Annotated in this window: 48 protein-coding genes and 2 pseudogenes; 22 read left to right on the top strand and 28 right to left on the bottom strand. The window is 68.6% G+C overall.

Annotation, left to right across the window (positions count from 1 at the left end; translation table 11 throughout):
* Positions 1–63: 63 nt before the first annotated feature.
* Positions 64–2085: a transketolase gene (gene tkt / locus FE811_RS01365; RefSeq protein WP_036757953.1), complete on the bottom strand. Its 2022-nt coding sequence runs from the start codon at positions 2083–2085 to the stop codon at positions 64–66.
* Between the two features lie 93 nt (positions 2086–2178).
* On the opposite strand from tkt, the gene FE811_RS01360 reads away from it, so the two are divergent.
* Entirely contained in the window at positions 2179–4143 is a 1965-nt protein-coding gene (locus FE811_RS01360; protein ID WP_116220945.1) for a hypothetical protein, read from the top strand.
* Positions 4144–4234: 91 nt separating this feature from the next.
* Positions 4235–5725: a nucleobase:cation symporter-2 family protein gene (locus FE811_RS01355; RefSeq protein ID WP_072462435.1), complete on the top strand. Its 1491-nt coding sequence runs from the start codon at positions 4235–4237 to the stop codon at positions 5723–5725.
* On the opposite strand, the gene FE811_RS01350 is transcribed toward FE811_RS01355, so the two are convergent.
* Genes FE811_RS01350 through FE811_RS01335 form a run of 4 tightly spaced genes read right to left on the bottom strand, consistent with a single transcriptional unit; the run spans position 5719 to position 9947 of the window.
* Positions 5719–7098, bottom strand: a complete 1380-nt coding sequence (locus FE811_RS01350; RefSeq protein ID WP_116220946.1) for an HlyC/CorC family transporter — start codon at positions 7096–7098, stop codon at positions 5719–5721. The two genes, FE811_RS01355 and FE811_RS01350, sit on opposite strands and share 7 nt — an antisense overlap.
* Positions 7095–8066, bottom strand: coding sequence for a tyrosine recombinase (locus FE811_RS01345; RefSeq protein ID WP_116220947.1), 972 nt, complete (start codon positions 8064–8066; stop codon positions 7095–7097). The genes FE811_RS01350 and FE811_RS01345 overlap by 4 nt, the downstream gene beginning before the upstream one ends.
* Positions 8063–9685, bottom strand: coding sequence for a hypothetical protein (locus FE811_RS01340; RefSeq protein WP_116220948.1), 1623 nt, complete (start codon positions 9683–9685; stop codon positions 8063–8065). Before FE811_RS01340 ends, FE811_RS01345 begins: the two co-directional genes overlap by 4 nt.
* On the bottom strand, positions 9672–9947 hold the full coding sequence (locus FE811_RS01335) for a hypothetical protein (protein WP_116220949.1): 276 nt from the start codon (positions 9945–9947) through the stop codon (positions 9672–9674). Before FE811_RS01335 ends, FE811_RS01340 begins: the two co-directional genes overlap by 14 nt.
* Before the next feature lie 125 nt (positions 9948–10072).
* On the opposite strand from FE811_RS01335, the gene FE811_RS01330 reads away from it, so the two are divergent.
* Entirely contained in the window at positions 10073–10609 is a 537-nt protein-coding gene (locus FE811_RS01330) for a shikimate kinase (protein ID WP_072462430.1), read from the top strand.
* On the top strand, positions 10606–11709 hold the full coding sequence (gene aroB, locus FE811_RS01325) for a 3-dehydroquinate synthase (RefSeq protein ID WP_116220950.1): 1104 nt from the start codon (positions 10606–10608) through the stop codon (positions 11707–11709). Before FE811_RS01330 ends, aroB begins: the two co-directional genes overlap by 4 nt.
* Here aroB and mnhG read toward each other — a convergent pair.
* The 16 genes from mnhG to proS all read right to left on the bottom strand — a co-directional run bounded on the left by mnhG (position 11706) and on the right by proS (position 28818).
* The gene (mnhG, locus tag FE811_RS01320) at positions 11706–12113 is read right to left on the bottom strand and encodes a monovalent cation/H(+) antiporter subunit G (protein WP_072462428.1); all 408 of its coding nucleotides are present in this window, start codon (positions 12111–12113) and stop codon (positions 11706–11708) included. The genes aroB and mnhG overlap by 4 nt on opposite strands.
* Positions 12110–12391 (bottom strand): K+/H+ antiporter subunit F, encoded by a 282-nt coding sequence (locus FE811_RS01315; RefSeq protein WP_036757939.1) that lies wholly within the window; start codon positions 12389–12391, stop codon positions 12110–12112. Before FE811_RS01315 ends, mnhG begins: the two co-directional genes overlap by 4 nt.
* Positions 12388–12876 carry a Na+/H+ antiporter subunit E gene (locus tag FE811_RS01310; RefSeq protein WP_116220951.1) on the bottom strand — a complete coding sequence of 163 codons (489 nt, stop codon included), beginning with the start codon at positions 12874–12876 and terminating at the stop codon, positions 12388–12390. The genes FE811_RS01315 and FE811_RS01310 overlap by 4 nt, the downstream gene beginning before the upstream one ends.
* Positions 12873–14618: a monovalent cation/H+ antiporter subunit D gene (locus FE811_RS01305; RefSeq protein ID WP_052096111.1), complete on the bottom strand. Its 1746-nt coding sequence runs from the start codon at positions 14616–14618 to the stop codon at positions 12873–12875. The genes FE811_RS01310 and FE811_RS01305 overlap by 4 nt, the downstream gene beginning before the upstream one ends.
* Positions 14618–14962, bottom strand: coding sequence for a Na+/H+ antiporter subunit C (locus FE811_RS01300; protein WP_036757935.1), 345 nt, complete (start codon positions 14960–14962; stop codon positions 14618–14620). Before FE811_RS01300 ends, FE811_RS01305 begins: the two co-directional genes overlap by 1 nt.
* Complete coding sequence (locus FE811_RS01295) at positions 14962–17841, bottom strand: monovalent cation/H+ antiporter subunit A (RefSeq protein ID WP_116220952.1); 2880 nt, start codon at positions 17839–17841, stop codon at positions 14962–14964. The genes FE811_RS01300 and FE811_RS01295 overlap by 1 nt, the downstream gene beginning before the upstream one ends.
* 146 nt (positions 17842–17987) lie before the next feature.
* Entirely contained in the window at positions 17988–19214 is a 1227-nt protein-coding gene (locus tag FE811_RS01290; protein WP_244294922.1) for a type III PLP-dependent enzyme, read from the bottom strand.
* Positions 19207–19443, bottom strand: coding sequence for an acyl carrier protein (locus FE811_RS01285; protein ID WP_036757930.1), 237 nt, complete (start codon positions 19441–19443; stop codon positions 19207–19209). Before FE811_RS01285 ends, FE811_RS01290 begins: the two co-directional genes overlap by 8 nt.
* Before the next feature lie 19 nt (positions 19444–19462).
* The gene (locus tag FE811_RS01280) at positions 19463–21034 is read right to left on the bottom strand and encodes an AMP-binding protein (RefSeq protein WP_116220954.1); all 1572 of its coding nucleotides are present in this window, start codon (positions 21032–21034) and stop codon (positions 19463–19465) included.
* On the bottom strand, positions 21027–21563 hold the full coding sequence (locus FE811_RS01275) for a serine O-acetyltransferase (protein WP_244294924.1): 537 nt from the start codon (positions 21561–21563) through the stop codon (positions 21027–21029). Before FE811_RS01275 ends, FE811_RS01280 begins: the two co-directional genes overlap by 8 nt.
* Before the next feature lie 100 nt (positions 21564–21663).
* Positions 21664–22716 (bottom strand): glycosyltransferase family 61 protein, encoded by a 1053-nt coding sequence (locus tag FE811_RS01270; protein WP_116220955.1) that lies wholly within the window; start codon positions 22714–22716, stop codon positions 21664–21666.
* A 73-nt stretch (positions 22717–22789) separates the two neighbouring features.
* Entirely contained in the window at positions 22790–23956 is a 1167-nt protein-coding gene (locus FE811_RS01265) for an SGNH/GDSL hydrolase family protein (protein WP_116220956.1), read from the bottom strand.
* A gap of 68 nt (positions 23957–24024) precedes the next feature.
* The gene (locus tag FE811_RS01260; protein ID WP_116220957.1) at positions 24025–25194 is read right to left on the bottom strand and encodes a DegT/DnrJ/EryC1/StrS aminotransferase family protein; all 1170 of its coding nucleotides are present in this window, start codon (positions 25192–25194) and stop codon (positions 24025–24027) included.
* A complete protein-coding gene (locus FE811_RS01255; protein WP_140846482.1) occupies positions 25191–26114 on the bottom strand; it encodes a GDP-L-fucose synthase in 924 nt (307 codons plus the stop codon). The genes FE811_RS01260 and FE811_RS01255 overlap by 4 nt, the downstream gene beginning before the upstream one ends.
* Positions 26115–27239, bottom strand: a complete 1125-nt coding sequence (gene gmd, locus FE811_RS01250) for a GDP-mannose 4,6-dehydratase (RefSeq protein ID WP_181180798.1) — start codon at positions 27237–27239, stop codon at positions 26115–26117.
* A gap of 226 nt (positions 27240–27465) precedes the next feature.
* Positions 27466–28818 (bottom strand): proline--tRNA ligase, encoded by a 1353-nt coding sequence (proS, locus tag FE811_RS01245; protein ID WP_116220958.1) that lies wholly within the window; start codon positions 28816–28818, stop codon positions 27466–27468.
* Between the two features lie 140 nt (positions 28819–28958).
* On the opposite strand from proS, the gene FE811_RS01240 reads away from it, so the two are divergent.
* The 4 genes from FE811_RS01240 (at position 28959) to FE811_RS01225 (ending at position 34749) form a co-directional block, all read left to right on the top strand.
* A complete protein-coding gene (locus FE811_RS01240) occupies positions 28959–30251 on the top strand; it encodes an AI-2E family transporter (protein WP_243700203.1) in 1293 nt (430 codons plus the stop codon).
* A gap of 3 nt (positions 30252–30254) precedes the next feature.
* Positions 30255–30944, top strand: a complete 690-nt coding sequence (locus tag FE811_RS01235) for a DnaA ATPase domain-containing protein (RefSeq protein ID WP_116220959.1) — start codon at positions 30255–30257, stop codon at positions 30942–30944.
* A 31-nt stretch (positions 30945–30975) separates the two neighbouring features.
* Positions 30976–33141 carry an RNA degradosome polyphosphate kinase gene (locus tag FE811_RS01230; RefSeq protein ID WP_036757916.1) on the top strand — a complete coding sequence of 722 codons (2166 nt, stop codon included), beginning with the start codon at positions 30976–30978 and terminating at the stop codon, positions 33139–33141.
* Between the two features lie 66 nt (positions 33142–33207).
* A complete protein-coding gene (locus FE811_RS01225) occupies positions 33208–34749 on the top strand; it encodes a Ppx/GppA family phosphatase (protein WP_036757915.1) in 1542 nt (513 codons plus the stop codon).
* A gap of 163 nt (positions 34750–34912) precedes the next feature.
* Here FE811_RS01225 and FE811_RS01220 read toward each other — a convergent pair whose 3' ends face one another.
* A complete protein-coding gene (locus FE811_RS01220) occupies positions 34913–35962 on the bottom strand; it encodes a dipeptidase (protein ID WP_116221689.1) in 1050 nt (349 codons plus the stop codon).
* Positions 35963–36065: 103 nt separating this feature from the next.
* On the opposite strand from FE811_RS01220, the gene FE811_RS01215 reads away from it, so the two are divergent.
* The 4 genes from FE811_RS01215 (at position 36066) to FE811_RS01200 (ending at position 38645) form a co-directional block, all read left to right on the top strand.
* Positions 36066–37019: a hypothetical protein gene (locus FE811_RS01215; protein WP_116220960.1), complete on the top strand. Its 954-nt coding sequence runs from the start codon at positions 36066–36068 to the stop codon at positions 37017–37019.
* A gap of 34 nt (positions 37020–37053) precedes the next feature.
* Complete coding sequence (locus FE811_RS01210) at positions 37054–37377, top strand: antibiotic biosynthesis monooxygenase (RefSeq protein ID WP_036757913.1); 324 nt, start codon at positions 37054–37056, stop codon at positions 37375–37377.
* A gap of 102 nt (positions 37378–37479) precedes the next feature.
* Positions 37480–38115, top strand: coding sequence for a ParA family partition ATPase (parA, locus tag FE811_RS01205; protein WP_036757911.1), 636 nt, complete (start codon positions 37480–37482; stop codon positions 38113–38115).
* A gap of 242 nt (positions 38116–38357) precedes the next feature.
* Positions 38358–38645, top strand: coding sequence for a hypothetical protein (locus tag FE811_RS01200; RefSeq protein WP_036757909.1), 288 nt, complete (start codon positions 38358–38360; stop codon positions 38643–38645).
* A gap of 48 nt (positions 38646–38693) precedes the next feature.
* On the opposite strand, the gene uvrB is transcribed toward FE811_RS01200, so the two are convergent.
* Positions 38694–40880 (bottom strand): excinuclease ABC subunit UvrB, encoded by a 2187-nt coding sequence (gene uvrB / locus FE811_RS01195; protein WP_072462416.1) that lies wholly within the window; start codon positions 40878–40880, stop codon positions 38694–38696.
* A gap of 188 nt (positions 40881–41068) precedes the next feature.
* On the opposite strand from uvrB, the gene FE811_RS01190 reads away from it, so the two are divergent.
* A complete protein-coding gene (locus FE811_RS01190; RefSeq protein ID WP_072462415.1) occupies positions 41069–41380 on the top strand; it encodes an ETC complex I subunit in 312 nt (103 codons plus the stop codon).
* 25 nt (positions 41381–41405) lie between these two features.
* Here the strand turns inward: FE811_RS01190 and FE811_RS01185 are convergent, their stop codons facing one another.
* On the bottom strand, positions 41406–42569 hold the full coding sequence (locus tag FE811_RS01185; protein WP_166435400.1) for an NnrS family protein: 1164 nt from the start codon (positions 42567–42569) through the stop codon (positions 41406–41408).
* Between the two features lie 115 nt (positions 42570–42684).
* On the opposite strand from FE811_RS01185, the gene FE811_RS01180 reads away from it, so the two are divergent.
* On the top strand, positions 42685–43257 hold the full coding sequence (locus tag FE811_RS01180) for a TonB-dependent receptor domain-containing protein (RefSeq protein ID WP_181180797.1): 573 nt from the start codon (positions 42685–42687) through the stop codon (positions 43255–43257).
* Positions 43258–43545: 288 nt separating this feature from the next.
* Positions 43546–45030, top strand: coding sequence for a TonB-dependent siderophore receptor (locus FE811_RS01175; RefSeq protein WP_244294926.1), 1485 nt, complete (start codon positions 43546–43548; stop codon positions 45028–45030).
* 70 nt (positions 45031–45100) lie between these two features.
* On the opposite strand, the gene FE811_RS28100 is transcribed toward FE811_RS01175, so the two are convergent.
* Together FE811_RS28100 and FE811_RS28670 are read right to left on the bottom strand one after the other, a co-directional pair.
* Positions 45101–45388, bottom strand: a complete 288-nt coding sequence (locus FE811_RS28100; protein WP_214273834.1) for a hypothetical protein — start codon at positions 45386–45388, stop codon at positions 45101–45103.
* A 46-nt stretch (positions 45389–45434) separates the two neighbouring features.
* Positions 45435–45773, bottom strand: a pseudogene (locus tag FE811_RS28670) (substrate-binding domain-containing protein); the annotation flags it as partial.
* 123 nt (positions 45774–45896) lie between these two features.
* Between FE811_RS28670 and FE811_RS01165 the strand changes: the two are divergent.
* The 7 genes from FE811_RS01165 (at position 45897) to FE811_RS01135 (ending at position 53775) form a co-directional block, all read left to right on the top strand.
* A complete protein-coding gene (locus FE811_RS01165; protein ID WP_116220962.1) occupies positions 45897–47093 on the top strand; it encodes a Gfo/Idh/MocA family protein in 1197 nt (398 codons plus the stop codon).
* 27 nt (positions 47094–47120) lie between these two features.
* A complete protein-coding gene (locus tag FE811_RS01160; protein WP_116220963.1) occupies positions 47121–48059 on the top strand; it encodes a sugar ABC transporter substrate-binding protein in 939 nt (312 codons plus the stop codon).
* Between the two features lie 33 nt (positions 48060–48092).
* Positions 48093–49049 carry a Gfo/Idh/MocA family protein gene (locus tag FE811_RS01155; RefSeq protein WP_116220964.1) on the top strand — a complete coding sequence of 319 codons (957 nt, stop codon included), beginning with the start codon at positions 48093–48095 and terminating at the stop codon, positions 49047–49049.
* A 303-nt stretch (positions 49050–49352) separates the two neighbouring features.
* Positions 49353–50282, top strand: coding sequence for a sugar ABC transporter substrate-binding protein (locus tag FE811_RS01150; RefSeq protein WP_114535936.1), 930 nt, complete (start codon positions 49353–49355; stop codon positions 50280–50282).
* Between the two features lie 82 nt (positions 50283–50364).
* Positions 50365–51900: a sugar ABC transporter ATP-binding protein gene (locus tag FE811_RS01145; protein ID WP_116220965.1), complete on the top strand. Its 1536-nt coding sequence runs from the start codon at positions 50365–50367 to the stop codon at positions 51898–51900.
* A 39-nt stretch (positions 51901–51939) separates the two neighbouring features.
* Positions 51940–52953, top strand: coding sequence for an ABC transporter permease (locus tag FE811_RS01140; RefSeq protein ID WP_140846480.1), 1014 nt, complete (start codon positions 51940–51942; stop codon positions 52951–52953).
* 60 nt (positions 52954–53013) lie between these two features.
* The gene (locus FE811_RS01135; RefSeq protein WP_166435402.1) at positions 53014–53775 is read left to right on the top strand and encodes a sulfite exporter TauE/SafE family protein; all 762 of its coding nucleotides are present in this window, start codon (positions 53014–53016) and stop codon (positions 53773–53775) included.
* Here FE811_RS01135 and FE811_RS01130 read toward each other — a convergent pair.
* Together FE811_RS01130 and pyc are read right to left on the bottom strand one after the other, a co-directional pair.
* A complete protein-coding gene (locus FE811_RS01130) occupies positions 53772–54644 on the bottom strand; it encodes a MurR/RpiR family transcriptional regulator (RefSeq protein WP_036757890.1) in 873 nt (290 codons plus the stop codon). The two genes, FE811_RS01135 and FE811_RS01130, sit on opposite strands and share 4 nt — an antisense overlap.
* A gap of 60 nt (positions 54645–54704) precedes the next feature.
* Positions 54705–57671 (bottom strand): annotated as a pseudogene (gene pyc, locus FE811_RS01125) (pyruvate carboxylase); the annotation flags it as partial.

Below are 57671 nucleotides of genomic sequence, written 5' to 3'. Positions count from 1 at the left end.
AGGGGACCAGGCTTCGGGGCCGGGATTGGGCAGGCCGCGCCTTGGGAGCGCGGCCCGGATGGGTCAGCCGAGCAGGCGGCGGGCCTCGGCGATGGTCGCCTCGGCGGTGATGCCGAATTCCTTGTAGAGCGTGGGCGCCGGGGCCGAGGCGCCGAAGCCGGTCATGCCGATGAAGCCCGAGGTTTCCTCGCGCCCGCGCTCGCCCAAGAGCAGCCAGTCCCAGGGCTGGCGCACGGCGGCCTCGATGGCGATGCGCACGGTGCCGGCGGGCAGGACCTGCCGGCGGTATTCGGCGTCCTGGTCGCGGAAAAGCTCCATCGACGGGACCGAGACCACGCGGGTCGGCACGCCCTCGGCCTCGAGCGCATCGCGGGCGGCGACGGCGATTTCCACCTCGGAGCCCGAGGCCATCAGGATCACCCTGGGCTCGGCGCTGGCCTCGCGCAGGACATAGGCGCCCCTGGCCGAGAGGTTCTCGGACCCCGCATCCTCGCGCAGCAGCGGCAGGTTCTGGCGCGACAGCGCCATGACGGTCGGGGTCGATTCGCTCGACAGCGCGATTTCCCAGGCCTCGGCGGTCTCGATCAGGTCGCAGGGGCGCAGGGTCAGCGTGTTGGGCGTGGCGCGGCAGATCGCCAGGTGCTCGACCGGCTGGTGGGTCGGGCCGTCCTCGCCCAGGCCGATGCTGTCATGGGTCATGACATAGGTCACCGGCAGGCCCATCAGCGCCGAAAGCCGCATGGCGCCGCGGGCGTAATCGGTGAAGCACATGAAGGTGCCGCCATAGGGGCGGAAGCCGCCGTGCAGCCAGATGCCGTTCATCGCCGCCGCCATGCCATGTTCGCGGATGCCGTAGTGGATATAGCGGCCCTGGCGGTTTTCCGGCGTGAAGATGCCCAGATCCTTGGTCTTGGTGTTGTTCGAGCCGGTCAGGTCGGCCGAGCCGCCCAGCGTCTCGGGCAGTTCGGGGTTCACCACCTCCAGCACCATCTCGCTGGCCTTGCGGGTCGCGACCTTGGGCTTGCTGGCCAGCGCCTGCTGCTTGAGCGCGGCGATGGTGGGGGCAAGCCGCTCGCTGGTGCCGCCCGAGATGCGGCGGGCGAATTCGTCGCGGTTTTCCGCCGCATCGACGCGGGCGGCCCAGGCTTCGCGTTCCGCCCGGCCCTTGGCGCCGATGGCGCGCCAGTCGGCCAGGATGTCATCGGGCACGGTGAAGGCGGCGGCATCCCAGCCCAGCGCCTCGCGCGCGGCGGCGATCTCGGCCGCGCCGAGCGCCGAGCCATGCACGCCCGAGCTGTCCTGCTTGTTGGGCGCACCGAAGCCGATGATGGTCTTGCAGGCGACCAGGACCGGGCGGTCGTCCTTGCCGCTGGCCGCATCGGCCAGGGCGCGGGCGATGTCGGCCGGGTCGTGGCCGTCGCAGCTGAGCGTGCGCCAGCCCGAGGCCTCGAAGCGCTTCAGCTGGTCGGTCGAATCCGACAGCGACACGCGGCCATCGATGGTGATGTCGTTGTTGTCCCAAAGGACGATCAGGTTCTTCAGCTTCTGGTGGCCGGCCAGGCCGATCGCCTCCTGGCTGATGCCTTCCATCAGGCAGCCGTCGCCGGCGATGACCCAGGTCTTGTGGTTGCACAGGCCCTCGCCGAACTGGGCGCGCATCGCCTCTTCGGCGATGGCGAAGCCGACGGCGGTGGCGATGCCCTGGCCCAGCGGGCCGGTCGTCGTCTCGATCCCCTCGGCATGGCCGTATTCGGGATGGCCGGCGGTGATCGCGCCCCATTGGCGGAAGTTGCGGATCTGGTCGATCGACATCTGCTCGTAGCCGGTCAGGTGGAGCAGCGAATAGATCAGCATCGAGCCATGGCCCGCCGACAGCACGAAGCGGTCGCGGTCGAACCAGTTCGGCGCGGCGGCGTCGAATTTCAGGTGGTCGCGGAACAGGACCGTGGCGACGTCGGCCATGCCCATCGGCATGCCGGGGTGGCCCGAGTTCGCCGCCTCGACGGCGTCCATGGAAAGGGCGCGGATCGCGGTGGCGAGGCGCCAGTGGGCGGGATCGGCCTTGCGGCGGGCGGCGATGTCCATATCGGGATTCCGTGCTGTTGTATGGCGGCACGTCCTGATAGGCAGGAGGGCGCGCGGTTGCAAGCCGCAAGGGGAACGGAGGGGCGGTTTCGCATGACAAAGCATCACGCCATCATCGGTTTCCGGCAGGACCGGATCGGCGCGCGGCTGATCTGCCTGCTCAATGTTATGCGGATTGCGCGCAAGTTCGGGGTCTCGGGGCGCTATCTGTGGCTGTCCCAGCCCGGCGGCCCCTATCCCGAGCTGGCCGATCCGCGCGATTTCCTGGATCCCGGCTTCGTGGCCGCGCATATCGACGTGGTCGGGCGCGCGCCCGACCGCGCGGGCCTGCGCAACCTGCCCGCAGTCGCGCCGGGCATGAGCCGCGCCGGCTTTGCCCGGACCCTGGCCGAGGGGCGGCGCTATGAGTGCGACAGCATGGCCGAGATCCTGCGCTTCATGGACGAACCCGAGGCCGAGGCGGCGGCCGGCCTGCGCGCCGTGGCCGCCGATCTGGCCCTGTCCCCGCGGCTGGCGCGGGCGCTGGCGGATGCGCGGCGCATCCTCGAGCGCGCGGGCGGCGGCCGGCCGCTAGCGATCCATGTCCGGCGCGGCGACATCCTGGACGGCGATCCCTGGTCCTATTCCTCCTGGGCGTCGAAATATGTGCCCGACGAGTTCTTCCGCGCCTTCGTCGCCGCGGTGGAGGGGCCGGTGATCGCCTTTTCCGACACGCCGGCCGCGGTCGAGCATCTGCGGCAGGGCGATCCGCGCATCCTCTCGGTGCAGGAGTTGCTGGACCCCGGCGCGCTGACCCCGGCCGAGCGCGACCTGCTGGAACTGCTGCTGATGGCCGGTTGCGCCCAGGTGGGCGCGCCCAGCCACAGCGCCTTTTCGCGCGCGGCGGCGATGGTGGGGGAATGCCGGATCGTGACCCTGCCGGGGGCGCTTCCCGCCGATCTGCAGGCTTCGGCCCATGATGCGCTGCTGGAGCGGGTGCTGTCGCGGCCGGAGAGTTTCCTTGCGCCCGGCGATCTGGCGCAAAGCATAAGCTATGCCGCCGGCCATGCCCGGCGCCGCGGCCGAGGCGCGGAGCTGGTCGATGCCTTGGTCGGGAACCGCGCGCTGCTGGAGCGTTTTCCCTTTCTTTATCGCGAGCTTGCGGTGGCGGCCTGGTCGGCGGGCCGGGCGCAGAAGGCGCGGCGGCTGGCCTTGCAGGGGCTGGAGGCGCCGCTGATACGCAACCGCGACAAGCCGCAATGCCGGCAGGTGCTGCTGGTCACGGGCGGGCAGGGCGGGAATGCGGATGGCGCCGCGCCCGCACCGGACGCGGCCTTCGTGGACATGATCCTTGCCGGGCGCTCGGCCGAGGGGCCGATCATGCCCGCCCTGGCGCATCGGCTGATGCGCGAGGGCGGCGCGGCCAGCCGGGCGCTCGGCTTCGCCCCCGAACTGCTGGCGACCTATGCCCAGCCCGACCCGGAACGCGGCAAGGGCCGGATCCTGCCGCTTTGGCTGTTGCGAATCGACTGGTCGGAGTTCATCCGCGATCCGGGCCCGCAGCGCGAGCTGCTGGTCTGGCCCGACCTGTGGCGCAAGCTGGGCCCCGGCGCCGAGGCGCTGGCCCCGGTCGAGGCGGCGCTGGCCAGGGGCGAGCAGCCGCCGCTTGCCGAGGGGGACGCGGCCTGGCTGGGCTTTTGCGCCTCGGTGCTGCGGCTGCATGGCCGGCTGAACCGGGCGCTGGCGCTGCTGCACTGGCTGGATGCGGCGCGGCCGGGCCGGATGCTGACCTGCAAGCGGCTGGCCGATGTCTGCTTTGCCGCCGGCAATCGCAAGGCCGGGCAGCGCTGGCTGGATGCGGCGCTGGCGCTGGCGCCGGACCAGCCGCTGCTGCGCCTATCGGCCGCGCTGCGCGCCGCCGAGGCCCAGGACGCCCCGCGGGCCGAGGCGCATCTGCGCGCCGCCCAGGCGGCTTGGCCGGAACTGGGCCTGACCCAGACCCTGCGCCGCACAATGCGCCGGCAGATGCAGGCCGGCGCGCTTGCGGATGCCGCATCCTGCGCGGCGCAGGCCGGCTGATCACGCGATCGTCATAAAGCATTTGCCAAAGCCCGGCCGCCAGCGCAGTCTTGCGAAAACGCAAGGATAACGGGCAACGAAGGGGGGCCTCATGGCAAGAGCCGCGACATCCGCAGTCGATCCGGTCGACGAGATCCTGCCGCCGTTGCGCATGACGACCCTGGGCTTGCAGCATGTGCTGGTCATGTATGCCGGCGCGGTGGCGGTGCCGCTGATCGTCGGCCGCGCGCTGAAGCTCTCGCCCGAGGACGTGGCCTTCCTGATCTCGGCCGACCTGTTCTGCTGCGGCGTGGCCACGATCATCCAGTCGCTGGGCGTGACGCGCTGGTTCGGCATCCAGCTGCCGGTGATGATGGGCGTGACCTTCGCCTCGGTCGGGCCGATGGTGGCCATGGCCAATGCCTATCCGGGCCCCGAGGGCGCGCGGATGATCTTTGGCGCCATCATCGGCGCGGGGATCGTCGCCATGCTGATCGCGCCCTTCGTCGGGCGGATGCTGAAGTTCTTTCCGCCGCTCGTGACCGGCACCATCATCCTGGTGATCGGCGTCACGCTGATGCGGGTGGGGATCAACTGGATCTTCGGCAACCCGGTCGGGCCGACCGCGCCCAAGGTGGTGGACCCGGTCGCGGCGGGCTGGCTGAACCAGCTGCGCGACCTGGCCGGGACCGGCGCCGTGCCCGCGCTGCCCGAGGGCTTTGCCCCCGCGCCCAGCGTGCAGAACCCGCTTTACGCCCAGCCGGTCAACATCGCCATTTCCGGCGTGGTGCTGGTGGCGATCCTGCTGATCGCCCGCTTCGGCCGCGGCTTCGTCGCCAATATCGCGGTGCTGCTGGGCATGCTGATCGGCGCGGGGCTGACCATCGTGCTGGGCCAGATGACCTTCGACAAGGTGGCCGAGGCGCATTGGTTCGGCATCGTCGCGCCCTTCCATTTCGGCATGCCGATCTTTGACCCGGTGCTGATCGTGACCATGGTGCTGGTGATGATCGTGGTGATGATCGAATCGACCGGCATGTTCCTGGCGCTGGGTGAGATGACCGGGCGCGAGATCACCCCGCAGCGCCTGACCGCCGGTCTGCGCACCGATGGCCTGGGCACGCTGATCGGCGGCATCTTCAATACCTTCCCCTATACCTCTTTCAGCCAGAACGTCGGCCTTGTCGGCGTCACCGGCATCAAGAGCCGCTTCATTTGCGTCGCCGGCGGGCTGATCCTGATCCTGTTCGGGCTGGTGCCCAAGATGGGCGCGGCAGTGGAATCGCTGCCGACCCCGGTGCTGGGCGGCGCGGGCCTCGTCATGTTCGGCATGGTCGCCGCGACCGGCATCCGCATCCTCTCGACGGTGGATTTCGCCGGCAACCGCAACAACCTGTTCGTGGTGGCGGTGGCGCTCGGCTTCGGGATGATCCCGCTGATCGCCCCCGATTTCAAGCAATGGATGCCGCATGCCATCCACCCGCTGGTCGAATCGGGCATCCTGCTGGCGACCATCGCGGCGGTGGCGCTGAACGCCTTCTTCAACGGCGCCGGCGGCAGCGTCGAGGAGGCCAAGCGCGCCGCCGGCATGGCCGATCACTGATCGGCGGCGGCCTCGCCCGGCGGCGTCTCCAGCGGGCGGATGCGCAGCCGGGTGATGCGGTTTTCCCGCCGCGCCAGCACCTCGAAGCGGTAGCCGTGAAAGGAAAACACCTGGCCCGCCGCCGGAATCGACTGGGCCATGTGGATCACCAGCCCGGCGACGGTATTGGCCTCGTCGTCGGGCAGGGACCAGTCCAGCGCCCGGTTCAGGTCGCGGATGGTCATCGCGCCGTCGACCATGTAGTCGCCCTGCGGTCCGGGCAGCAGCGTTTGCGCGGCGTCCATGTCGTGTTCGTCGGTGATCTCGCCGACGATTTCCTCCAGGATGTCCTCGAGCGTGATCAGCCCGCGCAGGCTGCCATATTCGTCCACCACCAGCGCGAAATGCGTGTGGCGTTTGAGGAATTCGCGCATCTGCTCGTCCAGCGGCGTGGTCTCGGGCACGAAATAGGGCGGCATGGCGGTGTCCAGCACGTCAAAGCTGCGCAAGGCGTCCGGCCCCTGGTCCTGAAGCGCCCGGCGCACGCCGCGCAGCAGGTCCTTGGCATGGATCACGCCGACGACATTCTCGCGCTCGCCCCGATAGACGGGCAGGCGGGTATGCGGGCTCTTCAGCACCAGGTCCAGCACCTGATCGGCGGGAAGGCCGGCGTCGATCATTTCGATGCGCGAGCGGTGCAGCATCACCTCTTCGACGGCGCGTTCGCCCAGGTCCAGCGCGCCCAGCAGGCGGTCGCGTTCCTCTTTTTCGACCGAGCCGCTGGATTGCGCGATGGCCAGGGCGCCGGCGATTTCCTCCTGGACGGAAAAGACATGGCTTGCCCGGTCGGGTCGAAAGCCCAGCAGCGCCAGGATGCCGCGCACGATCAGCCGGACCACCGCGACGATCGGGGCCATGATCCGGGTGAAGACGCCGATCGGGCGGGCGACGCGGCTGGACAGCTCCTCGGGGGCAAGGATGGCATAGGTCTTGGGCAGCACCTCGGAAAAGATCAACACCAGCGCGGTCATCACCAGCGTCGCAACCGCCACGCCGCCGGCGCCCAGGATGCGGGTGAACAGCGCCGTGGCCAGGCTGGCCGACAGGATGTTGACCACGTTGTTGCCCAGCAGCAGCGAGCCGAGCAACCTTTCGCTGTCGCGGGTCACGTCAAGCGCCCGCGCGGCGCCTGCATCCCCCTTGTCGGCCCTGGACCGCAGCTTGGCCTGGCTAGAGGCGGTCAGCGCCGTTTCCGAGCCCGAGAAGAACGCCGAAAGCGCCAATAGCAGCAGGATGGCGGCGCAGGTCAGCCAGACCACCGGATCGGCAAGGATCGAATCGGGGACCGGCAGGGCGGCGGCGGCCGCATCCGCGGCTTGGGCTGGGACGGTCATGGCTTCTTTCCGCTGGCGTCGGCATGGGCCAGCGGATGGTGGTTCAGCACCAGGTCGCGCATCCGCGTGTCCAGGACATGGGTATAGATCTCGGTCGTGCCCAGGTCGGCATGGCCCAGCAGCGTCTGGATCGCGCGCAGGTCGGCGCCGCCCTCCAGCAGATGCGTGGCGAAGGCGTGGCGGATCACATGCGGCGAGACGCGGGCCGGGTCGATGCCGGCCGCCAGCGCCAGCTGGCCCAGCAGGGTGTTCATCGCCTGGCGCGTCATGTGCCCCTCGCGGCTGGCGGCGGGAAACAGCCAGCGCGCGCCCTTGCCCGCGACCAGCCGGCCCAGCGGGCTTTCGGCGGGCGCATTGTCGCGCCGCTTCAGCCAGGCGGCCAGTGCCCGGCGGGCGGGATCGCTCAGCGGCACCATGCGCTCCTTGCCGCCCTTGCCGCGGATCAGCAGCAGCGCCGGATCGCCGCGGCAGGCGCCCACCGGCAGCGAGACCAGCTCGCTCACCCGCATGCCGGTGGCGTAGATCAGCTCGACCAGCGCCAGGTTGCGGGCGCGCTCGGCCTCGTTGCGGCCGATGCGGGGCAGGGCGTCCAGCAGGGCCTGCACCTCGGCCCGGTCCAGCACCTTGGGCAGGCGCTGCATCCGGCCCGGCCCGCTGATGCGGCAGGCCGGGTCGTCCTCGCGCCAGCCTTCGTCCAGCGCGAAGCGCATGAGCTGGCGGATCGCCGACAGCCGCCGCGCCCGCGTCGCCCGCGACAGGCCCTGGGCGTCGCAATGGGACAGGTAATCCTCGATCCCCTCGCGCGGGACGGCCAGCAGGGTGTCGTCGCGCGCCGCCAGCCAGTCGGCGAAATCCCGCAGGTCGCGGCCATAGGCCAGCAGGGTGTTGCGCGCCGCCCCCGCCTCGGCCGCCTGCGCGTCGAGAAAGGCCGAGATCCGGCCCCGGTCGTTCAGGCCGCCGCCGCTCACGGTGCGCCGGCGCCCGGCGGGGGCGCCATCACCGGGGCCAGGATCAGCTCGATCGCCGCCTGGCGCGCGATTTCCTGCTGGCCCAGCACGCGCAGGACGCGCAGGCCCTGCGCCGCCCGCGGCAGGTCGCCGTCGAGCCCGGCATCGACATCGGCGATGGCGGCCAGCAGCGCCTCGCCCCGCCGGTTGGCCAGGATCAGCTGCGCGGCGCTGTCCGGCAGGTTCTGCTCCGACGGGCCAAGGAAGGCGGGGAAAAGCGCGGCCGCCCGCGGCTCGCCCTCGCCCTGCGGCGGGGCGGATTGCGGCTCGCCCTCGGCAAAGCGCAAAAGCCACAGCTCGAAAGGCGCGGCATCGGCGGGCGGGGCCTGCACCACCTGCGGCTGCGCGGCCTGCAGCGCCAGCCACAGCGCGATGCGGCCGGCGCGGCCATCCAGCCCCAGCGCGCCGACCTCGGCCCCGACCATGTCGGCCAGCGCCGGGCCAAGCCCCGCCGCGACCATGGCGTCGAAGGCGCGGGGCAGGGCGTGGCCCACGCCCGCCACGTCGCGCATCAGCAGCGCATCGGCCAGCGCCTGCACCGCGCCCGCGCGGTCCCAGACCCCGCCCGAGGCGGCGGGCTTCTGCTCCAGATAGATCATGCGCAGCTGCGAGGCCGGGATCGCCCCCGCCCGCGCCAGCCGCTCGGCCGCGTCCAGCCGCGCCTTCCAGCCCTCGTTCTGGTCCAGGTCCGCCAGGGCGAAGGCCAGGGGCAGGCTGGACGAGGGCAGGGGCTGGCCGATGGCTTCGTGCAGGCGCAGTTCCAGCGGCGTGACCACGGCGGGCGGCACCAGTTCCTCGGCGCTGTCGGAATAGCCGTCGTCCAGGTAATGCGCCAGGAGCGTCGCCATCTGCGGGTCGATCCGCCCCATGGCCTGGGCGCCGTGAAACACCAGCGCCGCCGCCGCCCAGTCGCCGCCGAAGGCCAGGCAGAAGATGCGCGCCGGAAAGCTGGGGGCGACGCCGGGGGTGCGGTCCATGGTCTCGCAGGCCTGGGCCTCGTCGCCGGACAGAAGCGCGATGTCGAACAGCCGCCGGAACCGCTGCGGGTCGCCGGGGCCGGCGGCCTTCAGCAGCTCCTTGGCGGCGCCGGTGGCACCCATGTCCAGCAGCTTGTCGACGCGGGCCAGGAAGAGGGTGCCTTCCTGCCCGGCCTCGGTCCGGGCCGGGCGCAGTTGCGCGGCCAGCAGCCGCCGCTCCAGCCGCCGCAGCGCCGGCAGGCGCGGGTTCGGGCTGCGGATCAGCCGCACCAGCACCGCCGCCTCGCTGTCGCCCCAAAGATCGGCCGGAAGCCCCGCCGCCCGCGGCGAGACGGTGCCCTTGCCGTCGGGATTGCCCTCGCCCAGCCGGGTCACGCCGACCGGCTCGACCGCGCCGGTGGGGGCAAGCTCGCGCCGGGCGCGCTGCCTCAGCTCGGGCGGGCGCGCGTCGCCGGGCCGCCAGGACGAGATGTTGTCGGGCTCGCGCACGCTGCCCGACAGCCAGTCGCTGGCCGAAAGCGGCGGCTTGGCCCCGGCGGGCAGGGCAAGCGCCAGCCCGCCCACCAGGGCGCAGGCCAGGCCAAGGCCGTCAGTCGAGGTCATTCTGCCCCGCCCCCGCATCCTCGGCCGCCGGGGCGGACTGGGCGGCATCGCCGTCGTCGGGGGCCGTGGCCGTCGAAGGGGCCGGCGTTTGGGTCGCGGCCGGGGTCGATGCCGGGGCGGCGGCCCTTTGCGCGCCCAGGTCCAGTTCGACCGGCATCCGCATCTCGCGCGGGTCGGAACTCATGTCGCCGAAATAGGCATAGCCGGCCAGGCCCGCCAGAATCAGGATGACCAGAACCACCACCACCTTCAAAAGCCGCATGAATTGCCCCTTCCGCCTCGATATGCTTGCCGGTCTGTCGCCGGTTCTTGCGAAATATATATGGCATTTCCCGAAAGATCACGCCATCAGTCTGTCCGGTTGCAAGAGGCGGGATCCGGGTGGTGATGCGGCGTAACATCGTGCTGATCGGAATGATGGGGGCGGGCAAGACCGCGATCGGGGGCGAACTTGCGCGCCGGTTGCGCAGGCCGTTCTCGGATACCGATGCCGAGATCGAGCGCGCGGCCGCCATGACCATCCCGGAAATCTTTGCCCGCGACGGCGAGGACTTCTTTCGCGCCCGCGAATCAGAGGTGCTGGGCCGGGTGCTGGCCTCGGGGCCGGGCGTGGTCTCGACCGGCGGCGGCGCCTGGCTGCGCCCCGAGAACCGCGCCCGCATCGGCGAAGAGGGGGTCTCGGTCTGGCTCGACTGCGACCTGGAGACGCTCTGGCACCGGGTCCGGCACCGGCCGACGCGGCCGCTGCTGCAGACCCCCGACCCGCGCGGCACGCTGGAGCGGCTGCTGGCCGAGCGCAGCCCGGTCTATGCGCTGGCCGACATCCGCGTCCCCGCGCAGCGCGGCGACAGCATCGAACAGACGGCGGACCGCGTGCTGGACGCGATCCGCGCGCATGATCCGGCGATCCTGGAGGGCAAATGAGCATCGAAACCGTCCATGTCGACCTGGGCGCACGTTCCTATGACGTGCGCATCGGCCAGGGCCTGCTGGCCCGCGCGGGCGAAGAGATCGTCGCGCTGGCCGGCCGCCGCCGCGTCGCCGTCCTGACCGACGAGACGGTGGCGGCGCTGCACCTGCCGGCGCTGCGCGAGGCGCTGGCCCGGCAGGGGATCGAAGCGCCGGCGCTGGCCCTGCCCGCCGGCGAGGCGACGAAATGCTGGGCCGAGCTGGGCCGCGCCGTGGAATGGCTGCTGGCCCAGCGGATCGAGCGCAACGACCTGGTGATCGCGCTTGGCGGCGGGGTGATCGGCGACCTGGCGGGCTTTGCCGCCGCGATCCTGCGCCGCGGCGTGCGCTTCGTGCAGATCCCGACGACGCTTCTGGCGCAGGTGGACAGTTCGGTCGGCGGCAAGACCGGGATCAACAGCCCGCAAGGCAAGAACCTGATCGGCGCCTTCCACCAGCCGGCGCTGGTGCTGGCCGACATCGACGTGCTGACCACCCTGACGCCGCGCGATTTCCGCGCCGGCTATGGCGAGGTGGCGAAATACGGGCTGCTGGGCGACGAGGGCTTCTTCGAATGGCTGGAAGCCAATGCCGGCGGGCTGGCGGCCGACCCGGCGCGGCGGCTGCACGCCGTGCGCCATTCGGTGGCGATGAAGGCCGGCATCGTGCAGCGCGACGAGACCGAGCAGGGCGAGCGCGCGCTGCTGAACCTGGGCCATACCTTCGGCCATGCGCTGGAAGCGGCCACCGGCTATTCCGACCGGCTGCTGCATGGCGAGGGGGTGGCGATCGGCTGCGCGCTGGCCTTCGAGCTTTCGGCCAAGCTGGGCCTGTGCAGCCAGGAGGCGCCGTCGCGGGTGGCGGCGCATTTCGCCGCCATGGGCATGCCGGCGCGCATCGCCGACATTCCGGACGAGCTGCCCGACGACGAGGCGCTGATCGGGCTGATGGCGCAGGACAAGAAGGTGCAGGACGGCAAGCTGCGCTTCGTCCTGGCGCGCGGCATCGGCCAGGCCTTCGTCACCGATGCGGTCGACCCCGCCCTGCTGCGGCAGGTGCTGGCGCAATCGCGCTAGGGCTGCGGATCGCCGGTTTCGGATTCGGTCTCGGCGGGGGGCTCGGTGCTGCGGATGCGGGGCGGCACCACCTCGTCATGGCCCAGCTTGCGGTCGCGGTCGCGGCGCAGCGCCGCCCGGCCCAGCATCAACAGCGTGATCGGCGTCGTGACCATGATGAAGATGCCGATCATCAGCTCATGCACCACCACCCGCCCCTCGGCCAGCGAGAACATCAGCATCGAGGCCAGGATGATCAGCAGCGTGCCATAGCTGTAGCCCAGCGTCGGCGCGTGCAGCCGCTGGTAGAAGCTTTTCAGCCGCACCAGGCCGACCCCGCCCAGCAGCGTCAGCGAGGCGCCGACCACCACGAACAGCGCGATGATGACGGCGGCCCAGGGCGGCAGTTGCTCCAGATGCATCATTCGATCACCTCGCCCCGCATCAGGAACTTGGCGGCGCAGACCGTGGTGACAAAGCCCAGCACGGCGATGACCAGCGCGCCCTCGAAGAAGAAGACATTGCCGTTGCCCATGCCGATGACCAGAAACAGCAGCATGGCGATGCTGTACATCGTGTCGAGCGCCAGGACGCGGTCCTGCGCCCGCGGCCCGCGCAGCATCCGCCAGCAGGCCAGCCCCAGAGCCAGGATCAGGGCGATCTGGGCATAGCCCAGGGCGAATCGCAGGATCTCGGCCGTCATTCGAATATCTCCATGAGCAGCGCCTCGTAGCGGTCGCGGATCAGGCTTTGCCAGTCGTCGTCGCTGCGCAGGTCGAGGACATGCAGCAGCAGCCGGCCTTCCTCCTGGTCGAATTCGATCCAGGCGGTGCCGGGGGTGCCGGTCAGGATGATCGCCAGCACCGCCAGCGCATTGGGATCGCGCAAGCGCAGCGTCAGCTCGACGAAGCCCGAATGGTATTTCGGATGGTCGGGGCCCAGGATCAGCACCCGCGCCACGGCGATGTTGGAGCGCAGGATGTCCAGCGCCACCACCGCCATCAGCTTGGGGATCGCCAGCCAGCGCCGGAAGATCGGCTTGGGCGGATGCAAGTGCTCGACCGACCAGCCCGCCCCCAGCGCGATCAGCGTGCCGAGCAGCAGATGGCCGGGGGTGAAGGCGGTCAGGAACAGCCACATCAGCACCAGCACGGCCGAAAGCACGGGATGGGGGACGAAGCGGCTCATTGCGCGCCCTCCTCTGGCCCGTTTTCGGGCTCGGCTTCGGCCTCAGGTTCGGGCAGCGGATCGGGGCTGAGGCTCTGCACCGGCGCGGCGCGCACGTCCTGCGCCTCGGCCAGCACCGCGCTGCGATAGACGCGCGGCTCCAGCAGCGCGTCGGCCGTGGCGCTGGTATAGCCCAGAAGCGCGTCCGAGCGCACGGTCTGCAGGCCGATCATGCCCAGCAGCATGACCACCGGCACCACCTCAAGCGCCAGGATGCGCGGGGTCGGGCCTTCCTCGGCCCAGAAGCGGCGGATGCCGAAGCGCATCAGCGCGATCAGCGCCCCCAGCCCCGACAGGATCAGCATGGCGGCATAGGCCCACAGGATGACCGGCAGATGGCCCGAGGCGGGCAGGTTGTCCTGCACCGCGCCGCGCAGGATGGCGAACTTGCCGATGAAGCCGGGCATCGGCGGCAGGCCGGCGATCATCGCCGCGACCAGGCCGAAGCAGATCGCCATGGTCAGCCAGCTGACGGTGCGCTGGCTGGCGGGGGCGGTGGTGTCCTCGACCGTGCCCAGCCCCATCGGCGCCCAGCGTTCCGACAGCGGGTCGAAGCCGTCGTCCTCGGCCGGGGCGTCGTCGTCGCCCTCGTCGTTGCGGCTGACCGGCTCGGCGATCAGGAAGAAGGCCGAGATGGCCGCAGTCGAGCCCACCATGTAGTAAAGCGCGCCGCCCAGCATGGAGCTGCCGCCCCCCGCCTGGGCAAAGCCGATCGCGGCCAGCACCGTCCCCGACGAGATGATCGCCAGATAGCCGCCCTTGCGCACCAGTTCCGGCGTGCCGAGGATGCCGATCATGCCGAATGCCATCGTCACCACCCCGCCGATCATCAGCACCGAGGCGCCGAAGCCCGCCGAGGGCCCGGCATCCGGTCCCAGCACCAGAAGCGACAGCCGCAGGATGACATAGATGCCGACCTTGGTCATGATCGCCATGATCGCGGCGGCGGGCGGCGAGGCGGCGCCATAGGTCGGCGGCAGCCAGAAGCACAGGGGCCAGGCCGCCGCCTTGATCAGGAAGGCCAGCCCCAGGAAGGTCGCCGCGGCGTGGAACAGCAGCCGCTCGGCATCGTCGAGCCAATAGAGCGCGCGGCCGATGTCGGCCATGTTCAGCGTGCCGGTGGTGCCATAGACCAGCGCCACCCCGATCAGGAAGAACAGCGAGGCCGCCAGGTTCACCGCCAGGTAATGCAGCCCGGCCTTGATCCGCTCGGGCCCCGAGCCGTGCAGCATCAGCCCGTATGAGGCGGCGAGCATCACCTCGAAGAACACGAACAGGTTGAACAGGTCGCCGGTCAGGAACGAGCCGTTCACCCCCGCCAGCAGGAACTGGAACATGCTGTGGTAATGCTGGCCCTTGCCGTGCCAGCCGGCGGCGGCATAGATCAGCGAGGGCGCGGCCAGAAGCGCCGTCAGCATGACCATCATCGCCGAAAGCCGGTCCAGCACCAGCACGATGCCGATCGGCACCGGCCAGTCGCCCAGCCGGTAAAGCCCGACCACGGTGCCGCCCTGTTCGGTCGCGGATTTGACGTCGGCCATCAGCTCGACCGAGGCCAGGAAGGTCAGCCCCACCGCCACCAGCCCCATGATCAGCTTGGTCTGCCGGTTGCGGTCGCTGTAAAACAGCATGAGCGCGCCGGCCACCAGCGGGATCAGGATCGGCGCGATCATCAAATGGTCGGGCATGGCCGCATCGTTCATCATGGATGACGCTCCCTGCCGTCCACGTGGTCGGTGCCGGTGGCCCCGCGCGAGGCGATCATCAGCACCAGGAACAGCGCCGTGGTGGCGAAGCTGATGACGATGGCGGTCAGCACCAGCGCCTGCGGCACCGGGTCGGCATAGGCGGTCGGATCGACGAAGCCGCCCTTGGGCATGATCGGCGCGGCGCCGACGTAAAGCCGGCCCATGGCAAAGATGAACAGGTTGACGCCATAGGCCAGCAGGCAAAGGCCGATGATGACCTGGTAGGACCGCGGCCGCAGCAGCAGCCAGACGCCGGAGCCGACCAGGATGCCGATGGCCAGGGCAAGGATCAGTTCCATCAGCGCGTCTCCTCGTCGGTTTCGGGCGCGCGGGCGCGCGGGGCGACGCGCAGCGACTGGTGGGCAATGGCGATCAGCATCAGCACGATGGCGCCCAGCACGGTCGAGAACACGCCGAAATCGAACAGCATCGCGGTCGAGAAGGGCACCTTGCCGATGACCGGGAACTCGAGATATTGCGCATGCGCGCTGAGGAAGGGATAGCCGAAGATCCACGATCCCGCCCCGACCGCCGCCGAGGTGGTCAGCCCCGCCGCCATCCAGCGCATCGGCAGCACGGTGATCCGCGCCTCGACCCAGCGCACATTGGCGGCGACATATTGCAAGAGCAGGCCCACGGCCAGGGTGACGCCGGCGGCGAAGCCCCCGCCCGGCAGGTCGTGGCCGCGGAAGAACAGATAGGCCGCCAGCGCGATGATCGGCGCGAACATCCATTGCATCAGCACCGAGGGCACGAAGAGATAGGCCTCCAGCGCCTGCTCCTCGGCATCGAGCTGCGGGCGCGGGCGCTCGACGCTTTCGGGCGCGGGGCGGAAGCGGCGCAGCAGCGCATAGACGGTCAGCCCGACGACGGCGAGGACGGTGATCTCGCCGAAGGTGTCGAAGGCGCGGAAATCCACCAGGATGACGTTGACGACATTGGTGCCGCCGCCCTCGACATAGGCATTGCGCAGGAACCAGTCGCCCAGCGAGGTGCCGGGCGGGGTCAGCAGCACCGCCAGCGCCAGCGCGGTCATGCCCGTGCCGCAGGCCAGCGCGATCAGCAGGTCGCGCGCCCGGCGCGAGCGGGCGGTCAGGTTGTTGTCGCCGGGGATCTCCTGGTCGCGCTTGGGCAGCCAGCGCAGGCCCAAGAGCAGCAGCGCGGTGGTGGCGATCTCGACCAGCAGCTGGGTCACGGCCAGGTCGGGCGCCGACAGCCAGACGAAGGTGGCGCAAGTCACCAGCCCGGCCCCGCCCATCAGCACCAGCGCCGCGAAACGGTGATATTTGGCCTGCCAGGCGGCGCCGACGGCGCAGGTGCCGCCGACCAGCCACAGCAGGGCAAAGACCAGCTCGCTTGCGCCCAGTTCCGGCATGGGCACGTTCCAGTCCAGCCGGCGCAGCACGAACCAGGCCCCGGCCAGCGACAAAAGCACCATGGCGCGCAATTGCGACTGAAGCCCGTTCGCCGACAGCACCCGCAGCGCAAAGCGCGGCAGCCGGATGGTAAAGACTTGCAGCAGCCAGTCGAAGCCGCGGGCAAAGTCCAGCCGCCGCATCAGCCGCGTGCCGTCCTCGCCCGAATCGATCAGCCGGCGCGGCAGCAGGTAGATCAGCGCGCCCAGCGACATGGCGATCAGGCTCATGATCAGGGGCGGGTTGACGCCGTGCCAGATCTTGAGGCTGAAATGCGGCAGTTCCGGGCCGACCACGGCCATGCTGGCGGTCTGCAGCCAGGTGCCCAGCACCTGCTGCGGGAACATGCCGACCGCCAGGCAGATCGCCACCAGGATCGCCACCGGCAGGCGCATCAGCAAGGGCGGCTCATGCGGTTCCTGCGGCAGGTCGGTGGCGGGCGGGCCGAAGAACACGGTGACGATGAAGCGCAGCGAATAGGCGGCGCTGAACGCCCCGGCCAGCACCGCGACATAGGGCGCGAAATTGTCCAGCGAGCCGCCGTTGTTCCAGACATAGGTCGCCTCGAAGAACATCTCCTTGGACAGGAACCCGTTCAGCAGCGGCACCCCCGCCATCGCCCCCGAGGCGATGATCGCCAGCATCGCCGTCACCGGCATGACCCGCGCCAGGCCCGACAGGCGGCGCATGTCGCGGGTGCCGGTCTCGTGGTCGATGATGCCGGCGGCCATGAACAGCGAGGCCTTGAAGACGGCATGGTTGACGATGTGGAACACGGCGGCGATCAGCGCAAAGGGGCTGCCGATCCCGGCCAGCGCCGTGATCAGCCCCAGGTGGCTGATGGTGGAATAGGCCAAGAGCCCCTTGAGGTCGTGGCGGAACAGCGCCACCACCGCCCCCAGCAGCAGCGTGGTCATGCCGATGCCGGTCACGATCTGGAACCAGGCGTCCGTGCCCCCCAGCGCCGGGTGGAAGCGCAGCAGCACGAAGACCCCGGCCTTCACCATGGTCGCCGAATGCAGATAGGCCGAGACCGGCGTCGGCGCCGCCATGGCATTGGGCAGCCAGAAATGGAACGGGAATTGCGCCGATTTGGTAAAGGCGCCCAGCACGAACAGGATCAGCACCACCGGATAAAGCCGGTGGCTGGTGATCTGCGGCCCGGCCTTGAGCACGGCGTCCAGTTCGTAGCTGCCGGCGATCTGGCCCAGGATGATCATCGCCACCATCAGGCACAGCCCGCCCGAGGCGGTCACGATCAGCGACATCCGCGCGCCGTCGCGTGCGTCCTGCCTCTGGAACCAATAGCCGATCAGCAGGAACGACACGATGCTGGTCAGTTCCCAGAACACCACCAGCATGATGATGTTGCCCGACAGCAGCAGCCCCGACATGGCGCCGCAAAAGGCCAGCAGACTGGAATAGAGCCGCGGCACCGGGTCGTCGGGCGACATGTAGTAGCGCGCATAAAGGATGACGAGGAAGCCGATTCCCGCCACCAGCACCATGAACAGCCAGGAAAACCCGTCGATGCGGAAGGTCAGGTCAAGCCCGATGGAGCTGACCCAGCGGAAGGTGCCGGTGATGCTTCGCCCCTCGGTCACGGCGGGGTAGAGCACGCCCAGGATCACCAGCGCGACGATCATCGTCAGCCCGGCGAGCCAGGCTTCGGCGTTGCGCGCCCGGATGGGAAGTGTGGCCGCCAGGGCGGCCGACACGAATGGCGTCAGAACAAGCAAGAGCAACAGGTTCTGTTCGACCATCGTGTTCCTTTTCCGGTTCGGGCTGTGCGCAGATAATAGACGCGCAGCCGCGGAAAACACAACCGACCCGGTCGATAAAAACGACGCAAAAATCCAAGATCAGAAATATTTTATCGCTTGCCCGGAAATGGGGCGGCGGCCGGGCCTCAGCCGCCGCGGATCCGGGTCGCGTCGCGCATCTGCCCGCCGGTCAGCAGCACCTCGGCCGGCATGGGGTGGCTGATGAAATGCAGCGGGCTGGCGGTCGGCCCATAGGCGCCGCAGGCATGGATGGCGATCAGGTCGCCTTCCTCCAGCCTGGGCAGGGCGACGCCGCCGCCCAGCTTGTCGATCGAGGTGCAGAGCGGGCCGGATATGTCCTGCCTTTCCTCGGGGCGGGTGCCGCCCTCGTCGCCGCCGACGCGGTGCATGACGTAATTGCGCCGCAGCACCATGCCGAAATTGCCCGAGGCCGCCAGGTTGGCGTTCAGCCCGCCGTCGCAGATGGCGATTCGGCTGCCGCGCGACTGCTTGACCGAGACGACGCGGGCCACGAACCAGCCCGCCGGCCCGACCAGGTAGCGGCCCAGCTCCAGCACCAGCCGCGTCGCGGGAAAGCGCGCGGCGAAGGCGTCCAGTTCGGGGCCGATCTCGGCGGCGATGGCGGCAAGGTCCAGCGCGCCGTCGCCGGGGTGATAGGGGATGCCGAGCCCGGCGCCGAAGATCAGCTTTTCCGGGCGCAGGTCCAACGCGGCGCAGGTCTCGGAAAAGACCTGCATGAAGATGCGCCAGTTCTCGCAGATCGCCTCGGGCTTGAGGCATTGCGTGCCGGAATAGATGTGCAGCCCGATGATGCGCAGGTTCGGCAGGGCGGCGATCTGCGGCAGGATCTCGGCCGCGTCCTCGACATCGACGCCGAAGGGGCTGGGCCGGCCGGCCATCTGGTCGCCGAAACCCTTGGGCACGCGCGAGGGCGCCAGGCGGACCAGCACCGGCTGCACGCGGCCCAGCTCGGCCGCGACGGCATCGGCCAGCCGCGCCTCGCGCAGGCTTTCCAGCACCAGCTCGCCCAAGCCCGCCTGGGTGGCGGCGCGCAGCTCCGCCTCGCGCTTGGCCGGGCCGGTGAAGCTGATCCGGCCCGCATCCCAGCCCGCCTCGCGCGCCAGCGCCAGCTCGCCCCCCGAAGAGATGTCGAGGCAGTCCAGCCGGTCCCGCATCCAGCCCAGCAGCGCGGGGTTCGGATTGCTCTTGACCGCGAAGCTGACGGCGAACCAGCGCCCCAGATGCGCGCGCAGATGCGCCAGCCGTTCCTCGACCAGGTCGGTGGCATAGACATAGCAGGGCGTGCCGAAGCGCGCCGCGGCCTCGGACAGGTGGCGGTCGAGGTCAGTCAAGGGTCTGCACATAGGCCAGGATAGCGTCCACCGTGTCGAAATTCTCCAGCGTCACGTCGCCCGGCTGCACCCGCACCCCGGCATGCTGCTCGACGAAGGAGATCAGCCCGACCATCGCCACCGAATCCAGCATCCCGGTCGAGAAAAGCTCGGTATCGCCGTCCAGCGGCGTGTCGATGTTCAGTTCGGCGCGGATATAGCGGAACAGTTCGTCCTTGCTCAGGCTCATGGATTCAATGCCTTTCTGGTCAGTTCTGCGATGCGGCCCTGGCGGCCGAGATGATGGCGGGGCGGTCCAGCTTGCCGCTGGCGGTCCGCGGCATGGCGCCTTGCCAGGAATGATAGCGCTGGGGACGCATGTAATGGGGCATGGCGCGGGCGCAATGCGCGGCCAGCGCGGCCTCGTCGCCCTGCGGCAGATAGGTCACGACCGCGTGAACCGCCTGGCCCAGGTCGGCATCCTCGACCCCGAAGGCCACCACGTCGGTGACAAGCCCGCTTTGCGAGATCGCATCCTCGACCTCGGTCGGCGACAGGCGGAAGCCCAGGGTCTTGATCATCTCGTCCATGCGGCTGACGAACCACAGGTCGCCGTCCTCGTCCACGCGCACCAGGTCGCCCGACCAGACCACCGGCTCGTCGCCCAGCAGGTGCGCAAGCTCGGGGCAGGGGCGGATCTTCTGCGCCGTCACCTCGGGCTTTTCCCAATAGCCCATGCTGACCAGCGGCCCGGCATGGACCAGCTCGCCCTGTTCGCCGGGGCCGGCGATGCCCTCGCCATGCTTGATGGCGAAGACCTGCGCGTTCGGGATCTGCCGGCCAATCGAGCCCATCTTGGCCGCGAATTTCGCCGGCGGCAGATAGGTCGAGCGGAACGCCTCGGTCAGCCCATACATCAGGTAGATGTCGACGCCCGGAAACACCTGCGGCAGCAGTTTCAGGATGTTCGGGGGGATCTTGCCGCCGGTGTTGGTGATGCGCCGCAGCGCCGGCAGTTCGGTCGGCCGGTCCACCAGCAGCCGCACGATCTGGTTCCACAAGGGCGGCACCCCGGCGATCCCCGTCACCGATTCGGCCTGGGCCATGCGGATGATCTCGGCCGGCATGGTCAGCGGCTGATGCACCACCGTCCCGCCGGTCAGCAGCATGGTGGTCAGCTGGTTCAGCCCGGCGTCGAAGCTGTAGGGCAGCACCGAAAGCAGCCGGTCGCTTTCGTCCAGCCCCAGGTAGTCCGCGACCGAGATGGCGCCCACGCGGATATTGCGATGGCTGAGCATCACCCCCTTGGGCGCGCCGGTCGAGCCCGAGGTGTAGATGATCATCGCCAACCCGCGCGGGTCGGATTCGTCGGGCGCGGAAGCCCGGTCGGCGCCAAGCGCCCCCCAGGGGTCCGCGCCCTGGACAAGGCCCTCGGCCTTGCCCTGAACAAGATAGGCCGTGCCCTCGGGCAAGGCATGTTCGCCCACCAGCGCCTCCAGCGCGTTGCGGGGCAGGATCGCTGCGCGCGCCTGGCTGTCGCGGGCGACATAGGCCAGCTGCGCGGGCGTCCAGCGGATGTTCACGTTGATGACCACGGCGCCCATCTTCCAGGCGCCGAACATGGCCGCGACCTCGTCGATGCCCTTGCGCAGATGCACGATCACCCGGTCGCCGGGACGGATGCCGCGCCCGACCAGCCAGTCGGCCACGCGCCCCGCCTCGGCCGCGAGTTCGGCGTAGCTGACCGAGCGGCCCTGGTCCACCGCGGCGATCTTGTCGGCGCGGGCGGGCAGGTTGTCGGCCAGAAGACGCCACATGCTGCAGTCGAAATCGTCACTCATTCTCGGGGGCCTTCTTCTTGGCGGCAAAGATCGGCAGGCTGGGATAGATCTTGGCGGGCGAGCCGATCACCACCGAATCCGGCGGCACGTTGGTCGTCACCGCGGTATTGGCGCCGATCCGCACCCGGTCGCCGATGGTGATCGGCCCCAGCACGCAGGAATTCACCCCGATGAACACATCATCGCCGATCACCGGCGCGCCGGGGCCCATGTTGGTGCCGATGGTGACGTTGTGCATCACCCCGCAGCGGTCGCCGATCACCACGTCGGGATGGATCGACAGCGAGCCCTCGGCATGGATGATGTGGAAGTCGCGCCCCAGCCGCACCTGCGGCGGGATCCAGACCTTGGTCACGTTCAGGATCAGGATCCGCATCAGCGCATAGGGCTTGCCGGCCAGCCAGCGCAGCAGCGGGTTCTTCAGCCCGATGGCCCAGCGGCCATAGCGATAGACAGCTAGCGAGACGAAGGCGGGCTCGGTCAGCGAACGGCCGTGTCTTTTGTAGTCATCCCGGAGAGTTTCGAACATCACCATGCACTTGCTTAATCACTTCGGCGGGAAATAAAGCTCGCCCGCCCCCATATTCCGATGTCTCGCGGCAAACTCAACCTGACTGTTAGGACGGGTTTCAGGCGGTTTGCGCCGCGATCAGGTCGAGCGTGCGCCGGATCTGGTCCCATTCCACCCGGTAGCCGCGGGCGGTGCCCGACCCCACCACCATGGCGTAATGCTGCTGCCAGCAATCCGTCAGCAGCTTGAGCGAGGTCGTCACCCGGTCCGCCGGCTGCAGGGTCAGCACCGTGCCGCCCGGCGCCATGGCGATGACGCCATGGGCAAGCTGGCTGCCCTCGACCCCCGCCACGATCCGCGCCGCGCCGGCAGCCTGGGCCAGTTCGTCGGCGTCGTGGCGGTCGATGTAGAGCGTGCGAAAGCCGTATTCGACCTCGAGCCGCTCGGCGATCTCGGCCTCGTTCTCCAGGATGCGGGCATCGCCGCTGGCGCCGCGGAAGATGAAGACGCCGGGCAGGGGCTCCAGCGCCCGGCCCTGAAGGACCAGCGCGCGGTTGCGCTGCGCGCGGCCGCGGCGGTGGCTGTTGCTTTGCAGGTCGTCGAACAGGACCAACTCGTCGAAATGCACGTCGCCGATGCGCCGGGGCGCCATGCCCAGCAATTTCTCGTAGCGCGCGATATGGCCGCCGCGCAGCGGGGCGGAGGTCACCGGCGCCCCCGCCTCTTCGGCCAGGCGATAGGCAAGGCAATCGTTCAGCAGCCAGTTGCCGAACCAGCGGTTGCCGATCCAGCTTTCGTAAAGCGCGCCCGTCAGGCTTTCGCGCGGCCGGGCATAGCCCAGGCCCGAGCGCTTGTGCTGGCGCAGGTGGCGTTCGGCCCCGCGCGCATGCAGCACGCCATCGACGAAATCCACGTCGCGGAAGCGATAGCCCAGGGTGGGCGGAATCTGCTCGGCCGGATTGCCCTGCATCTGTTCAAGGATGTCGGGCAGGGAACCGAACTCGGTGCGCGAGATATGCTCGACCTGGTCGGGCAGCCAGATGCCCGGCATGACCTCGCCCACCTCGGCCGGGCAGATCTCCCATCGCTCGACGGCGGTGGCAAAGAAATCCGCGGGGCCCAGGCCGGCAAGGCGGCGCAGGCGGTTATGGGTCGGTCTGAGGGAATGCATGGCGGCTCGGCTGGCAGGGTCGGGTGGAGTGTGCGGTCGCGCGGCGGCGGGCGCAAGAGACAGAATGCGCCGTTCAGTTCGGACCCGGCCCTTTCAGCGCCGCGACCAGCGCCTGCGCGATCGTCGCGTGATCCTCGGCCGAGGGGTGCCACAGGCAGGCGTTGCGCTGCGGATCGCCCAGGACGACCAGGCGGTTGGCCAGGCCCCGGCCGTCCAGCAGAGCCGAGGCGGTCCGATGCGCCTCGACCAGTTCGGGCCCGTATTCGCCGAAGGCCAGCAGCACCAGGGTCGCGCCGGGGTTTTCCTGCGCGCGGGCGGTGGCGAAATCGGCCAGCGCCGGGCCGAACTCGTGGCGCAGCTGGCCCATGTCGCTCCAGCGTTCGCCGGGGGCGAGTTCCGAGCCGAACACGTTCGAGCCCAGCCCGATGACGACGATGTCCGCCTTGCGCTCCGGCAGGGCCGGCGCATCCGGCTGTCCCGGCAGGGCCAGGGGATAAAGCCGGTCCATGGTGCGGTCGGGCTCGGCGCCGCCGTAGTTGCGCAAAAGCCCGATGCCCGAGCGCGCGACGATGCGGTAATCCGCACCCAGCGCCGCCGCGACCTGCGGGCCGAAGCTGCGGCTGGTGTCGGTCGCGGCATAGATCTCCTCAGCCTCGCAATCGCGGCGGCTGGCGGTATTGGCAAAGCCGACGGTGTCGGAATCGCCGATGAACTCGATCAGCCGCGGTGCCGGGGGGGGCGGAGGCAGCGCCTGGGCCGAATCGTCCAGGAAGAAGCCGCCGAAAAGCGCCGGGCCGCTCGATTCGCTGATCTTCTCGGCGCGGATCTGATGCGGGCCGGGCGCAAGGCCGCGGATATGCAGATCCTGCCGGCCGGGGCGCGAGACCTCGACCGCCTTGCCGTCCAGCGTCACGCGCCAGCGATTGAGCGCATCGTCGAATCGCAGCACGATCCCGGTGCCCTGAAACCGCGCCGAGGCGTGAAAGCCCGGCCATTCATGGCGATAGCCCAGGCCCGAGGGATCAGCGGCCGCGCGCCCCGTCGCCTGGGCGGGCAGGGCGGTCCATCCGGGCCGCGGTGGGCCGAGTTCCGCCTGGAATCCCGCGTCCCCGGCCAGGCTCAGCGCCGGCACCGGCGTCGCCGGGCGCGGCGGTTCGGGCCAGGCCAGGAAAGCGGCCCCCGCGCCCAGGGCGACGACCAGGACCGCCGCGCCGATCCGCCTTGTCCAGACTGCACCCATGACCGCCCACCCAAAACCTCGGCGCCGATCCTGACCAAGCCGGGCCGGCAAGTCCAGCGGCCAGCCGCTCAGCCGCGGAATCGGGCCAGGATTCGGATCGCGTCCCGCATGTCATGGGGGTGGTTGCCGATGAAAAAGCCGTTGCGGTCGATCTCGTCCGCATGGGTCATCGGCCCGTGCAGGCTGTGGTCCATCAGCCGCAGCACGGGATTGCCGGTGAAATTGCCGCTGACGATGGGCCGGGTCTCGAATCCCAGCGCGCCGAGCCGCGCCAGGACCTCGCGCCGGCCAAGCCCGCATTCGGGGCGCAGCACCAGCGCAAAGCCGAACCAGCTGCTTTCCCCGATCTCGCGCTGGATGCGAAACAGCGGGTGATCGGCCATCGCCTCGACCCATCGCGCGCCGTTCTCGCGCCGCGCCGCGACCAGCCGCGGCAGCTTTTCCAGCTGCGCCCGGCCCAGGGCGCCCGACATCTCCAGCGGGCGCAGGTTGTAGCCGGGCAGGACGAAGCGAAAGCTTTCCTCGAAGGGATCCTCGCCCTTCTCGCCGGTCACGCGGTTCCATCTGGGCAGGTCGCGCGTCCAGCCATGCGCCCGCAGCGCCAGCAGGATGTGGTAAAGCTCTTCGTCGTCGGTGACGACCAGCCCGCCCTCCATGGTCGAGATGTGGTGCGAGAAGAAGGTCGAGAACGTCCCCATCACCCCGAAGGTGCCGGCCTGGCGCCCGGCGAAGGTCGCGCCCATGGATTCGCAATTATCCTCGATCAGCAGGATGCGGCGGGTGCCGATCAGCGAACGGATCGCATCGAAATCGTTGGGATTGCCCAGCAGGTTCACCGCCATGACGGCGCGGGTCCGGTCGTCGATGGCCGCGGCCAGCGCGGCAAGGTCGTAGTTCAGCGTCTCGCGGTCGATGTCCACGAATTTCAGGTGCAGCCCGTATTGGTGCAGCGGAAAGAAGCTGGTGGACCAGGACACCGCCGGCACGATCACCTGGTCGCCCGGCATCAGCCGCGAGGCCGGGTCTTGCCGGTAGCGCAGCGCCGCCACCATGGCGAGATTGGCCGATGAGCCCGAATTGACCATCACTGCATGGCGGCTGCCGGCGAAGCGGGCGAACTCGGCCTCGAAGGCCGCGACCTCGGGGCCCATGGTAAAGCGGCCCGAGGCGATCACCCGCTGCAGGGCGTCCCGCTCGGCTTCGTCCCAGCTGGAGCTTGCCAGGGGAAAGCGGTTCATGGCTGCTGCTCCAGATACCAGGCATAGGTGGCGGCGATGCCCTCGGCCAGGCCGATCCGCGGCGCCCAGCCCCAGGCCGCCTGCCGCGCCACGGACAGAAGCTTGCGCCGCATGCCCACGGGCTTGCCGAGGTCGTGGACAAAGCGGCCCTGCCAGCCCACCACCCCGGCCACGATGCGGTAATAATCCTCGATCGCGTGATCCACCCCCGGCCCGACGTTCATCACCGCCGGCACGGCCGAGGGATCGGCCAGCGCGCGCAGGATCGCATCCGCCAGGTCGCCCGCATGCATGAACTCGCGCCGGGCCTGGCCGTCGCCCCAGATCTCGACCCTGTCGCGGCCCTCGATCCTGGCGCGGTGGATCTTGTGGATGATCGCCGGCAGCAGATGCGACCGCCCTGGGTCGAACGTGTCGAAGGGGCCGTAGAGGTTGCAGGGGATCAGCGTGCGCCATTGCAAGGCGGGGTTCTCGCGGCAGGCATGGTCCACCAGCCGCATCGCCATGATCTTGGCCAGGGCATAGCCCTCGTTGCTGGGCTCGAGCGGGCCGGTCAGGATCTGTTCCTCGGCCAGGTCGCGGTGCAGGTCGCGCGGATAGACGCAGCTCGAACTCAGGTTCAGCAGCACCGGAACGCCGATCTCGCGGCAGGCGGTGATCAGGTTCAGCCCGATGCGGGCGTTCTCGGCCAGATACCGCAGCGGCTCGGCCATGTTGGCCTGGATGCCGCCGACGACGCCCGCGGCATGGACCACGGCGTCGGGACGATGCCGCGCCAGCCAGTCCCGCAGCGCGACCGCGTCGCACAGGTCCAGCTCGGCGCGGGCAGGCGCCAGCACCTGCCAGGCGGCGATGCCGGGATGGGCGCGCAGGTTCGACCCCACCATGCCATGGCCGCCGGTGACGAAGAGCCGCGCCATCTATCCCACCTCTCCCGCGACGGCCGGACCCAGCCCATGCCGCCTGAGCAGCGCATGCTGCCGCGCCGCCCGCAGGTCGGCGGCGACCATCTCGGCGATCATCTCGCGCAGCCCGGTCCGGGGGCGCCAGCCCAGCCGGCGATGCGCCTTGCCGGCATCGCCCAGCAGGCTGGCCACCTCGGCCGGGCGGAAATACCGCGGATCGACCCGCATCACCACGTCGCCGGGATGCAAGGCCGGCGCCCGCTCGCCCGCGACCGAGGCGACCAGGGCGAACTCATCCACGCCCGAGCCGCGAAATTCCAGCGCGATGCCCAGCTCCGCGGCGGCCCAGGTCAGGAACTGGCGCACGGAATGCTGCTCGCCGGTGGCGATGACGTAGTCGTCGGGCGCGTCGGATTGCAGCATCAGCCATTGCATGCGCACGTAGTCGCGGGCATGGCCCCAGTCGCGCAGCGCGTCCAGGTTGCCCAGATAAAGGCAGCCGCCGATCCCCTGGGCCAGGTTGGCCAGCCCGCGGGTGATCTTGCGGGTGACGAAGGTCTCGCCGCGGCGCGGGCTCTCGTGGTTGAACAGGATGCCGTTGCAGGCGAAAAGCCCATAGGCCTCGCGATAGTTCACCGTGATCCAATAGGCATAGAGCTTGGCCACGGCATAGGGGCTGCGCGGGTGAAAGGGCGTGCGTTCGGTCTGCGGCGTCTCGCGCACCAGCCCGTAAAGCTCGGAACTCGACGCCTGGTAGAACCGCGTCGCCCGCTCCAGCCCCAGGAAGCGGATCGCCTCCAGCAGCCGCAGCGTCCCCAGCGCATCGACATCGGCGGTATATTCCGGCGCCTCGAAGCTGACCGCGACATGGGATTGCGCGCCCAGGTTATAGACCTCGTCCGGCCGCACCTCGGCCATGATCCGGGTCAGGTTCGAGGCATCGCCCAGGTCGCCGTAATGCAGCAGGAAGCGCGGCGCGACCTCGTGCGGATCCTGGAAGATGTGATCGACGCGCCGGGTGTTGAAGCTCGAGGCGCGGCGCTTGATGCCATGCACCTCATAGCCCTTTTCCAGCAGGAACTCGGCCAGGTAGGATCCGTCCTGACCCGTGACCCCGGTAATCAGCGCTTTCTTCACCATGAACCGCCCACTCTTGAACCACCACAACAACAACCACGACAAGGCCCGCGCCGCCCGGCCCCGCCGACACCGCGCGCAGGGCAGGGGGCGTTCCGTTCACCAGACACACATGCGGCCAAGCCGCCTGGGCAAAGGGCGCCGCCTGGGCGCCGCCCGCCATGTTTCTCCGTTGCCCAAATACCCAGGCAACCGTTCCGCCGCGCGCGGCCGCGCCTATTTCGCGGCCCTATTTCGCGGCGTCGAAGACCGGCTGGTAGATCTCCTTCAGCCGCGCCACCGCCTCCTGCGGCGAGACCTCGATCGATTCGCCGCTGCGGCGCGAGGTCAGCTCGACCTTGTTCGCCGCCAGCCCGCGCGGCCCGACGGTGATGCGCCAGGGCAGGCCGATCAGGTCCATGGTGGCGAATTTCGCCCCCGCCCGCTCGTCGCGGTCGTCGTAGAGCGGGTCCAGCCCCTGCGCCTTCAGCTCGGCGTAAAGCGCCTCGCAGGCGCCGTCGGTCGAGGCGTCGCCCTGTTTGAGGTTGACGATCCCGGCATGGAAGGGCGTCACCCCCTCGGGCCAGACGATGCCCTTGTCGTCATGGCTGGCCTCGATGATCGCGCCCAGAAGGCGGCTGACGCCGATCCCGTGCGAGCCCATGTGAACCGGCACGCGTGCGCCGTCGGGGCCGACCACGGTGGCGCCCATCGGCTCGGAATACTTGGTGCCGAAATAGAAGATCTGCCCGACCTCGATGCCGCGGGCCTGGCGCCGCCGCGCCTCGGGGACCTGCTCGAACAGCGCCGCGTCATGGGTCTCGTCGGTGCGGGCATAGCGGCTGGTGAATTCCTCCAGCACGGCCTGGCATTGCGCGACATCGTCGTAGTCGATGGCGCGGTCGCCGAATTTCAGGTCGGTGATCTCGCTGTCGTAGAACACCTCCGACTCGCCGGTCTCGGCCAGCACCAGGAACTCATGCGTATAATCGCCGCCGATCGGCCCGCCGTCGGCGCGCATCGGGATCGCCTGCAGGCCCATGCGCTCGTAGCTGCGCAGATAGCTGACCAGATGCCGGTTATAGGCGTGCAGCGCGTCTTCCTTGGTCAGGTCGAAATTGTAGCCGTCCTTCATCAGGAACTCGCGCCCGCGCATGACGCCGAAGCGGGGGCGGATCTCGTCGCGGAACTTCCACTGGATGTGATACAGCGTCAGCGGCAGGTCCTTGTAGCTGTTCACATGGCTGCGGAAGATGTCGGTGATCATCTCCTCGTTCGTGGGCCCGTAAAGCAGGTCGCGCTTGTGGCGGTCGCGGATGCGCAGCATCTCTTCGCCGTAATCGTCGTAGCGGCCGCTTTCGCGCCACAGGTCGGCGGGCTGCAGCGTCGGCATCAGCATGGCGATATGGCCGGCGCGGGCCTGTTCCTCATGCACGATCTGCTCGATGCGGCGCAGCACCTTGAAGCCCAGCGGCAGCCAGGAATAGATGCCGGCCGCCTGCTGCTTGATCATGCCGGCGCGCAGCATCAGCCGGTGGCTGACGATCTGGGCCTCTTTGGGGTCTTCCTTCAGGACGGGCATGAAATAGCGCGACAGACGCATGGCGAAATCCTCATGATGGCCGGCACGGGTTAGCGGATCGCGGATAGCGGGGCAACGCCCTTCCTTGCAAGCCGCGCCGCGACCGTCCACATAGGAAGCCGAACGCGGGGACGGGAGCGACGAGACCCATGCAATTGCCGGTGCAGAAACAGATCCTGTATTGGGGCGGCGCGCTGGCCGTGCTGCTGTTGGCGCTTTGGGGGGTGGGCAATGCCGTCACGCCCTTCATCATGGGCGCGGCCGTGGCCTATCTCTTCGATCCCCTGGCCGACCGGCTCGAGCGGCTGGGCCTGTCGCGCACCGCCTCGGTGGTCATCATCACGCTTTGCGGGCTCTTGCTGGTGGTGGCGCTGTTTCTGCTGCTGGTGCCGGTGCTGGTGCGCCAGACCACCGCGCTGATCGAGACCGCGCCCGAGATGTTCCAGCGCCTCCAGCAGTTCCTGATGACCCGGTTCCCCGAGATCTTCACCGAGGGCAGCCCGGTCAACAGCGCGCTTGCCAACATGGGCCAGCAGATCAGCGAGCGGGGCGGGCAGCTGGTCAGCACCGTGCTGGGCTCGGTCATGGGCGTGGTCAGCATGGTCATGCTGATCGTGATCGTGCCGGTCGTCGCCTTCTACCTGCTGCTCGACTGGGACAACATGGTCGACCGGCTGGACGAGCTTCTGCCGCGCCAGCATGCCGGCACCATCCGCCGGCTGGGACACGAGATCGACGCGGCGCTGTCGGGATTCGTGCGCGGGCAGGGCATGGTGATCCTGATCCTGGGCACCTTCTATTCGGTCTGCCTGGCGCTGATCGGCCTGCCCTTCGGCATCGCGATCGGGGTGATCGCCGCCTCGTTGTCCTTCATCCCCTATGTCGGCGTGCTGGTCGGCGGCGCTACCGCCATCGGCGTCGCGCTGTTCTCCTTCTGGGGCGAGCCGGTCTGGATCGGCGCGGTGATCGCGGTCTTCGTCCTGGGCCAGATCGTCGAGGGCAACTACCTGCAACCCAAGATCGTCGGCGGCCATGTCGGGCTGCATCCGGTCTGGCTGATGCTGGCCCTGACCGTCTTCGGCACGCTCTTCGGCTTCGTCGGCCTGCTCATCGCCGTGCCGGCGGCGGCGGCGCTGGGGGTGCTGGTCCGCTTTGCCGTCGCCCGCTACAAGGAAAGCGCGCTCTATACCGGGCGCGAGGTGCCCTCGCCCCCCGCGCCGCCGACCATGGTCGAGCTGGTGCCGCGCGGCACGACCGAGCGTGCGCGCCAGCTGGCGCAGATGTCGCGCGACGTGGCCGTGGCGCAGATCCAGCGCGACGAGCATCTGGCGCATCTGCTGGAGGAACACCAGCACCGCCAGCAGGCCGGCGAGGTTCCCGATGCCGAGGGCCCGCCTTCGCCCTCCGATCTGTGGGCCGAGACGCGCGACCACCTGCGCGGCAAGGACCGCTGAACGGTGGCCAGACAATTGACCCTGGACCTGACGATGCCGCCGGCCTCGTCGCGCGACGACTTCCTGATCACCGCGGCCAATCGCGATGCGCTGGCGATGCTGGACGCGCCGGGCCGCTGGCCGCAGGGCCGGCTGTTGCTGATCGGCGGTCCGGGATCGGGCAAGACGCATCTGGTCGGCTTCTGGGCGGTCGAGCATGGCGCCCATGTCAGCCACGGCTGGACGCTGACCCCCGAAAGCGTGGACGATCTGGTCCGCCCCGGCGCCGCGCTGGTCATCGAGGACGCGCATGAGATCGGCGGCAATCCCGTCGCCGAACAGGGCCTGTTCCACCTGTGGAACCTGGCCGGCGCGCGGGGGGCGCTGCTTCTCATCACCGCGCAGGCGCCGCCGCGCGACTGGGGCGTGGCGCTGCCCGACCTGCGCTCGCGGCTGGAGACGGCGGCGCAGGCGATCCTGGGCCCGCCCGACGACGCGCTGCTGCCGGCGGTGCTGGTCAAGCTGTTCGCCGACCGCCAGATCCAGGTGGCGCCCGAGGTGGTGGACTGGCTTTCGCTGCGCATGGAGCGCGACCTGGACCTGGCCCGCCGCCTGGTCGCCGCCATCGACCGCGAATCGCTGGCCGACCGCCGCGCCATCACCCGGCGGCTGGCGGCCGAGCTTCTGGACAAGCTGGCCCCCGCCGACGCATGATCGCCCCGCATTTTCCCCGAAGTCCCGTGACATGACCCAGGCCGATTTCCTGAAATCCCCCTTTCCCGCCCCGCGCGATCTGCCCGACGGCCCGCCCGAGGGCGCCGCGCGCTTCTTCAACCGCGAGATCAGCTGGCTCGCCTTCAACTGGCGTGTGCTGGACGAGGCGCGCAACCCGCGCGTGCCGCTGCTCGAGCGGCTGCGCTTCCTGTCGATCTCGGCCACCAATCTCGACGAGTTCTACACCGTGCGCGTGGCCGGCCTGCGCGAACTGGTCCGCGAAGGCAACACCACCCTGTCCGACGACGGGCTGACCGCGGCCGAGCAGCTGGCGCTGGTCAATGCCGATGCGCGCCGGCTGATGGGCGCGCAGCAGGCGGTCTGGAACGGCCTGCGCCGCGAGATGGAACAGGCCGACATCGCCATCCTGTCGCGCGGCCGCGTCACCCGCGCCGAGGAAGAGTTCCTGCGCCGGCATTTCATGGAGCAGGTGTTCCCGGTGGTCTCGCCCCTGGCCATAGACCCGGCGCATCCCTTTCCCTTCATCCCCAACACCGGCTTTTCGCTGGCGCTGGAACTGGCGCGGGAAAGCGACGGGCGGCAGATGCAGGCGCTGGTGCCCATCCCCCAGCAGATCGCCCGCTTCATCCCGCTGCCGGGCGGCAAGCGCTTCCTGCGGCTGGAAGACCTGCTGCTGATGCATCTGCCGAGCCTGTTCCCCGGCTATCGCGACATCGGCCATTGCGCCTTCCGCGTGCTGCGCGACAGCGACCTGGAGGTCGAGGAAGAGGCCGAAGACCTGGTGCGCGAGTTCGAGACGGCGCTGAAGCGCCGCCGCCGCGGCTCGGTCATCCGGCTGAAGATCACCGCCGGCGCGCCCGACCGGCTGCGCCGGGTCATCATGCAGGAGCTGGAGGTCGATCCCGAGGAGGTGGTCGAGGTCGAGGGCCTTCTGGGCATGGCCGACCTGCGCGAACTGGTGCTGGACGGGCGGCGCGACCTGCAATGGCCGGGCTTCACCCCGCGGGTGCCGGAACGGGTGCAGGACCACGACGGCGACATGTTCGCCGCGATCCGGCAAAAGGACATGCTGCTGCACCACCCCTACGAGACCTTCGACATGGTGGTGCGCTTCCTGGCGCAGGCGGCGCGCGACCCGGACGTGCTGGCGATCAAGCAGACGCTTTACCGCACCTCGCGCGACAGCCCCATCGTGGACGCGCTCTGCGAGGCGGCCGAATCGGGCAAGTCGGTGACGGCGCTGGTCGAGCTGAAGGCCCGCTTCGACGAGGCCGCGAACATCCGCCAGTCGCGGCGGCTGGAACGCTCGGGCGCGCATGTCGTCTATGGCTTCATGCAATACAAGACCCATGCCAAGATCAGCGCCGTGGTGCGGCGCGAGGGCGACCAGCTTGTGACCTATACCCATTTCGGCACCGGCAACTATCACCCGATCACCGCGCGCATCTATACCGACCTGTCGCTGTTCACCTGCGACCCGGCGCTGGGGCGAGATGCCTCCAAGGTGTTCAATTTCCTGTCCGGCTACGTTCAGCCCGAGGGGCTGGAGAACATCGCCATCTCGCCCATCGACCTCAAGGAGCGGCTGCTGGAGCTGATCGCGCGCGAGGCCGATTTCGCCAGCCGCGGCCGCCCGGCCGAGATCTGGGCCAAGATGAACAGCCTGATCGACAAGGACGTGATCGAGGCGCTTTACGCCGCAAGCCAGGCGGGGGTCAGGATCAACCTGGTGATCCGCGGCATCTGCGGGCTGCGGCCGGGTATCGCGGGCCTGTCCGACAACATCAGGGTGAAATCCATCGTCGGCCGCTTCCTGGAACATTCCCGCATCGTCTGCTTCGGCAATGGCTTCGGCCTGCCCTCCAAGCGCGCGCGGGTCTTCATCAGCTCGGCCGACTGGATGGGGCGCAACCTGAACCGCCGGGTCGAGGCGCTGGTGGAATGCTTCAACGAGACGGTGAAGGCGCAGATCACCAGCCAGGTCATGGCCGCCAACATGGCCGACGAGGCGCAAAGCTGGCTTCTGCAACCCGACGGGCGCTATCTGCGCTATCTGCCGGCCGGGCGCGACGACCTGTTTTCCTGTCACAAGTTCTTCATGGAAAACCCCTCATTGTCGGGGCGCGGCAGCGCGGGCGCGCGTGACGTTCCGGCGCTGATGCACTCGACGGATTGACGCAAGGAGGCAATTGCCCCATCCAAAGCGCGCGACCGGCTTGGTAACGGAATCGAGAGGAACCCGATGAACGGCATCGTGACCGCAAGCGGAGAAACCATCGAACCCTTCGGACGCTCGCTGTTCGAACGCGCCTCGGAACGCGCGCTCAGCCGGGTCGGCGTGGTCGACGTGGGCTCGAACTCGATCCGCATGGTGGTGTTCGACGGGGCGGCGCGCTCGCCGGCCTATTTCTACAACGAAAAGGTCATGGCCGGGCTGGGCTCGGGCCTGGCCACCACCGGCCGGCTGAACCCCGAAGGCGTGCGCCGCGGCATGGCCGCCCTGCGCCGCTTTGCGGTGCTGGCCGACAGCATGGGCATCAAGCCGCTGACCTGCGTCGCGACCGCCGCCGTGCGCGAGGCCGAGGACGGCCCCGCCTTCCACAAGGCGGTCGAGAAGGAGACCGGGCTGAAGCTCTGGGTCATCGACGGCGAGGAAGAGGCGCGGCTTTCCGCGCAGGGCGTGCTGCTGGGCTGGCCGGATGCCAAGGGGCTGGTCTGCGACATCGGCGGCAACTCGATGGAACTGGCCGAGGTGGCGAACGGCAAGGTCGGCGGCCGCATCTCGACGCCCCTGGGCCCGTTCCGGCTGCAGCAGGTCAAGGGCGGCGCCGCGGGCCTGCGCGACCATATCCGCGATGCGATCGAGCGGGCGGCCGAGCGGCTGGGCCGCGGGCACGAACAGATCTACCTGGTCGGCGGCTCGTGGCGGGCCATCGCGCGGCTGGACATGGAGCGGGCGAAATACCCGATGACCGTGCTGCACGAATATCGCATGTCGCCGCAGGCCGTCGCCGACACGGTGAAATGGATCGGCGAGCGCAGCGTGGCCGAGATGCGGGCGATGACCGGCATCTCGCAAAGCCGGATGGAGCTGGTGCCGCTGGCCAGCCAGGTGCTGCGCCAACTGGTGCAAAGCCTCAAGCCGAAATCGCTGGCCGTCTCTTCCTACGGCATCCGCGAGGGGCTGCTTTACGAACAGATGCCGGCCGGGCTGCGCTCGCGCGATCCGCTGATCGAGGCGGCGCGCTTTGCCGAGCGGCAGATGGCGCGGATGCCGGGTTTCGGCAAGAAGCTCTACCAGTTCCTGGAGCCGCTGTTCGGCGACCTGCCGCCCGAGCGCGACCGGCTGGTCCGGGCGGCCTGCCTTTTGCACGACACCACCTGGCGCACCCATCCCGATTATCGCGCCGATGCCTGTTTCGACAATGTCACGCGGGCCAACATGGCGGCGCTGTCGCATCCCGAACGGGTGTTCCTGGGCCTGTCGCTGCTGCACCGCTACAAGAACAGCCGCGCCAATTCGCCCATGGCGCCGCTGTTCGCGCTGCTCTCGGAAAAGGAGATCCGCGAGGCCGAGGTTCTGGGCAAGGCGCTGCGCTTCGGCGCCATGTTCTCGGTCAAGGATCCGGCCGAAGCGGGCACGCTGAAGCTGCAGCGCAAGAAGAAGCTTCTGGAGCTGAAGCTGACCCGGACCGGGCGCGCGCTGATGGGCGAGGTGGCCGAGGCCCGCTTCCGCTCGCTTGCCGATGCGCTGGAGGTCACGCCGGTCGTCACCGGAGGCTGAGGGGGATTCCCGCATAGCGGGAATCCTGTCCGAATGGACAACTTTACCGTGCGGTGCGGCTGTGGCATTTCCCTGCGCATGGGGGCGACGATCCTTGTGTGCCTTTGCCGAGTGTCCGGTTTCGGATCGGCGCCCCCGCGTCCCGCCAGGCTGGCGCGCGCGTTCAGCCGCCCCAGCTCCGCTCCAGCAGGTCCAGCCAGTTGCGCCAGGCGATCTTTTCGACCAGCTCGCGGCCATAGCCATGCGCCAGCATCGCCTGCACCAGCTTCGGCAGGGCGGCGGCATCGGCCAGATCCTCGGGCATGTCGGCGCCGTCGAAATCCGAACCCAGCGCCACGCCGTCCTCGCCCAGCAATTCCAGCAGGTGGTCCAGGTGGCGCAGCATGACCGCGAACCCCTGCATCGGGTCGCGCCGCCCTTCGGGATGCAGGAAGCCCACGGCAAAGTTCAGCCCGACGAGGCCGCGCGATTCGGCGATCACCCGCAATTGCCGGTCGGTCAGGTTGCGCGAGCTGGGCGCGACGGCATGGGCGCAGCTGTGGCTGGCGACCAGCGGCGCATCCGACAGCCGGGCCACGTCGTCGAAGCCCTTTTCGTTCAGATGCGACAGGTCCAGCATGATGCGCAGCCGGTTGCATGCGCGCACCAGATCCTTGCCCGCATCCGTCAGCCCCGGCCCGGTGTCGGGCGAGGCGGGAAAGGCGAAGGGCACGCCATGGGCATAGCGCGTCGGCCGCGACCAGACCGGCCCCAGCGAGCGCAGCCCCATCGCGTGCCAGACATGCAGCGCATCCAGGTCCGGGATCGGCTCGGCGCCCTCGATGTGCAGGATGGCGGCGATGCGGCCCTGGGCCATGGCCGCGCGGATCTCGGCCGCGGTCCGGCAGATCGCCAGCGTGCCGGTCCGCTCCATCGCCATCAGCTGCCCGGCCTGGGCCAGCGCATGGGGTAGGGCCTGGACCGGCTCCACCTCGGGCGGCAGGGGCAGGGCGAAGGGCGGGTTCTTCTTGAGCATCGCCGCCAGCGCATCGTCGGGGCCGGGCGGCGAGGGCGTCCAGATCGCGAAGAAGCCGCCGGCAAACCCGCCCGCCTTCATCCGCGGCAGGTCCAGATGCCCGTTGCCGTCGCCCTCCAGCCAAAGCCGGTCGCGGCCGGGCCCCGCAGCCACCATGCGCTGCAAGAAATCGTTGTGACCGTCGAAGACCGGAATCATGCTCATGTCCTTTCGCATTGCGCGGCGCAACATGCGCCCGTTATGCGCAGGTCGCAAGCGTGCCGGCGGGGTGCGGCCGGCCAAAGCGGGAAAGGGATCCGGGATGCATGCGACGGGGGATTGGCCGGGGGCGGTCACGGATTTCCTGGAACGGAACCTGCCGGCGCTGGACGACGGAAGCGGCTGGCAGGACATGGCCGTGACCGCCTGCCAGATCGGCTGCGAGGCCCTGGTGGCCCTGGGCCGCGCGGATGCGACGGGCTGGGGCGCAAGCCGCCGCGCCGCGCCCCGGCGGCCGGCGATGCCGCCGCGCTGGGACGATCTTTGCGTCGCGGTGCTGGGGCTGGCGCGCCAGCAGGGGCAGCTGGCCTATCGCCTGCCCGATGGCAGCCCGCCGCCGGAACGGGCCGGGGATTTCATCATCCGCCGCATCGGCGCGCCGCCCCCGCCGCCGCCGAACATCGCGGTGGCGCATGGGCTGGGCCCGGCGCTGGCCCGGCCCGAGCTGCTGGCGCTGCTGGATCGCCTGGGGCTGGTCGCGGACGGCGCCTGGACCCCGGCGGCCCAACCCGTGCTGTGGCGCGTCCAGCCCGGTGCCTGGGGCATGAGGATCGAAGCCGACCCGCGTTTCCGCCAGGCGGCCGAGGCGGCGGTCGCGACGCTGCCGGCCGGGGTCCGGGCCGAGATGGACCGGCTGGTCACGATTACCGACGAGGATGTGGCCCAGGCCATGGCCGCGCAGCAGGCCAGGATCGCCGAAGCGCGGCGGACATACGGCCCCGATGCCCGGATCGCGCCCGCGCGAGGCGCCGAACAGGCGCGCCGCGGCCTGGAGTTCCGCGCGGCGCAGGATCTGGACCGGATCTTTTTCCGGCGCTGGCGGCTCGACGGCGGCTGGCTGTCGGGGGCCGAGGCCGGAGGGGCGCTGGAGGTCTTTCACGACCCCCTGGCCCGGCAGATGCGCCTGGCGGTGACGGACCGGCTTTATCCGGCCTTGGGCTTTCTGCGCCCGGCTCGGGATCGAAAACCCTCTTCCCCCGCGCCGCCGCTGCGCTAAGCTTGGGTCAGCAGCGAGGGAGGAGAGCCCAGCCATGACCCGCATCGACAAGGAATTCACCGGCCAGACCGTGATCTGCACCTTCGAGGTGACGCCCGGAACCGCGCATGACGTGCTGGACGCGCTGAACGACGCCTATGACCAGGTCATCCGGCACCAGCCCGGCTATGTCTCGGGCGCGATCCACCTGAACGATGCGCAGACCCGCATCTGCACCTATTCGCAATGGCGCGACCGGCGCGACTACCAGGCCATGCTGCGCAGCCCCGAGATGCGCACCCGCAACCGCGCCATCCATGGCATGTGCCGCCATTTCGAGCCGGTGATGTACGAGGTGGTCGATACCTGGAAGACCTGATGCGGAATGCCGATGCTGCGGCTGCGAAAAGCCGTGCATTGCGCAAGCTTAGCCCCTAGTCTGGCAGGAAACAGGCAGGCGATCGCCGGAACGGAGGGGCTCATGGCAGGACGCATCATCACGATTGCCCAGCAGAAGGGCGGCTCGGGCAAGACCACCATCGCGGTCAACCTGGCGGTGGCCCTGCGCGGACGCGGCCATTCGGTCGCGCTGCTGGACACCGACCCGCAGGGCAGCATGGGGCGCTGGTTCCTGGAACGGCTGGAGCGCCGGGGCGAGGACGAGGCGCTGGAATTCACCACCTCCTCGGCCTGGGGCGCCAGCTACGAATCCGACAAGCTGAAGAAGCGCTTCGATTTCGTCATCATCGATACGCCGCCCAAGATCGACAGCGACCTGCGCCCGGCGCTGCGCGTGGCCGACCTGGTGCTGGTGCCGGTGGCGACCAGCCATGTCGACCTGTGGGCGACCGAGGGCGTGCTGGACCTGGCCCGGCGCGAGAAATGCGACACGCTGATCGTGCTGAACCGCACCCGCTCGCACGCGCGCCTGACCGGCGAGGTGGCCGAGGGTGCCGCCGCGCTGGGGGCCGAGGTGGCGGCGGCACAGCTTGCCAACCGCGTCGCCTATGCCGAGGCGCTGGGGCAGGGGCTGGGCGCGGGCGAGACCGCGCGCCACGCCACCGCCCGCGCCGAGGTCGATGCCCTGGCCGAAGAGGTGCTGGCCGCGCTGCGCTAGGCTCGGGCGCCGACCTTTGCCCATGACGGGCGCCTCGCAGGCACCGGCCCTGCAATGTGGCGATCCGTGGGAATGATGGCCCCCGCGCTTCTTCGTTGCCCAAATACCCCTGCTACCGCGCCGCCCGCACGGCGGCGCCGCCTTGGCGCATCCGCGGAAATCCGCCGATCCGCCGGGGCTTTGGAAACCGGCCGCCGTTCCATGGGTTGAGTGGGCAGCAAGTCCAGACTCATGAGGTCAAGATGAAACTCCCGCTTTCCCTTGCCGTTCTGGCAACCCCCCTTGCGCTGGCCGCCTGCACCCCGGAAGCCCCGCCCCCGCCCGAGCCGGAAACCGTCGCCGTCGATCCCTGCGGCGCGGCGCGCTATACCTATCTGATCGGGCAGACCTCGCCCACCATCTCGGTCCCCGAGGGCCAGATGTATCGCATCGCCCGCGAAGACCGGCCGATGACGATGGAGATGATCCAGGAGCGCCTGACCTTCATCGTGGACAGCCGCGGCAAGCTGCTTTCGGTCAGTTGCAGCTGATCCGAACGCCGGGAACGGGGCATCCCTCCCAGGCCCCGTTCCCGCGCGTCAGCTGCGCCGCCGCGACCGCTTGTTGCCGCCGCGCTGCCCCGCCCGCCCCGCGGTCGAGCGCCCCGAGGACTTGACCGCCGCCTCGGCCGCCTCTTCGATGGCGGATTGCCGGGCCAGCGGGTCGTCGGCCACCGCCAGTTCCACCGCCTCCAGCCGCTTGACCTCGTCGCGCAGCCGCGCGGCCTCCTCGAACTCCAGGTTCTCGGCCGCCTTGCGCATCTGCGCGCGCAGCGCGTCCAGATGCGCCGCCAGGTTGGCGCCGACCAGGGGCTTGTCCACCCTGGTCGTGATGCGCGCCTGGTCGGTATCGCCCTGCCACAGCCCGGCCAGCACGTCCTCGACGTTCTTGCGCACGGTCTGGGGCGTGATGCCGTGTTCCTCGTTATAGGCGACCTGCTTCTGGCGCCGGCGCTCGGTCTCGGCCATGGCGCGCTCCATGCTGCCGGTGATGCGGTCGGCATACATGATGACCCGGCCGTCGGCGTTGCGCGCCGCCCGGCCGATGGTCTGGATCAGCGAGGTTTCCGAGCGCAGGAAGCCTTCCTTGTCGGCGTCCAGGATCGCCACCAGCCCGCATTCCGGGATGTCCAGCCCCTCGCGCAGCAGGTTGATGCCCACCAGCACGTCGAAGGCCCCCAGCCGCAGGTCGCGCAGGATCTCGATCCGCTCGATGGTGTCGATGTCGCTGTGCATGTAGCGCACGCGGATGCCCTGTTCGTGCAGGTATTCGGTCAGGTCTTCGGCCATGCGCTTGGTCAGCGTCGTGACCAGGGTGCGCATCCCGGCGGCCGAGACCTTGCGCACCTCGTCCAGCAGGTCGTCCACCTGCATCTCGACCGGGCGGATCTCGACCTGCGGGTCCAGAAGGCCGGTGGGGCGGATGACCTGCTCGGTAAAGACGCCGCCGGTCTGGTCCAGCTCCCATTGCGCCGGGGTGGCGCTGACAAAGACCGATTGCGGGCGCATCGCGTCCCATTCCTCGAATTTCAGCGGCCGGTTGTCCATGCAGCTGGGCAGGCGGAAGCCATGCTCGGCCAGGGTGAACTTGCGCCGGAAGTCGCCGCGATACATGCCGCCGATCTGCGGCACCGAGACGTGGGATTCGTCGGCGAAGACGATGGCGTTGTCCGGGATGAACTCGAAGAGCGTCGGCGGCGGCTCGCCCGGCGCGCGGCCGGTCAGGTAGCGGGAATAGTTCTCGATCCCGTTGCAAACGCCAGTCGCTTCAAGCATTTCCAGGTCGAAGTTCGTGCGCTGCTCAAGCCGCTGGGCCTCCAGCAGCTTGCCCTCGTCGGCCAGTTGCTTCAGCCGCGTCTGAAGTTCTGCGCGTATCCCCTTGATTGCCTGCTGCAAAGTCGGGCGCGGGGTGACGTAGTGGCTGTTGGCATAGATGCGGATCTGCTTGAAGCTGTCGGTCTTGGCCCCGGTCAGAGGATCGAATTCGGTAATCGATTCAAGCTCGTTGCCGAAGAAGTCGAAGCGCCAGGCCCGATCCTCGAGGTGCGCCGGCCAGACCTCGATCACGTCGCCGCGCACGCGAAAGCCGCCGCGCTGGAAGGCGGCGTCGAGCCGGCGATATTGCTGCGCCACCAGCTCGGCCAGGAATTCGCGCTGGTCGTAGCTTTCGCCGACCACCATGTCCTGGGTCATCGCCGAATAGGTCTCGACCGAACCGATGCCGTAGATGCAGGAAACCGAGGCGACGATGATCACGTCGTCGCGCTCCAAGAGCGCGCGGGTGGCCGAGTGGCGCATCCGGTCGATGGCCTCGTTGATCTGCGATTCCTTCTCGATATAGGTATCGCTGCGCGGGACATAGGCCTCGGGCTGGTAGTAGTCGTAATAGCTGACGAAATATTCCACGGCGTTTTCCGGGAAGAAGCCCTTGAACTCGCCGTAAAGCTGGGCCGCCAGCGTCTTGTTCGGGGCCAGGATGATCGCCGGGCGCTGCGTCGCCTCGATCACCTTGGCCATGGTGAAGGTCTTGCCGGTGCCGGTGGCGCCCAGCAGCACCTGGTCGCGTTCGCCCGCCATGACGCCCTGGGCCAGTTCGGCGATGGCGGTGGGCTGGTCGCCCGCCGGCTGGAACTCGGACCGCATGACGAAACGCTTGCCGCCTTCCAGCTTGGGCCGGCTGACCTCGGGAAAGCGCGCGACGGGGGCGTTGGTGTTGTTGTGGCCCATGGTTTCACCTTTGTTCCTGCCTGGGTCAATCTGGCGCATTCGCGCCCCAATACAAGCCCGGCCGGGGGAATATGCGCCATGCCGGGGCGGCAATCCGGCCGCGATAGCGGGAAATCGCGCGAGGTGCATCTTGATCGCCCGGCCGGCTTCGGGGATAAGGCGGGAAGCAAGAACAGAGGGTTCCCGCCATGCGCGTCCGCATCTACAAGCCCGCCCGCAACGCCATGCAATCCGGCACCGCCCGCACCAAGAACTGGGTGCTGGACTTTCCGCCCGCCGATCCGCGCGAGATCGACCCGCTGATGGGCTGGACCAGCAGCGACGACACCCAGAGCCAGGTGCGCCTGCGCTTCGAGACCCGCAAGCAGGCCGAGGATTACGCGCGCGAGCGTGGGCTGGATTACGAGGTGATCGAGCCGCACACCCGCGCCCCGAACATCCGCCCCCGCGGCTATGGCGAGAATTTCGCCCCCGACCGCCGCGCGCCCTGGACGCATTGATCCGCAGCGGCCCCCGGCCCGCCCGTCACGCCCGGCTGGACGCGCTCAGCACGGGGCGGGGGACCGGCCCTTGCAGCGCATGGCGAAAGTCCCACAGGAAAAGCGCCCATCCGGCCATCCAGCCTGATGCGGCAAGATGCAGCAGCGTCGCCGGCCCGGCCATCGACACGCAGCACATCAGCAGCCGCAGGAGCGTGGCGAGGCTGACCAGGCCGAAGGCAAGGGCCAGCGGGCGCGACACGGCCAGCCTGCCGCCCCTGCGCGGCATGGCCGCCCGTCCCATGATCGCCAGCATCATCGTGCCCATGGCGCCCATCGTGACCGCATGCAGGGCCGTCGCCATGTCGAGCCCGGCCCAGGGCGCCTGCGCCAGCCCCGCCAGGATCAGGGCCAGCGGCAGCCAGAGCCAGGCCAGGTGCAACAGCAGCAGCGCCGGATAGCGGCCGGCGCGCCAGCTGCGCCACAGGCCCATGCGGGCCAGGTGCAGGATGCCCGAGACGATCAGGAGCGGCCCGGCTAGCCCCGAGCGATCCAGCAGCAGCGCCGCGATGGCCAGAAGCAATGCCAGCACGCCGGCGCCCGGCAGCCAGTGCGGCTCGGTCAAGGGCGGCTGGCCGGATGCCGCGGCCCAATGCCGGGTGAATGCGGCAAGGGCGCGGCCTCCGACCAGGCTGATGAGCAGCGCAAAGAACAGCGGCGCCATGTCCTGCGCAAGGCTTTCGGCGGCGGGCCCCGGCCCGGCGATCGCCAGCGCCTCGATGCCGCCAAGGACCAGGGGCGCCAGCGCCAGCGGCATCTTGCGCCAGGCCCCGGCGCCGGCGACCTGCCACGACAGCAGGCCGCCCAGCACGAGGAAATAGGCCGTCGCAGCGGGAAGGGCGAAGGGCGCGGGCAGGCCCAGGGCAAAGCCCAGCCGCCCGGCCAGCCACAGCGCCACCATGATCCCGGTCGTGGCCGGCGCGACCCGGACCCGCCCGGTCCATGCCGGCAGCGCGGTCAGCAGATAGCCGCCCACCGCCGCGCCGCCCATGCCGAACAGCAGCTCATGCCGGTGCCAAGACAGCGCATCGACGCCCATCCCCAAGGGGAGCAGCCAGGCCGAGGGGATGAGGACCGCCCACAGGCCGGCCAGGAAGAACAGCGGGCGATGCGGCGCCAGCCATAGCCCATGGGTCAAAAAGCGAAACATCGTTTTCCGGCTGCTGCCGCGGATGCCCCATAGCGCCAGCAGGGCGGCCGTTGTCAATATGCCGGCCGGGCAGGGCGACCCATGGCCGCGGCGCCCTTGCCCGGAGCGGCTGGCCATGACATCCGCCTTGCCAGGGGATCGCAAGAACCGGCCGACGCCGCTGCCGGTCGAGGATTGCATGCCGGGGCTTTACGACTGCTATCGCGCCGTGGGCGAGGTGGAAAGCAAGGGCCTGGACTTCGAGATCTCGGGCGAGGTGCTGCCGCGCTGGAACCTGATGCCGGGCCATACCTGGAACGAGGCCGAGATCATCAGCGCCACCGTCGATGGCGTGGCGGGCAGCCCCTACAACACCTTCCTGCCCAAGCACCTGCTGAAGATCGCCACCATGTATCATCTGCCGGGCGACAGGTGGCGCCTGGGCGGCGCGTTCCGGCTGCAAAGCGAGATCACCTCGGAATCCAGCGCCGTCTATGACCCGCGCCTGGCCGAGACCCCGGTCCGGCAGGGCGGCCTGGGGCTGGTCGATCTGGTCGCGGGCTATCGCCTGAACGAGAATTTCGACATCCAGCTGAACGTGAACAGCGTCTTCGACCGGCGCTATTGCGAGGTGGTGGACAGTTTCTCGGGCGGGAATTTCGTCGGCGAGCCGCGCCATGTGCTGCTGACGGGGAAGATCACCTTCTGACCCCTGATCCGGCCGGCGGCGGATGCGGCCCTTGCCGGCCGCCTCCGCCAGGCTTTTCCGAACCGTCGTCCCTTGCGGCCCCGAACAGAAGGCCTGGGGCGACAGCCCGGCCCGGACCATGGTGGCCGGGATCGTTTCCGGGTCCGGCCGAGCGGACGCATGGGAACCCGCAAGCGCCCCTGTCTGCGGATCTGGCTTTGCAGGGCGTGGCTGTTGGCTTGGTAATGGCGGCTGATCGGTCATGAGCAGGGCGATTTCTGGCTGGACCGCTATGAGCGGCGCAAGACCGTGCTTTACGGCGTGGTCGAGGCCGACGTCGGCGATGCCGGCACGCTGAGCGCCGGTTACGACTTCCAGCGCAACCGCACCCGCAACCACCAGTTCGGCGGCCTGCCCCTGATCGCCGATGACGGCTCGCAGCTGGATTACGATACCAGCACGAATGCCGGCGGCGGCAACCTGCTGCTGACCCAGACCACGCAGACCCTGTTCCTGCGCTATGCCCAAGACTTCGGCACCGGCTGGCAGGCGGTGGGCGAGTTGTCCTTCTACAGGGCCGAGCGCGAGGGCTATCTGGCCTCGGCCAGCTGGGGCTCGCCCGATCCGCAGGGCTATGGCGTGCAGACCGTGGGCGGCTATGCCGATACCGATACCGACCAGGCCGCGCTGTCGCTGACCGCCTCGGGCCCGGTCGAGCTGTGGGGCCGCAGCCATGACCTGCGCTTCGGCATCACCGGCAGCTGGGGCAAGGACAATCACAAGGCCTATTCGGCCTTCGACGGGACCGATATCGACTATCAGCCGATCACCGGCTCGATCTTCGACTGGGACGGGCATGTGCCGAACCTGGTCCAGCAGGCCGGCTATGTCAGTTATGTCAGCAATACCAAGATCGACCAGGTCGCGGCCTATGGCTCGGGCCGCTTCGGCCTGACCGACCGGCTGAACCTGATCGCCGGCGCGCGCGTGGTCTGGTACGACTACTACTATACCACCGACAGCCGCAGCAGCGGCACGACTACGCATCAGCAGATCAGCCGCAACGGCGAATGGATCCCCTATGCCGGGCTGACCTATGACCTGAACGAGGACTGGTCGGTCTATGCCAGCTATACGCGGGTCTTCAAGCAGGCCAGCTATCGCGACAAGGACAACCGGATCGTGGAGCCGACCACCGGCTCGAACTACGAGCTGGGCACCAAGGCCAGCTTCGCGGACGACCGGTTGAACTTCGCGGCGGCGATCTATCTGCTGGAGCAGGACAACCTGCCGGTCCGCGACCGCAGCGTGACCTATCAGCTGCCTGACGGCTCGAACCCCTACAAGTCCATCGACGGCACCCGCAGCAAGGGCTTCGAGATGGAACTGGCGGGCGAGGTCCGGCCGAATATCCAGCTGGCCGCCAGCTATGCCTATACGACCGCCAAGGACGGCGACGGGCTGCGCATCTCGACCGTCACGCCCCGCCATTCGATCAAGCTGTCGGGGGTCTATGCCTTCGAGACGATGCCCCTGACCCTGGGCGTCAGCCTGCGCTGGCAAAGCGCCATCGAGAATACCTGGGTCTGGCCCGTCACCGGCACCGCGCGGCAGGGCTCCTATGCGGTCGTCGGACTGATGGGGCGCTATGACTTCCAGAACGGCATGAGCGCCAGCCTGAACATCGACAACCTCTTCGACCGCAAATACCTCGCCTCGATCGACGAGACCTATGCGACCGGCAATTACGGCGCCCCGCGCAATGCCACGCTGAGCCTGGATTGCCGGTTCTGAGCAAGGCTGCTGGGCCTGGCCGGCGTCGGGCAAGACCCGGGGCGGGTGCGTTCGCGCCCGCCCATTGCGCTCAACAGGGGCTGTCGGGGAAATAGAACCCCTCGGCATTGGCTTTGGTGATCAGCGGGCTGTCCAGGACATGGCGGCCGCGGATCGGCGACTGCGTGGCATAGCGCATCGCGGTGATCTCGATGGCCGGGGCGATCAGGGTCGGCGGATAGAAGATATTGGCGTCGATCAGCTTGTCGCCGTCCATGATCATCTTGATCACCCGGTTCATGCCCGAACCGCCCAGCAGCACCATACCCTCCTCGCGCCCGGCCTGTTCTATCGCTGCACGGGCCCCCGAGTGCTGCATCGTCGTCGCCGGCCCAGACGCCGTCAATCTTGGGGAAGCGGGTCAGGTAGTCCCGCATGACCTCGAAGGCCTTGTCGGGGTTCCAGTTGGCATATTGCATGTCGAGGATCTCGATCCCCGAACTCTCCAGCGTCTTCTGGAAGGCTTCGATGCGGATAGTGTCGATGGCGGTCGGGATGCCGCGCATCACCACGATCTTGCCGCCGTCAGCGAGTTTCGACTTGAGATATTCGGCGGCAACCACGCCGGATTGCGGGTTGTTGCCACCGACATAAAGGTCTTCGACGCCTTCGTCCGCGCCGAGCGTCAGGTTGATGCCTTTCAGCACCCTGTTCGGGCCATAGGCATGTGCAATTCCATCCAGCCGAAGCGGGTTCGGCTGCATGTGAAATCCTCCACCGCAACAGAAACGCCGATCCATGAAATATTGCAATAATTGTTGCGATCAAGGTCGATCCGCGCTTTCTATTGCCGCAGAGGGCAGGGAATCACCTCGAGGAGGAAGTCGATGTCAAAGAATGCCAACCTTGCGGGGGCCTTCCCCGCCATGGGCCGGAAGCTGCGCCTTGGGGTCGTGGGCGGCGGCGCGGGTGCGTTCATCGGGCAGGTCCATGCGCGGGGTGCGCGGCTGTCGGATCGCTGGCAGATCGTCGCCGGGGCGCTGTCCTCGCGCCCCGAGGTCGCGCTGGCATCGGGCCGCGACTGGGGGCTCGATCCAGATCGAAGCTATACTGACTGGCGCGAGATGGCACGGGCCGAGGCGGCGCGGCCGGACGGTATCGACGCGGTGGCGATCACCGTCCCGAACCATCTGCATTTCGCGGTTGCCATGGCGTTCATGGATGCGGGTATCGACGTGATCTGCGACAAGCCGCTGGTCAATACGCTGGACGAGGCGCGCGCGCTGATCGGCAGGCAGCGCGAAACCGGGTTGATCTTCGGCGTGACCTATTCCTTCGCGGCCCATGCGATGGTGCGGCAGGCCCGGCAGATGGTGCAGGAAGGTGCCATCGGCAGGGTCACGCAGATCCATGCCGAGTATTTCCAGGAAATGGCGCTGCTGCCCGCCGATGCCGCCTGGTCCGGCACGCCCTGGCGGCAGGATCCCGCCAAGGTGGGGGGTGCCGCGACTACGGCGGACATCGGCACCCACGCCCATCATCTGGCCGAGTTCGTATCCGGCCTGCGCATGACCGATCTGCGGGCCGAGTTTCACCGGCTGGGGGCCGATCAGCCGCTGGAGGATACCGCCTTCATGACCTGCCGCTTCCAGGGCGGCGTGCCCGGCACCCTGCTGGTCTCGCAGGCGGCGGCGGGGGCCAGTTGCGGGCTGCGCATCCGCATCTCGGGGACCGAGGGCACGCTGGAATGGGATCAGGAGAACCCGGAATACCTGCAGCACCGCCCCTTCAATGCACCGCATATCCGCATTTCGCGCGGGCATGGCGCAGGGATGCTGTCGGATGCCGCGCGCTTCGTCCACATGCCGCGCGGCCATCCCGAAGCGCTCTCGGACGCCTGGGGCAATCTCTACGAGGAATTCGCCATCGCCATCGAGGCCCGTCGCGAAGGGTGCGATCTGCCGGACGGGCTGCTGGCCTATCCGGGGCTGGAGGAGGGCGCTGCGGGCGTTGCCTTCATCCAGGCCGCGATCCGCTCGAATGCCGAAGGCGGGGCGTGGGTATCCTGCGCCTTCGACGCCTGACGGAAGAACACAAGCAGGAGGAACCACATGAAACGACTGATGATCACCACCGCTTTCGCGATCACCGCATTCGGTGCGCAGGCGCAGGAAATCGGCGTCGCGATGGCGCAATTCGACAACAATTTCCTGACCATCCTGCGTCAGGGCATCGAAGAAGCGGGCCACGCCGAGGGCGTTACCTTGCAATTCGAGGATGCGCAAAACGACGTGCCCCGGCAGTTGAGCCAGATCCAGAACTTCATCTCGTCCGGGGTCGATGCGATCATCGTGGTCGCGGTGGATTCCGATGCGATCACCCAGATGGACAAGATGGCGAACGATGCCGGCATTCCCATCGTCAATATCAATCGCGAGCCGCCGAATGTAGAGAGCCTCGGGCCGCTGGAAGCCTTCGTCGGCTCGCGCGAGGTCGATGCAGGCACGATCCAGGCGACCGAGGCTTGCCGCCTCGTCAAGGAAAAGATCGGTAACGGCGCGGCAAACGGCGTCATCCTGGCGGGCGACCTGTTCATCCAGGCCGGCCGCGTGCGGACCGAGACGGTGCAGGACTTCGTCAAGACGCCCGGCTGCGATTTCGTGAAGATCGAGGACATGCAGGTCGCAGACTGGTCGCGCAGCAAGGCGTCGGATCTGGTCTCGAATTGGCTGACCGCCGGGCTGACGCCGGATGTGATCTTTGCCAACAACGACGAAATGGCCATCGGTGCTGCGCAGGCGCTGAAGGCCGCTATGGTCGACCCCGAGGATGTCGTCGTGGCCGGCATCGACGCGACGCCGGACGCGCTGATGGCGCTGAAGGCTGGCGACATCGACCTGACCGTATTCCAGGACGCGGCGGGGCAGGGACGCAAGGGGCTGGAGGTCGCCGCCGCCATGGCGCGGGGTGAGGAACTGGCAGAGCGCGCCGTCTATATCCCGTTCGAACTCGTGACTCCCGAGAATGTCGATGACTATCTGGCGCGCTGAAACCGGCCATCTCGCCATGCGGAGGGATTGCAGATGAGCCTGGCCGTTGGCGTGATCGGCGCCGGTGTCATGGGCGGGTTTCATGCCCGCCTTTTCGCCGAGGAGATTTCGGGGGCGCGGCTGGTTGCGGTTTCCGACCCCGATCCGGGCCGGGCTGGCGCATCTGCATATGGCGCGCAGGTCTTTGCCGAAGGACTGCCGCTGATCGAAAGCGATGCGGTCGAGGCGGTTCTGGTCGCCGCCCCGGATACCGCCCACCATGACCTGGTCATGGCGGCGATACGCCTGGGCAAACCCGTGCTCTGCGAAAAGCCTCTGGCCTCGACGGTCGCGCAATGCCGCGAGATCGTCGAGGCCGATGCGGGCCGCAACCTGGTCAGCGTCGGCTTCATGCGCCGCTTCGATCCCGCCTATCGCGAAATGAAAGCCGCCTTGGACGCGGGCCGGATCGGCGCGCCCTTGCTGATACATTGCCTGCATCGCAATCGCGAGGCGCCGCGTTGGTTCGACGGCTCGATGATCGTTACCAATGCCATGGTGCATGAGATCAACATCTGCCGCTGGTTGCTGGACACCGAATACACCTCGGCAAGCCTGACGCAGGTTGGCGATGCCGGCGACATGCTGCTGGCCGAATTGCACACGGATCGCGGGGCGGTCGTCTCGGTCGAGATGTTCATGAACGCCGCCTATGGCTACCACGTCCATGCCGAGATCGTCGGCCGCGAGGGGACGGTGGCCATGGCCGAACCGGCGCAGGTGCGATTGCGGCGCGGGGGTGCGATGCAGGCCGGATATTCGCCCGACTGGATCGGGCGCTTTGCCGACAGCTATCGCTTGCAGGATCAGGCCTGGGTGCGGGCATGCCGTTCCGGCCGGACCTGCAAGAACATGGCGACGGCCCGCGACGGTCTTCTGGCGACCGGTTATTGCCAGCAGTTGGTCGAGCATCTGCCAGCAGGCGGGGGGCCGCTGGCGCCTCGCATGTAAACATGCGCAAGAGAGCGTTTGTTGCCGTATTCAGTATCTGCAATTTTTATTGCAATCGCGTTGCAGAGGGGCTATGGTCAATGTCGAGGCAGGGAATCCCTGCCTCGCGGAGGCCGGGGGCAAGATACGGGACACGCATCGCTCACGGTTCTCGGACATGGCGGGAGGTCGTCATCAAGTCGGAAGGGATGCGGCGGAACAGCGGTTCCGCCAACGGCTTGATATTGCCTTGTCGCATCGAGGTTTTGGCTTCGTCCGACGCGAGAAGATCGGACGGAGGTAACAGGAGGAGGAAAGACCCACATGATCAAGAAACTCGCGACGGCCACCGCATTCTGTGCGCTGATGGCAGGCACGGTTCAGGCCGAGACCATCGGCGTTGCGATGTCGCTCTTCGACGACAACTACCTGACCGTGCTGCGTCAGAACATCCAGCGCCACGCCGGCGATCTGGGCGTCACCGTGCAGATGGAGGATGCCCAGGGCGACATCGCCCGCCAGCAGTCCCAGATCGAGAATTTCGTCGCCTCGGGCGTGGACGGCATCATCGTGATGCTGGTCGACGCCGATTCCGGCCAGGCCATGTCGCGCATCGCCGACCGGGCGGGCGTGCCGCTGGTCTTCGTCAACATGCTGCCGGCCAACATGGACGAGTTCCCGGAAAAGCAGGCCTGGGTCGGCTCGGACGAAGAGCAGGCGGGCGAGTTGCAGGCGACCGAGATGTGCAAGCTGATGGGCGGCGAGGGTGATGCCGTCATCCTGATGGGCCAGCTTGGCACCACCGGGCAGCGCGGGCGCACCGCGGCGGTCGAACGCGTGCTGCAGTCGGATGAATGCAAGGGCATCAACGTACTCGACTCGCAATCCGCGAACTGGATGCGAACCCCGGCGCTGGACCTGATGACCAACTGGCTGACCTCGGGGATGCAGCCCGACGCCGTGTTCTCGAACAATGACGAGATGGCGCTTGGTGCGGTTCAGGCGCTCAAGGCATCGGGGATCTCGATGGACGATGTGATCGTCGGCGGCGTCGATGCCACGCAGGACGCGCTGGCGGCGCTGGAGGCGGGGGATCTGGACGTCACGGTCTATCAATCCGCCAAGGGGCAGGGCGAGGGTGCGCTGGACACCGTCCTGAAGATCGCCCGCGGCGAGGCGTTCGAGCCGCGCGTGGCCGTTCCCTTCGAGCTGGTCACGCCCGAGAACGTCGCGGAATACAAGACCCAGAACTGATCCGGGCGGGCATTCGGTCGCGGACCGGATGCCCGGACCTCAATCCGGGGGCCGCGTCCCCTGACAGTCTTTCGGGGGGAAGATGGTTTCGAAGACCACACTGGAGGCGATCGAACGCTACAAGGAAAAGAGCCTGCCCTATATCCTTGAAATCGAGGGTATTCGGAAGGAGTTTCCCGGCGTGGTGGCGCTGGATGACGTGCAGTTCCGGCTGCGGCCGGGCTCGGTTCACGCGCTGATGGGCGAGAACGGCGCAGGCAAGTCCACGCTGATGAAGATCATCGCCGGCATCTATACGCCCGACCGCGGCACCATCCGCCTGCGCGGCGAGGAGGTCGTTCTGGCCAGCCCGCTCGATGCGCTGGAACAGGGCATCGCGATGATCCATCAGGAACTGGCGCTGATGGACTGGATGACGGTCGCCGAAAACATCTGGATCCGGCGCGAGCCGAAAAATGCGCTCGGCCTGATCGACCACCGCAAGATGACCGAGATGACCCAGGAATTGTTCGCGCAGCTTCGGCTCAAGATCGATCCGACCGCGCAGATCAGCACGCTCACCGTCGCGCAGCGGCAGATGGTCGAGATCGCCAAGGCGGTCAGCCATCGTTCCCAGGTGCTGATCATGGACGAACCGACCTCGGCGATCACCGAAACCGAGGTCGACCACCTGTTCGAGATCATCCGCGACCTGAAGGCGCGCGGCGTGGCCATCGTCTACATCACCCACAAGATGAACGAGCTGTTCGAGATCGCCGATGAGTTCTCGGTTTTCCGCGACGGCAAGTATGTCGGCACCCATGCCAGCATCGACGTGACCCGCGACGACATCATCCGCATGATGGTCGGCCGCGAGATCACCGAGATGTTCCCCAAGGAAGAGGCTGAAATCGGCGAGGTGATCCTGTCGGTCGAGAACCTCTCGCTGCCGGGCACCTTCCACGGCATCACCTTCGATCTGCGCCGCGGCGAGATCCTCGGGCTGGCCGGCCTGGTGGGCTCGGGCCGCTCGAACGTGGCAGAGGCGCTGTTCGGCGTGACGCCGGCCGTCGAGGGCAGGATCCGCATCGCCGGCCGCGATGTCCCCATCGCATCGCCCGCCGACGCCATGCGCGAGGGAATGGCGCTGCTGACCGAGGACCGCAAGGCGACGGGCTGCTTCCTGCCGCTGACGATCCTCGAGAACATGCAGATCGCAGCCTTGCATGAAGGCCATGTCAAGCTGGGCTGCGTCGACGAGCGGGGGATGACCAATCTCTGCCTCGGGATGAAGGACAAGCTGCGGATCAAGACCCCGAACCTCGATGAGCGGATCGAGAACCTGTCGGGCGGCAACCAGCAGAAGGTCCTGATCGCGCGCTGGCTGCTGACCAAGCCGCAGATCCTGATCCTGGACGAGCCGACCCGCGGCATCGACGTGGGTGCCAAGGCGGAAATCCACCGGCTGATCTCGGGCCTGGCGCAGCAGGGGGTCGCGGTCATCATGATCTCGTCCGAATTGCCCGAGGTTCTGGGCATGTCCGACCGGATCATGGTCATGCACGAGGGCCATATGACCGGCATCCTGGACCGGGCCGAGGCGACCCAGGTGAAAATCATGGAACTGGCGGCCCGCTGAGGCCCGCGCGGCGCCCGGCGCCCGAGGAGGAACATTATCATGGACAATGTGCAGATCGAACCCGTCAAGCGACAGCGCCGAGGGCTGCCGCAGGAGCTGAACATCCTGCTGGTGCTGGTCGCCGTCGCGCTGGTCTTCGAGATCCTGGGCTGGATCTTCCAGGGCCAGAGCTTCCTGATGAACACCCGTCGCCTGACGATCATGATCCTGCAGGTTTCGGTCGTGGGCATCATCGCCATCGGCGTCACGCAGGTCATCATCACCGGCGGCATCGACCTGTCGTCCGGCTCGGTCGTCGCCATGACGGCGATGATCACCATGAGCGTGGCGCAGTCGGGCGATTACGCGCGGGCCATGTATCCGGCGCTGACGGACCTGCCGGTCATCGTGCCGCTGGCCGTCGGGCTTGGGCTTGGGCTGATCGCAGGCATGATCAACGGCGCGCTGATCGCGCTGACCGGGATTCCGCCCTTCATCGCCACGCTGGGCATGATGGTGACGGCGCGCGGCATCGCCAAATGGTATACCAAGGGCCAGCCGATCAGCTTCCCCACCGACAGCTTCGCCGCGATCGGATCGGGCGCCTGGCCGGTCTTCATCTTCCTGGCGGTGGCGCTGATCTTCCATATCGCCCTGCGCTGTACGCGCTATGGCAAGTTCACCTATGCCATCGGCGCCAACCCGCAGGCGGCGCGCGTCTCGGGCATCAACGTGCAGCGCCACCTGATCAAGGTCTATGCCATCGCCGGGCTGCTGGCGGGGCTGGCCGGCATCGTCACCGCCGCCCGCGCCGAGACCGCGCAGGCCGGCATGGGCATGATGTATGAGCTTGACGCCATCGCCGCGGCCGTGATCGGGGGCACCTCGCTCAGCGGCGGGCGCGGGCGGATCTTCGGCACGGTGATCGGCACGCTGATCCTGGGGCTGATGATGTCGGGCTTCACCTTCCTGCGGGTCGATGCCTTCTACCAGGAAATCGTCAAGGGCGTGATCATCGTCGCCGCCGTCGTGGCCGATACCTTCCGTCAGAACGCCCGCAGCAAGAAAGCCTGACCTTCCCCCAGGCTTTGGGCCCGGAGCATCTCGCTCCGGGCCTTTTTCATGGATACCGCCATGCATTGGACCATCTTCGCATCGCCGACCGAACTGGCCGTGACCGCGCTGGCCGTCGTCCTGGTCGGTCTTTCCAAGGGCGGCCTTGGCGGCATGAGCCTGCTCGGCGTGCCGCTCATGGCCCTGGTCATGCCCCCGGTCACGGCAGCGGCGATCCTGCTGCCGGTGCTGGTGGTGATGGATGTGGTCAGCGTGGCAAGCTGGCGGGCTTGGGTCGATTGGCAGATCATGCGTCGGATCATGCCCGGAGCGGTCGCAGGCATCGGGATCGGCTGGGCCAGCGCCGAACTGGTCTCGGACTCGGCGGTTCGCCTGGTCGTGGGACTGGTTTCGCTGGCCTTCGTGGCACGTGCGCTTGTCGGAACGGGGCAGGGCACCGCGCTTGCCGGCGCGCGTCCGGCTGCCGCCCGCTTCTGGGGCGGGCTGGCCGGCTATGCCAGCTTCGTCGCCCATGCCGGAGCGCCACCCCTTCAGATCTACATGATGCCGCTGCGGCTGGATCCGAAGCTCTTCACCGGCACCACGGTGATGTTCTTTGCCGTGACCAATGCGCTGAAGCTGGTCCCCTATGCCGCGCTGGGGGAGTTCGGTTCCGATAACCTGGCCCGCGCCGCAGCCATGCTGCCGCTGGCGATAGGGGCGACCTGGCTCGGGGGCTGGGTGGTTCGCCACATGCGCGCCAGCATCTTCTATCCCTTCACCTATGCCTCGGTGGCGCTGGTCGGGGTCAAGCTGGTCTGGGACGGGCTGGCCGGGCTCTAGGTCCCGGTCACGGTCGGGATGCGCGGATCCTCGTCATTGTGCTGCACGCGGGCAGCGACGGCCACCACCAGCGCCTGCGCCAGGCACATCGGCGCGGCCAGCGAGCGCGAGAAGGTGTAATCGTGCTCGGGCACCGGGAACAGCACCCGCGCCCACCGCGCCAGGGGCGACAGCGTGCTGTCCGAGATGGCGATGATGTCGATCCCCTTCTGGCCCGCTTCCTCGACCACGTTCACCACCTCGTTGGCATAAAAGCGGAACGAGACCGCCAGCAGAACGTCGGTCTTGCGAATGGTGCGGCCGATATGCGTGGCCAGCCCGCCACCGGGGTCCAAGAGCACGCAGCGCTTGCCCAGCATGGTCAGCACATAGCGCAGAAGCTCCACCACCGGCGACGAGCGCAGCTGGCCGATCAGGTAGATGATGTCTGCACGGTCCAGCAGGTCGGCCGCCAGCGCCAGGTCCTCGGGATTCACCTCGTCCAGCAATTGCTGAAGCGAGGCGATGTCGCGCACCACCAGGTCGCGCAGGAAGCCGATTTCGGTCGGGTCGCCCGCGCCCTTCAGCTCGGTTTCCAGCGCCTTGACGCGGGCCTCGAAACCCGGAGCGGCGGTGGCCAGGCGCTTCTGGAACAGCGCCTGCAATTCCTTGAAGCCCTTGTAGCCCAGGGATTGCGCGAAGCGCACGAAGCTCGAGGCGTGAATGCCGCACCGCTCGGCGATGGCATTCACCGAATGGACGGCGACCTCGTTGGGGTTCTGGGTCAGATAGACGGCGATGCGCTGATAGGTCTTGCTCATCTGATCGTGGCGATCATGGATGATGCGGATCAGCTCTTCGTAATCCTGCGGCGGGTGGCTTGTTGGCATGGCGTTCCTCTGCCGCCAAGTCTGCAATAATTATTGCAGGGTGCCAAGCCCTCTTTCTTCCTATTCCATCTCTATCATGAGGTCTTTTGCGTCGATCTGTTCACCTGGCCTGACGTGGAGGGTCTTGATCAGGCCGGCTCTGTCGGCGTGGATGGCGGTTTCCATCTTCATCGCCTCGATGGTCAGCAGCAGGTCGCCGGGGTTGACCTTCTGCCCCTGGGCGACGGCGACCGAGGCGACGACGCCGGGCATGGGGGCGCCGAGATGGCCCTCGTTGCCCGGATCGGCCTTGGGACGGGCGGCGGTCTGCGCCTTCACCAGCCGGTTCGGAACCCGGATCACCCGCGGCTGGCCGTTCAGCTCGAAGAAGACCTTGACCTCGCCCTTCTCGTCGGTCTCGCCCACGGTCTGCAGCCGGATCTCCAGCGTCTTGCCGGGGTCGATCTCGGCCTCGATCTCCTCGCCCGGCTCCATGCCGTAGAAGAAGGCCCGAGTCGGCAGAACCCGGACCGGGCCGTATTGCCGGTGCCGGCCCATGTAGTCCAAAAACACCTTGGGATACATCAGGTAGCCGTTCAGGTCCTCGTCGTCGACCGCCTTGCCTTCCAGCTGGCGGACCAGCTCGGCGCGGGCGGCCGCGATGTCGACCGGCGGCATCGCCGCGCCGGGGCGGGCGGTCAGCGGTGCCTCGCCCTTCAGCACCTTCCCTTGCAAGGCCTCGGGCCAGCCGCCGGGGGGCTGGCCCAGGTTGCCGCGCATCATGTCCACGACCGAATCGGGGAAGGCGACCTCGACCGCCGGGTCCTCGACCTGCGCGCGGCTCAGCCCCTGCGCCACCATCACCAGCGCCATGTCGCCCACCACCTTGGAGCTGGGCGTGACCTTGACGATGTCGCCGAACATCCGGTTCACCTCGGCATAGGCCTGGGCGACCTCGTGCCAGCGCTCCTCGAGCCCGAGCGAGCGCGCCTGCGCCTTGAGATTGGTGAACTGGCCGCCGGGCATCTCGTGCAGCCAGACCTCCGAGGCCGGGGCCTGCAAGCCGCTCTCGAAGGCGGCGTAATGCTCGCGCACCGCCTCCCAGTAGTTCGAGATCCGGCGGATCGCCTCGATGTCCAGCCCGGTGTCGCGGTCGGTGTGGCGCAGCGCCTCGACCACCGAGCCCAGGCAGGGCTGCGAGGTATTGCCCGAGAGCGCATCCATGGCGCAATCCACCGCATCCACCCCGGCCTCGGCCGCGGCCAGGATCGAGGCGCCGCTGAGCCCGCCGGTGTCATGGGTGTGGAAATGCACCGGCAGGCCGATCTCTTGCTTCAGCGCGCGGACCAGGATGGCGGCCGAGGCGGGCTTCAAGAGCCCGGCCATGTCCTTGAGGCCAAGGATATGCGCGCCGGCATCGCTGAGCTCGCGCGCCATCCTGAGGTAATATTGCAGGTCGTATTTCGCGCGCGCGGGATCGAGCAGGTCGCCGGTATAGCAGATCGTGCCCTCGCAGATCTTGCCGCTTTCGATCACCGCATCCATGGCGACGCGCATGTTCGGGGTCCAGTTCAGGCTGTCGAAGACCCGGAACACGTCGACCCCGGTCCTGGCCGCCTGGGCGACGAAGCTTTGCACCACGTTGTCGGGATAGTTGGTGTAGCCGACGCCGTTGCTGGCCCGCAGCAGCATCTGCGTCATCAGGTTGGGCATGCGGGCGCGGATGTCGCGCAGCCGCTGCCAGGGGCATTCCTGCAGAAAGCGATAGGCGACGTCGAAGGTGGCGCCGCCCCAGCATTCGACCGAGAACAGGCCGGGCAGGTTCGCGGCATAGCTGGGCGCCACCCGGATCATGTCGATCGAGCGCATGCGCGTCGCCAGCAGCGACTGGTGCCCGTCGCGCATCGAGGTGTCGGTGATCAGCAGGCGCTTCTGGTCCAGCATCCAGTCGGCGACGGCCTTGGCGCCCTTTTGCTCCAGCAGCTGGCGGGTGCCGGGGGCGGGCTCGGCCGCCGGANCTCGGCCTGGGGCCGGGGCGGCACCGGGATGCGGGCCTCGGCCGGCGGGCGGGGGCGGCCGGCGGTCTCGGGATGGCCGTTCACGGTGATGTCGGCCAGGTAGACCAAGAGCTTCGTCGCCCGGTCGCGGCGCTTGCGGAACGCGAACAGGTCCGGCGTGGTGTCGATGAACTTGGTGGTATAGGTGTCGTCGAGGAAGGTCGGGTGCTTCAAGAGGTTGATGACGAATTCGATGTTCGTCGCCACCCCGCGCACCCGGAACTCGCGCAGGGCCCGGTCCATGCGCGCGATGGCCTTTTCCGGGGTCTGGGCATGGGCCGTGACCTTGACCAGCAGGCTGTCGTAATAGCGGGTGATGACGCCGCCGGAATAGGCGGTGCCGCCGTCCAGGCGAATGCCGTTGCCGGTGGCCGAGCGATAGGCGGTGATGCGGCCGTAGTCGGGGATGAAGCTGTTCAGCGGATCCTCGGTCGTGACCCGGCATTGCAGGGCGTGGCCGTTCAGGTGCACGTCCTCCTGCCGGGCGACGCCGGTGGCCTGCGCCAGCGTCGCGCCCTCGGCGACCAGGATCTGGGACTGCACGATGTCGATGCCGGTGACCTCCTCGGTCACGGTATGCTCGACTTGGACGCGCGGGTTCACCTCGATGAAGTAGAAGGCCTGGCTGTCCATATCCATCAGGAACTCGACGGTGCCGGCGTTCTGGTAGCCGACGGCGCGGCCGATCTTCAGCGCCAGGCCGCAGACTTCCTGGCGCTGTGCCTCGGTCAGGTAGGGCGCCGGGGCGCGCTCGACCACCTTCTGGTTGCGGCGCTGCACGGTGCAGTCGCGCTCATAGAGATGATAGAGCCCGCCATGGCTGTCGCCCAAGAGCTGCACCTCGACATGGCGGGCGCGCAGGATCATCTTTTCCAGGTAGCCCTCGCCATTGCCGAAGGCGGCCTCGGCCTCGCGCCGTCCCTCGCGCACCTTCTCGGGCAGCTCCTCGGGGGTCATGATCGGGCGCATGCCGCGCCCGCCGCCGCCCCAG

Source organism: Paracoccus sp. FO-3 (assembly GCF_006386455.1).
Lineage (GTDB): Bacteria > Pseudomonadota > Alphaproteobacteria > Rhodobacterales > Rhodobacteraceae > Paracoccus > Paracoccus versutus.
The sequence above is the reverse complement of the archived record's forward strand: the minus strand, read 5'-3'. Positions and strand labels throughout refer to the sequence as shown.

Bases quoted from the DNA above. Each gene is read 5' to 3' on its own strand.
- tkt (WP_036757953.1), bottom strand. From the start codon at position 2,085: ATGGACATCGCCGCCCGCCGCAAGGCCGATCCCGCCCACTGGCGCCTC.
- FE811_RS01360 (WP_116220945.1), top strand. From the start codon at position 2,179: ATGACAAAGCATCACGCCATCATCGGTTTCCGGCAGGACCGGATCGGC.
- FE811_RS01355 (WP_072462435.1), top strand. From the start codon at position 4,235: ATGGCAAGAGCCGCGACATCCGCAGTCGATCCGGTCGACGAGATCCTG.
- FE811_RS01350 (WP_116220946.1), bottom strand. From the start codon at position 7,098: ATGACCGTCCCAGCCCAAGCCGCGGATGCGGCCGCCGCCGCCCTGCCG.
- FE811_RS01340 (WP_116220948.1), bottom strand. From the start codon at position 9,685: ATGACCTCGACTGACGGCCTTGGCCTGGCCTGCGCCCTGGTGGGCGGG.
- FE811_RS01335 (WP_116220949.1), bottom strand. From the start codon at position 9,947: ATGCGGCTTTTGAAGGTGGTGGTGGTTCTGGTCATCCTGATTCTGGCG.
- FE811_RS01330 (WP_072462430.1), top strand. From the start codon at position 10,073: ATGCGGCGTAACATCGTGCTGATCGGAATGATGGGGGCGGGCAAGACC.
- aroB (WP_116220950.1), top strand. From the start codon at position 10,606: ATGAGCATCGAAACCGTCCATGTCGACCTGGGCGCACGTTCCTATGAC.
- mnhG (WP_072462428.1), bottom strand. From the start codon at position 12,113: ATGATGCATCTGGAGCAACTGCCGCCCTGGGCCGCCGTCATCATCGCG.
- FE811_RS01315 (WP_036757939.1), bottom strand. From the start codon at position 12,391: ATGACGGCCGAGATCCTGCGATTCGCCCTGGGCTATGCCCAGATCGCC.
- FE811_RS01310 (WP_116220951.1), bottom strand. From the start codon at position 12,876: ATGAGCCGCTTCGTCCCCCATCCCGTGCTTTCGGCCGTGCTGGTGCTG.
- FE811_RS01305 (WP_052096111.1), bottom strand. From the start codon at position 14,618: ATGAACGATGCGGCCATGCCCGACCATTTGATGATCGCGCCGATCCTG.
- FE811_RS01300 (WP_036757935.1), bottom strand. From the start codon at position 14,962: ATGGAACTGATCCTTGCCCTGGCCATCGGCATCCTGGTCGGCTCCGGC.
- FE811_RS01295 (WP_116220952.1), bottom strand. From the start codon at position 17,841: ATGGTCGAACAGAACCTGTTGCTCTTGCTTGTTCTGACGCCATTCGTG.
- FE811_RS01285 (WP_036757930.1), bottom strand. From the start codon at position 19,443: ATGAGCCTGAGCAAGGACGAACTGTTCCGCTATATCCGCGCCGAACTG.
- FE811_RS01280 (WP_116220954.1), bottom strand. From the start codon at position 21,034: ATGAGTGACGATTTCGACTGCAGCATGTGGCGTCTTCTGGCCGACAAC.
- FE811_RS01275 (WP_244294924.1), bottom strand. From the start codon at position 21,563: ATGTTCGAAACTCTCCGGGATGACTACAAAAGACACGGCCGTTCGCTG.
- FE811_RS01270 (WP_116220955.1), bottom strand. From the start codon at position 22,716: ATGCATTCCCTCAGACCGACCCATAACCGCCTGCGCCGCCTTGCCGGC.
- FE811_RS01265 (WP_116220956.1), bottom strand. From the start codon at position 23,956: ATGGGTGCAGTCTGGACAAGGCGGATCGGCGCGGCGGTCCTGGTCGTC.
- FE811_RS01260 (WP_116220957.1), bottom strand. From the start codon at position 25,194: ATGAACCGCTTTCCCCTGGCAAGCTCCAGCTGGGACGAAGCCGAGCGG.
- FE811_RS01255 (WP_140846482.1), bottom strand. From the start codon at position 26,114: ATGGCGCGGCTCTTCGTCACCGGCGGCCATGGCATGGTGGGGTCGAAC.
- gmd (WP_181180798.1), bottom strand. From the start codon at position 27,239: ATGGTGAAGAAAGCGCTGATTACCGGGGTCACGGGTCAGGACGGATCC.
- proS (WP_116220958.1), bottom strand. From the start codon at position 28,818: ATGCGTCTGTCGCGCTATTTCATGCCCGTCCTGAAGGAAGACCCCAAA.
- FE811_RS01230 (WP_036757916.1), top strand. From the start codon at position 30,976: ATGACCCAGGCCGATTTCCTGAAATCCCCCTTTCCCGCCCCGCGCGAT.
- FE811_RS01225 (WP_036757915.1), top strand. From the start codon at position 33,208: ATGAACGGCATCGTGACCGCAAGCGGAGAAACCATCGAACCCTTCGGA.
- FE811_RS01220 (WP_116221689.1), bottom strand. From the start codon at position 35,962: ATGATTCCGGTCTTCGACGGTCACAACGATTTCTTGCAGCGCATGGTG.
- FE811_RS01215 (WP_116220960.1), top strand. From the start codon at position 36,066: ATGCATGCGACGGGGGATTGGCCGGGGGCGGTCACGGATTTCCTGGAA.
- FE811_RS01210 (WP_036757913.1), top strand. From the start codon at position 37,054: ATGACCCGCATCGACAAGGAATTCACCGGCCAGACCGTGATCTGCACC.
- parA (WP_036757911.1), top strand. From the start codon at position 37,480: ATGGCAGGACGCATCATCACGATTGCCCAGCAGAAGGGCGGCTCGGGC.
- FE811_RS01200 (WP_036757909.1), top strand. From the start codon at position 38,358: ATGAAACTCCCGCTTTCCCTTGCCGTTCTGGCAACCCCCCTTGCGCTG.
- uvrB (WP_072462416.1), bottom strand. From the start codon at position 40,880: ATGGGCCACAACAACACCAACGCCCCCGTCGCGCGCTTTCCCGAGGTC.
- FE811_RS01190 (WP_072462415.1), top strand. From the start codon at position 41,069: ATGCGCGTCCGCATCTACAAGCCCGCCCGCAACGCCATGCAATCCGGC.
- FE811_RS01185 (WP_166435400.1), bottom strand. From the start codon at position 42,569: ATGTTTCGCTTTTTGACCCATGGGCTATGGCTGGCGCCGCATCGCCCG.
- FE811_RS01180 (WP_181180797.1), top strand. From the start codon at position 42,685: ATGACATCCGCCTTGCCAGGGGATCGCAAGAACCGGCCGACGCCGCTG.
- FE811_RS28100 (WP_214273834.1), bottom strand. From the start codon at position 45,388: ATGCAGCACTCGGGGGCCCGTGCAGCGATAGAACAGGCCGGGCGCGAG.
- FE811_RS01165 (WP_116220962.1), top strand. From the start codon at position 45,897: ATGTCAAAGAATGCCAACCTTGCGGGGGCCTTCCCCGCCATGGGCCGG.
- FE811_RS01160 (WP_116220963.1), top strand. From the start codon at position 47,121: ATGAAACGACTGATGATCACCACCGCTTTCGCGATCACCGCATTCGGT.
- FE811_RS01155 (WP_116220964.1), top strand. From the start codon at position 48,093: ATGAGCCTGGCCGTTGGCGTGATCGGCGCCGGTGTCATGGGCGGGTTT.
- FE811_RS01150 (WP_114535936.1), top strand. From the start codon at position 49,353: ATGATCAAGAAACTCGCGACGGCCACCGCATTCTGTGCGCTGATGGCA.
- FE811_RS01145 (WP_116220965.1), top strand. From the start codon at position 50,365: ATGGTTTCGAAGACCACACTGGAGGCGATCGAACGCTACAAGGAAAAG.
- FE811_RS01140 (WP_140846480.1), top strand. From the start codon at position 51,940: ATGGACAATGTGCAGATCGAACCCGTCAAGCGACAGCGCCGAGGGCTG.
- FE811_RS01135 (WP_166435402.1), top strand. From the start codon at position 53,014: ATGCATTGGACCATCTTCGCATCGCCGACCGAACTGGCCGTGACCGCG.
- FE811_RS01130 (WP_036757890.1), bottom strand. From the start codon at position 54,644: ATGCCAACAAGCCACCCGCCGCAGGATTACGAAGAGCTGATCCGCATC.